Source organism: Pengzhenrongella frigida, from assembly GCF_004168625.1.
Lineage (GTDB): Bacteria > Actinomycetota > Actinomycetes > Actinomycetales > Cellulomonadaceae > Pengzhenrongella > Pengzhenrongella frigida.
In genome coordinates this window covers 1-42,752 of sequence record NZ_SDWW01000040.1, presented here as the reverse complement: position 1 = coordinate 42,752, position 42,752 = coordinate 1, and the positions used below count along the sequence as shown (strand labels likewise).

The following is a 42,752-nucleotide window of genomic DNA, read 5'->3' as shown; positions in this document are numbered from 1 at the left end:
GCCGGCTGGCGCAGCGGACCCGGGGACGCCGGCCGGCGCTGCGGGGGCCACCGGCGCCGTGGCGCGCTCGGTCATGCGTCCACCGTGCCCCGGCCGACGGGTGCGACCGGGCGGGTCGCGGCCAGGGCGCCGTCGAGCGCGCGCAACCACGCATCGGTGTCCGGGCCGGCGGCGACCTTGCCGTAGCAGACCTCGTCGAAGGTCCGGCCGGCGCGACGCAGCTCGGAGGTGTGGCTCGGGAGCCGGACGGCGCCCGCCTCGGCCGCCTCGTGCGCGGTGCGGCCGGGCCACTCGTCGAGCAGGGTGCGTTCCTCGAGGCTGCGGACGATCGCGCGGAACCGGTCGAGCACCGCTGCCGACCAGTCCCCTCGCGCGGCGCTCGCGTCGGCGGCGGCGCGCAGATCGGTCGCCGTGCGCGTGTCATTCCCGAGCACGACGACGGACCCGCCGGCACGGCGTGCCAGCCGCACCGGGCCGGCGATCCAGAACGCGACCGCGACCACGACGAGCGCGAGGGCCACGACCAACGCGGCCACCACCCCGGGCGACAGGCCCAGCATGGGGACCGAAGCGCCGTCGAACAGGGATAGCACCCAGTCGAGGAATCGGCTCAGCAGGCTCTTGCCGCGGTGGTAGACGGGGTCGGCGAGCTCCTCGGTGGCCCAGCGGCGCGCGGTCGAGGCGTCCGGCACGACCGGGACCTCGAGGCGTCGCAGAGCGAGGACCCTCACGCCGTCGTCGCACCTGCTGCGCGTGCGAGCTCGACGTCGAGACCCTCGCGGCGCATACGCACATCGACGTAGAGCAGCGCGACGACCGCAGCGGTGAACACGGTCGTCAGGGTGAGCGCGACGATGTTGGCCACGCCGAGGAGCACGAGGCTGCCGAACGACGTCGAGAGCGGGTCCTGGAACACGAACGTCGAGATGATGGTGGCCGGGGCCGTGATCAGCCCTTGCACGATGCTCACGATGATCGAGGTGAGCAGGTAGATCCCGAGCAGGCGCCAGAAGCTGCCGCGGCTGAGCGTCCAGCCTCGGCGCACGGCCGACCACAGGCCGGCGCCCTCGAGCATGATCGCGGGCGGGACCAGAAGGGTGCGGACGAGGACCCAGACGTAGGCGACGAAGAAGGTCGCGCCGCCGATGAGCCCGACCGTCACCCCGAGGATCTCGTGCTGGTTCGTGGCAAGGAGGACGACGATCCCGACCAGGATCGCGACCACGACGACGGTCGCGACCGAGAGCAAGATCGTGAACACGACGACCAGGCCGACGCGGCCCTTGTACTCGCGCCACACCTCGCCGATCGTGACCTTCTGGCCGAGGACCGAGCGGCTCACCGAGACGATGAGCAGTCCGGTCAGCACGGTCGTCGCCAGCGCGAGCGCCGGCAACGTGAGGATCGGGCCGATCGTCGGGGCGATGGACTCGGTGAGCGCGAGCTCGCCGGTGGGGTCGATGGTCGAGGTGGCATCGGCGAGCGAACCGCTGAGCAGTCCGCCGACGTACCACTGGACGACGGTCTGCAGTGCAACCGTGATCGTCACGACGAGCGCGGTGAGGCCGAACATGACCCGCGGGTTGGCGCGGATGGCGCGAAAGGCGCCGTCGAGGATCTCGCCGAGGCCGAGCGGACGCAGCGGGACGATCCCGGGCTGGGCAGCGGGCGGTCGGTACCCGCCGGCGGGACCGTAGCCGGGCGCGTTCGCATATCCGGGGCCCACGTAGCCGGGTCCCGGCTGGCTGGCGCCCGCGTAACCGGGTCCCGGCTGCCCGGGCCCGTAGTACCCCGGCGGGGGCGGCGTCGGGCCGCGCGGAGCGTCCTGCGGAGCCCCCTGCGGCGAGTCCTGCGGAATGTCCTGCGGGGTCCACTGCGGCGGCCCCTGCTGGGCACCCGGTCCCTCGGCCGGCTGACGAGCGGGCGAGGCCCAGCCGGGCGTCGTCGGCGTCTCGTGGTTCGGGCTGGTCATGGTGTGCTGCTCCCCTGGTGCCGGCGGCGCGAAGCCGCGTGGCGCTCGCCGTCGGTGGCTCGGGACGCGCGAGCGACCCGCCGCCTATGGTGCCACGCGGGTGGCCGGCAGGGGAGCGGTGGGCTGAGCCGTTCGGTGGGTGGTTTCCCGTGCCGCGATACCGCGTCCGACCTGCGAGATGACACCATGGGCCCATGAAGGGTCGCGTGCTGGTCGTGGACGACGATGTGGCGCTTGCCGAGATGATCGGCATCGTGCTGAGGTCCGAAGGGTTTGATCCGGTTTTCTGCGCCGATGGCGATGAGGCCTTGGGCGTGTTCCGGAGCACCCAGCCGGACCTCGTGCTGCTCGACCTCATGCTCCCGGGCAAGGACGGGACCGAGGTGTGCCGGGAGATCCGGGCCGAGTCGGGCGTCCCGATCGTGATGCTCACCGCCAAGAGCGACTCGGTCGACGTCGTGCACGGGCTCGAGTCCGGCGCGGACGACTACATCTCGAAGCCGTTCAAGCCCAAGGAGCTCGTCGCTCGCGTCCGAGCCCGCCTGCGGCGCAGCGACGAGACCACCCCCGAGCACCTGAGCATCGGTGACCTCGAGGTGGACGTCACCGGTCACCGCGTCACCCGCGGCGGCTCCCCGATCTCGTTGACGCCGCTCGAGTTCGAGCTGCTCGTGGCGCTCGCCCGCACCCCCTGGCAGGTGTTCACCCGCGAGGTGCTGCTCGAGCGGGTCTGGGGCTACCGGCACGCCGCCGACACGCGCCTGGTGAACGTCCACGTGCAGCGCCTGCGCTCGAAGATCGAGGCCGACCCGGAGCGGCCGGAGATCGTGGTGACCGTGCGCGGCGTCGGGTACAAGGCGGGCGCGACGACCCGGTGAACCGGTTCTGGCGACGCCTTCGCCTGCGTTCCCTGCTGCTGTCGCGGTCGGTGGTCCGCGGCTGGCGCTCGTCGCTGCAGGTGCGGGTCATCACCTCGACCCTCGTGATCGGCCTGCTGACCGTCCTCGTGCTCGGCGGCTACCTGTCGAACCGGATCCGGGACGGGAACTTCAACCAGCGGCTCGAGGAGATCCTCGACGAGAGCGCGCGCTCGACCCGCCAGGCGCAGGACAGGTTCGACGCGGCGCCGGCCAACACCCAGCTGCAAGAGCTGTTCGTCGACCTCGTCCAGGCTCTGCAGGTCGGGGGCACCGGGCAGCGGGACGTGTTCATCCAGCGCCCGGCGGAGTCGCCCACCGGCGAGGGCGTGTTCATCATCCCCGTCCAGTCCGACGAGCGGCTCGTGCCGCTCATCAGCGACGAGCTGCGCGCGAGCGTCGCCGAGGGGAAGGGGCAGCGCTGGCAGTCGGTCGCGATCCCCGCTGGCAACCCCGTCGGCTCCCGGCTGGATCCGGGGGTCATGGTCGGGTCGACCGTGGGGGTGGCCGGGACCGAGACGTACGAGCTGTACTACCTCTACTCGCTGGCCGCGGAGCAGGAGTCGCTCGTCCTCCTGCAGCGCACGCTCGGGATCGGGGCGTTCGCGCTCGTCGGCCTGCTCGGCGGCATGACGTGGCTCGTGACGCGGCAGACGGTGCTCCCGGTGCGCACCGCCGCCCGGGTTGCGGAACGCCTCGCGGACGGCCATCTCACCGAGCGGATGACGGTGCGCGGCGAGGACGAGATGGCCACCCTCGCCCGCTCGTTCAACGAGATGGCGGAGTCGCTGCAGGTCCAGATCCAACGGATGGAAGAGCTGTCGACGCTGCAACGTCGGTTCGTCTCGGACGTCTCCCACGAGCTGCGCACCCCGCTCACGACCATCCGGATGGCCGGTGAGGTGCTGCACGGCGCGCGTGACAGCTTCGAGCCCGCGATCAAGCGGTCCGCGGAGCTGCTCACCATGCAGCTCGACAGGTTCGAGGACCTCCTGGCCGATCTGCTCGAGATCAGCCGGTTCGACGCCGGTGCCGCGATGCTCGACGCCGAGGGCCAGGACGTGCGCGACGTCGTGGCGGCCGCCGTCGAGCAGGCGATGCCGCTCGCCGCGAACAAGGGCTCGTGGGTGCACGTGACGCTGCCCGAGGCCCGGTGCACCGCCGACATCGACCCGCGCCGGGTCGAGCGGATCCTGCGCAACCTTCTCGTCAACGCCATCGAGCACGCGGAGGGCAGCAGTGTCGAGGTGACCGTCGCCGCGGACCAGCGGGCGGTCGCGGTCACCGTGCGCGACCGCGGCGTGGGGATGACCCAGCAGGAGGCCGAGCACGTGTTCGACCGGTTCTGGCGCGCGGACCCGGCCCGGGCGCGAACCCTCGGTGGCACCGGGCTCGGACTGGCGATCTCGCTCGAGGACGCCCGCCTGCACGGCGGGTGGCTCCAGGCGTGGGGGCGCCCGGGGCGCGGTGCCTGCTTCCGCCTGACCCTCCCGCGGCGCGCGGGGATCCAGCTCGCGGGTTCCCCGCTCCCGCTCGTCCCGCCGCCGGACGCCCAGCCCGAGATCGGCGTCGACCCGGCCTACCGCTCGACCTCCGACCCTGCCGCGCTGCCCGACCTCGACCACCTGGAGACCCGATGAGCGCCCGTCCGGTCCGCGGCGTGCGCGCGCTGCTCGCTGCGCTGGTGGTGCTCGTGCTCGCCGGGTGTGCGGGCCTGCCGACGTCCGGCCCGGTCGGCCAGGGCGACGGCGCCGTCGACGAGCCCGGCTCGATCTTCCCGCTCGCGTTCGGCCCCCCGATCGGCGCCGAACCCCAGGCGATCGTGCAGGGCTTCCTCGCGGCCGGGGCGGCGGGGCTCGGTGACAACTACGCCGTCGCGCGGCAGTTCTTGGCGCGCGAGTCGCGCACGTCCTGGCAGCCGACCGAGGGCGTCGTCGTGTACTCCACCGCCGCGTCGATCGACTTCGAGCAGGTCACCGAGACCCAGGTCAGCGTGACCCTGCCGGTGGTGGCGACCGTGGACGCCGACGGCCGGTACACCGAGGGTTTCCCGGGGGCTCAGCAGGATGCCGTCTTCGACCTCGTCCGCGACTCCACGGGGGAGTGGCGCATCTCGGGGCTCGATGACGGCGTGCTCCTCTCCGAGCCGTTCTTCTACTCGGTGTACGGGGCGACCCCGCTGTACTTCCTCACGCCGACCCGAGACCTGCTCGTCCCCGAGGTCCGGTGGTTCCCGCGCCGCAACGCGGCGACCTACGCGGTGCGCGCGCTGCTCGCGGGCCCGTCGCCGTGGTTGCGCGACGCGGTGACGACAGCGTTCCCCGACGGCACCCGGCTCGCGGTGGAGTCCGTCCCGATCGACAGCGAGGGCAACGCGATGGTCGATCTGAACGCGGCGGTCGCGTCGGCGAACACCGAGGACCGCGCGCTGCTCAAGGCACAGCTGGTGCAGGTGCTCCAGCTGAAGGGGATCCGGGCCGTGAACGTGACCATCGCGGGCGTGCCCATGGTGGAGCCCCCGGCCGCGACGCTGCTGCGTGACCCCGCCCCCGCGGACGGTCTGCAGGTGCTCAGCGACGGCCTGCTCCAGAAGCTCACCGGCAGCACGCTGACGCCGATCGAGACGGTCGGGTCGCTCGCGAACCTCGATCCGCGCAGCCCGGCGGCGGGTGTCGACGGCTCCCCGCAGGTCCTGCTCTCCGGCCCCGGCCAGCTCGTGCTCGCACCGACGCCCGGTCAGCCGGCGCAGCCGCTGCTCGCGCGGACCGGGCTGCTCGCGCCGTCGGTGGACCGGCTCGGCTGGGTCTGGAGCGGACCTGCCCCCAGTGGCGGACTGTGGGCCGTGCGGTCGGACGGCACGGTCGTCGACGTGGCGGTCGACTGGCTCGAGGGGCGCATCGTGCGTTCGGTCCGGGTCTCCCGTGACGGGACGCGCATGGCGGTCGTCTCGACCGGGCTCGACGGTCCCGCGGTCGACGTGGTAGGCATCGTCCGGGACGAGTCCGGCACACCGCAGCGGCTCGGGGAGCAGCTGCGGGTCGGGGCGCGCATGGTCGACGCGACCCAGGTCGTGTGGGTCGACGAGGAGAACCTCGCGGTGCTCGGGACCAGCGGCACGATGACCGGTCCCACCATGCACCTCGTCCCCATCGCCGGTGAGACACGCGCCCTGCCCGCGCTCGAGGGCGCGACGTCGATCGCGGCCGGCAAGGGCGAGCGTGCGCTCTACCTCGGCTCGAGCGACGGCTCCCTGTTCACGCTGCAGGGCAACAGCTGGATCCGCGTGGCCACCGGCGTCACGGACCCCGCGTTCCAGGGCTGAGCGGCTCCAGGACTGAGCGGCTCCAGGACTGGCCTGCGGGGCGCCCCTTGCCGCTGCCGGGGTCGGGCGGGTAGGAAGTTCAAGGGAGCCGGCACCGGTGCTGGCTCGCAGGCGAACTCGCCGACCACCGCGACCGAGGAGAGCTCACATGGGTATCGACGACATCATCGGCAAGGCGAAGGACGCGTTGAAGGGTCACGAGGACCAGGTGTCCGACGCTCTGGACAAGGGCGCCGAGGCGATCAAGTCGCGCACCGGTGACTCCACGGACTCGCGGATCGACGACGCCACCGACAAGGCCAAGGACTTCCTGCGCAGCCAGAAGGACCCCGGGCAGAAGTAACGCGGATTGCGCGGAGATCGAGCCGCGCGGAGCTCGAGCAGCGCGGGCCAGCCTCGGTAGCCGACCCCGGTCGCCGAGGCCACCCCGTGCTCCACAGGGTCGGCGCCACCGCATGGTGCGCGCCCGTGGGTGGGGCGAGGCTGCGCAGATGGGATCGGCGGAGGTCGGTGCGACGTGGCTGTGCTCGCTCGGTGGGGCGGCGGCGCTCGCGGCGCGCGACCTGGCCCGGCTCGTGCTCCCGGTCGAGTGCGCCGGCTGCGGAACCCTCGACGAGGTGCTCTGCGCGGGCTGTCGCGCCCCGCTGACCGGACCACCCCAACGGTGCGAGGAGTCCGCGCCGCGTCTCGACCTCATGGACGGGCGCCCGGCGTTCCCGGTCTGGGCACTGACGCCCTACACCGGCCCGGTGCGCGAGCTCGTCGTGGCGTGGAAGGACCGTGGCCGCGTCGACCTCACCCAGACCCTCACCGCTGCGCTCGCGGTGGGCGCGGGCGACGTGGCGGCGGTCCTGCGCGCGGCCCGGCTCGGGCCGTGGCCGCTGCTGGTCGTACCGGCGCCGTCGTCGGCCGCTGCCCGACGGCGGCGCGGCGCCGATCTGGTGGGGCTGCTCGCTCGGTCGGTGGCGAGCGGGTGCGTCGCGGCGGGGGTCCCGGCGCGGGCCGCCCCAGTGCTCGCCCAGCGCGCCGGGATGCGCGACCAGGTCGGGCTCGGAGCCCGCGCGCGGGGCCGCAACCTCGGCGGCGGGGTCCGCTGGCGGACCCGGGCCGACCTCCCGGCTGCGGGCCAGCCGGTGCTCCTGGTCGACGACGTGCTGACCACCGGGGCGACCCTCGCCGCGTGCGAGCGCGCGGTGCGAGCGGCCGGGGGAATCGTCGTCGGCGCCCTCACGCTCGCTGCCACGCCGCCTCCGGGAGGATTCCCCGGCACATCCTGGAACGAGGGTCCAGCGGGTGAATCTTTGGCGTCCACCGGATGGCCGCAGGGGTGGTTGGAGCGTGCCCCCGGGCGCGTTACGGTTAAGACAAGATCGACGCACAGACCACCGGTCCAGGGCCAATGAAGCACCTGCCGGTGGAGCCGTCGCGGTCTGGAGAGGGAGGTGTCGACTGACCGCCCGCAAGGGGTGAGAACAGCACGTCCATCTGGCGGCAAGGAAATGAGCCGCCAAGATACTCCGGAGGTCCGCATGGAGATCGTCGTCGTTGGTCGGCACACCGAGCTGCCTGAGAAGTTCCGTCTGCACGTAGAGGACAAGCTCGCCAAGATCAACCAGCTCGCGCCCACCGCGCAGCGGGTCGATGTCGAGGTCACCCACGAGAACAACCCGCGGCTTTCCGGGATTTCCGAACGCGTCGAGCTGACGGTGCGTGACAAGGGGCCGGTCGTGCGAGCCGAGGCGTCCGCGGACGATCGGTACGCGGCCCTGGATCTCGCGACCACCAAGCTGCTCGAACGGCTGCGTCGGTCGCGCGACCGCCGCAAGGACCACCGCAACAACACCCCGCTCGCGCCGGTCGACGTGCGTCCGCTGGAGCCCGTCGCGCCCACCCCGCCGCCGCCCGTCCCCGGTGAGGCTGTCGAGCACACGCTCGGCGACTCGCCCGTGATCATCCGCGAGAAGGTCCACGCGGCCACGCCGATGACCGTGGACGACGCGCTGTACGAGATGGAGATGGTCGGGCACGACTTCTTCCTGTTCATCGACGCCGAGACCGCGCAGCCGTCCGTGGCCTACCGGCGCCACGGCTGGAGCTATGGCGTGATCAAGCTCGACAAGCCGGTCGCCTCGGCCGGCGTCGTGCCGGCGCAGCCGACCGAACGGCGGGTCGCCGGCTAGGACGACCGGCACGCCGCCAGGCGTGCGAGCACGAGATGTCGGTGCGGGGCGGGAGGATGGGCGCATGCTCACCTCCCGCCCCGTCGACGTGCTCAGCCTGAGCCAGGCCCGCCGCGTCGCGCTCGGCGCGCAGGGACTCGACCGGCGGCGGCCCGAGCCCGGCACGGTGATCACCCCGCGGCACCTGCGGCAGGTGGTCGACCGGACCGGTCTGCTCCAGATCGACTCGGTGAACGTCCTCGCCCGCGCCCACCTGATGCCGGTGTACTCACGGCTGGGGGCGTACGACCCCGCGCTGCTCGACCGCGCCGCGGGCACCGCGCCCCGTTCCCTGGTCGAGTACTGGGGGCACATGGCGTCGTACGTGCCGCCATCGACGTACCGGCTGCTCGAGTGGCGGCAGCGGGCCTACCGCACCGAGGCCTGGGGTGCGATCAGCGGGGTCGAGCTGGCGCATTCGGGAGTCGTGGCCGAGATCCGCACGCTGATCGCCGAGCGGGGCCCGATGACGGCGAGCGAGGTGCACCAGTTCTACGAGAGCGATCATCCCCGGGTGCGCACCGACTGGGGCTGGAACTGGACGGTGGCCAAGCGGGCGCTCGAGTTCCTCTTCTTCACCGGCGAGGTCACCTCCGCACGTCGGACCGCGTCGTTCGAGCGGTGCTACGACCTCACCGAGCGCGTCCTGCCCCCGGCGGTGCTGGCCGCACCCCCGATCGCGGACGACGACGCGATCCGCGCGCTCGTGGAGATCTCCGCCCGCGCGCACGGCGTGGGCACGGTCCGCTGCCTGGCCGACTACTTCCGGCTCCGGCTCACGCCGGCCCGCCGCGCGATCGACGAGCTCGTGGAACAGGGTGTGCTGCGACCCGTGACCGTCCGCGGCTGGGACCGGGTCGCCTACCTGCACACCGGTGCGCGTCACCCGCGCCGGGCCTCGGCCCGCACCCTGCTGAGCCCGTTCGACCCGCTGGTGTTCGAGCGGCGTCGGCTCGAGGAGCTGTTCGCGATGCACTACCGCATCGAGATCTACGTGCCCGCGGCCCAGCGGGTGCACGGCTACTACGTGCTGCCGTTCCTGCTGGGGGAGCGGATCGCGGCCCGGGTCGACCTCAAGGCGGATCGCGCCGCGGCGGTGCTGCGGGTCGTCGGGGCGTTCGCCGAGGACGGGGCCCCCGCCGAGACCCCGCACGAGCTCGCCGCCGAGCTGCGCGAGCTGGCCGGCTGGCTCGCGCTGGACGACATCGAGGTCGCCGACCCGCGGCGCGGTGACCTCGCCGCCTCCCTCGCGGCCGCGCTCGCGACGGTCTGACGCCGGGCACGTCTGACGCCGGGTACCGGCTGGCGCATTGGCGCCGCAGGTGCGCGCACTGGCACCGCAGGTGCCCAGTAGGCTCCGCAGGATGCGCCCGCCACCGCGACCGAGCGTGGGGCGAACCCGCCCGGACCCGCCCGTGGCGTCGGCCGATGGGTCGGCCGGGGGTCCGGTCGAGTCGTGGGGGATGCGCCCGCGCGACTTCGCTCTCGTCGTCGTTGGCGCGGTGCTGTGGGGGAGCGGCGGGATCGCCGGGACCTTCCTCGCCGCCGGCAGCGACCTGTCGATGATCGCGGTGGCGAGCTATCGCCTGCTCGTGGGCGGTGGCGTGCTGGCCGCCGGTCTCCTGGTGGCCGGGCGGGTGCGCCGGACGCCGTGGCGGCCCACCGTGGGGCGCTCGCGCCCGGTCGTGATCCGCATCCTGGCCACCGGCGCGCTCGCGGCGACGTACCAGGCGACCTACTTCGTGGCCGTGTCGCTCGCCTCGGTGTCGGCCGCCACGTTCGTCGCGCTGGGGGCGGCGCCGGTGGTCGTGGCCGTCGCCACCGCAGCGCGTGCCCGACGGCGACCTGCCACCCACGTGGTCGTCGCGATGGGCCTGGCACTCGCTGGCCTCGCACTGCTCCTCGGGGTGCCGGCGACCGGCGGACCCCGGTTCGGGCTCGGGCTCGGCCTGGCGCTCGTGTCGGCGATCGCGTTCGCGGTGATGACCCTGTTGAACAGTCGGCCGCTCCCGGGGCTCGAGCCGCTGACGCTCACTGCGGTGTCCTTCTCGCTCGGCGGCGCGGTGCTCCTGCCGTTCGCCGCCGTCGTCGGCGCCGGGCTCGTCGCACCGAGCGGGGCGGACGGCTGGCTGCTGATCGGCTTCCTGGGTGCGGTGCCCACAGCCGCCGCGTACGGCGCGTATTTCGCCGGGCTGCGGCGGGTGCCCGCCACGACGGCCGCGGTGCTCGCGCTGCTCGAGCCGCTGACAGCCGCCGTCGGCGCTGCGCTGCTCCTCGGCGAGCGGCTCGGCCCGGCCGGGGTGGCCGGCGCCGCGCTGCTCGCGGCCGCGATCGTTGCGCTTCGACCGCGCGGGGAGCGGGTCATCTAGCGGATCGCTCGCCTACGATGGGGACGGGCTGTCCGCCTGCTGCCGCGCGAGTGCGTGCGCACGTACCGGTGGGGCGGCCGCGAGACGTGGATCCGTCCGGCCACCCGGCCGCGGACACAAGAAAAACCAGGGAGTCATGCGTGCCTGCGATCCTCGAGAAGATCTTGCGCTTCGGCGAGGGCCGGATCGTGAAAAAGCTGTCCGGCATCGCCAACCAGGTCAACGCGCTCGAGGACAGCTTCACGTCCTTGACTGACGCGGAGCTGCGCGAGGAGACCGACCGGTTCAAGGCGCGGGTCGCCGACGGCGAGAGCCTGGACGACCTGCTCCCCGAGGCCTTCGCGGCCGTCCGGGAGGCCGCTCGACGCACGCTGGGGCAGCGCCACTTCGACGTCCAGCTCATGGGTGGCGCGGCGCTGCACCTGGGCAACATCGCGGAGATGAAGACCGGCGAGGGCAAGACGCTCGTCGCGACCGCGCCCGCCTACCTCAACGCGCTGTCGGGCAAGGGCGTGCACGTCGTCACGGTCAACGACTACCTGGCCAGCTACCAGGCCGAGCTCATGGGACGCATCTTCCGCTTCCTCGGCATGTCGAGCGGCGTCATCCTCTCCGGACAGACGCCCGCGGAGCGCCGCCAGCAGTACGCGGCCGACATCACCTACGGCACCAACAACGAGTTCGGGTTCGACTACCTGCGCGACAACATGGCGTGGAACACCGAGGAGCTCGTCCAGCGCGGCCACAACTTCGCGATCGTCGACGAGGTCGACTCGATCCTCATCGACGAGGCGCGCACCCCGCTCATCATCTCCGGGCCTGCCTCGGGCGACGCGAACCGCTGGTACGCCGAGTTCGCCAAGGTGGTCAAGCGGCTGCAGGCGGAGCGCGACTACGAGGTCGACGAGAAGAAGCGCACCATCGGCGTGCTCGAGCCAGGCATCGAGCGGGTCGAGGACTACCTCGGTATCGAGAACCTCTACGAGTCCCTGAACACCCCGCTGATCGGGTTCCTCAACAACGCCATCAAGGCCAAGGAGCTCTTCAAGCGCGACAAGGACTACGTCGTGCTGAACGGCGAGGTGCTCATCGTCGACGAGCACACCGGACGCATGCTGCCCGGACGCCGCTACAACGAGGGCATGCACCAGGCCATCGAGGCGAAGGAGGGCGTGGTCATCAAGGCCGAGAACCAGACCCTCGCCACGATCACGCTGCAGAACTACTTCCGCCTGTACGCGAAGCTCGCCGGGATGACCGGGACCGCCGACACCGAGGCGGCCGAGTTCCAGGGCACCTACAAGCTCGGGGTGGTGCCCATCCCGACGAACAAGCCGATGTGCCGCATCGACCAGGGCGATCTGGTGTACAAGAACGAGACCGGCAAGTTCGACGCCGTCGTCGCCGACATCGTCGCGCGGCACGCCGCCGGCCAGCCCGTGCTGGTTGGCACCACGAGCGTCGAGAAGAGCGAGCTGCTCTCGAGCAAGCTGAAGAAGCAGGGCGTCCCGCACGAGGTCCTCAACGCCAAGCAGCACGCGCGGGAAGCGCCGATCATCGCGCAGGCCGGGCGCAAGGGCGCGGTCACGGTCGCGACGAACATGGCCGGTCGCGGTACGGACATCATGCTCGGCGGCAACGCCGAGTTCATGGCCGTCGCGGACCTCGCTGGGCGCGGTCTCGACCCCGCCGAGCAGACGGAGGAGTACGAGGCCGCCTGGCCCGATGCCCTCGCGAAGGCGATCGAGGCGGTGGCCGCCGAGCACGAGGAGGTCGTCGAGCTCGGGGGGCTCTACGTGCTCGGGACCGAGCGGCACGAGTCCCGGCGCATCGACAACCAGCTGCGCGGCCGCTCCGGTCGCCAGGGTGACCCGGGCGAGTCCCGGTTCTACCTCTCGCTCCAGGACGACCTGATGCGGCTGTTCAACTCGCAGATGGCCGAGTCGCTGATGACCCGGGCAGGGTTCCCCGACGACCTCCCGCTCGAGTCCAAGATCGTCACCCGCGGCATCGCGAGCGCGCAGTCGCAGGTCGAGGGGCGCAACTTCGAGATCCGCAAGAACGTCCTCAAGTACGACGACGTCCTGTCCCGTCAGCGGTCCGTCATCTACGCCGAGCGCCGTCGGGTGCTCGAGGGCGAGGACATGAAGGACCAGATCCAGCACTTCTCCGGCGACGTGCTCACGGCGTACGTGCAGGGCGCCACGGCCGAGGGCACCCCGGAGAGCTGGGACCTGGAGGCGCTCTGGACCGCGCTCAAGGCCGTCTACCCGGTCTCGATCACCTCCGAGGAGATCATCGAGCAGGCCGGCGGACCCACCCGGGTCTCGGCCGAGCTGCTCGCGACCGAGGTGATCAGCGACGCACAGTTCGCCTATGCGGCCCGTGAGGAGCAGATCGGGTCCGACAACATGCGCCAGCTCGAGCGCCGTGTCGTGCTGAGCGTGCTCGACCGCAAGTGGCGTGAGCACCTCTACGAGATGGACTACCTCAAGGAGGGCATCGGCCTGCGGGCGATGGCCCAGCGCGACCCGCTCGTCGAGTACCAGCGCGAGGGCTTCCAGCTGTTCGGCGCGATGACCGAAGCCATCAAGGAGGAGTCGGTCGCGTACCTGTTCAACCTCGAGGTCAAGGTGGCCGAGCCCGAGGACACGGGCCCGACCGTGACGGCAGCATCTGCGGCTCAGGCAGCGGTCGGTGCTGGTGCGGGAGCCGCGCGTCCGCGCCCGGCCGACGGCGACCAGCCCGCGGCGGACGCCGGGGTCGCGGAGCCGGCAGCCGACGCCGACACGACGCCCGCCACACGCCGTGAGGCGAAGGGTGCGCCGTCCGGTCGCCGGGCAGCCGGCACGCTGGTGGCGAAGGGTCTCGAGGGCCCCGACCGCAGCGCGCCGCTGCAGTACTCGGCGCCGACCGTGGACGGCGACGCACAGATCGCGGTCACAGCGGTCGGTCCGGACGCGTCGGGTGCCACGACCGGTGCCCCCGCGGCCGCCGTCAACCGCGAGGAGCGCCGCAAGGCCGAGAAGCAGCGCAAGAAGCGCTGAGGCTCGCCGCCTCGTTCCACGTTCAGCCGATCTCGAGGGCCGTCGCGCGCCAGTGGCCGCGGTGGCCCTCGAGTCGTACGGCCACCGCCCGCACGCGGGGGCCGTCCTCGACCACGACCGTCGCCTCCGCCGCGAACTCGCCGAGCCGGAACAACCGGATCCGGCGGATCGAGGCACGGTGGGTCGCCTCGCCCGGGCCGAGCACGCGCTGGGTGAGGGCCGAGCGTGCGGTGAGCTGCTCGTAGACCTCCGGCGACACCCACCGCGCGAGCTGCGCGAGCGGGCGGTTCCCGCGCAGCGCCTCGACCGCGGCTTGGACCATTGCGCAGCACATCTTGGTCGGGTCGGGCAGGCGCGGGCGCTCGGTCGCGCCGGCCGAATCTGCGTCAGGCCCGGGCGGTCGCCAGCGGGCGAGGGCCATCGCCGAACCGGCGATCGGCGGCTGGGAGAACGCCGGGCTCTCCGCCCAGACGACCCGCGCGGCCGGCTCCACGAGCGGGGTCAGCCGGACCCGTGCGGGCGTCGTGCGTCCCGGAGCGTCGGGGACGTCGGGGGCAGCCGCGGCGTCGGCCACTCGGGTCTGCGGGGTCCTTCGGTCTCGTGCGGTCGCTGGAGTCGCGATAGCGGACGTGGCGATGACGGGCGCCGCGGTGATGGGCGCTGCCGTGATGGGCGCCGCTGTGAGGGTTGCTGCGGGGACGTCCTCCGGCTCGCTCGCGACCGTCGCGGCGCTCATGATCGGCTCCCGGTGGTGTGAGCGGGTGGAGTCGCCTGACCGGCCTGGGTGGCCCGTCCCGGGGCGGACAGGACCTGCCCGGGGTGGATCTGGTGGGGGTCGTCGCCGACGACCGCCCGGTTCGTCTCGAACCAGGCGGGCCAGGCGACGGCGATGTCCGCGTCGCTGGCGTCGAGGGCGAGGTGGTCGGCCGCGATCCTCCACAAGCTGTCGCCGGCCTGCACGGTGACACGTTGTTCGGCGGCGGCAGGGTCGGGTGGGGACTCCGACGCGCCCACCGCGGGATCCGACGCGCTCGCGGTGGGTTCCGGCGCACCCGCTGCTGGTGCTGACGTGCTTGCCGTCGGTGCCGGTGCGCTCGCCGTTGGTACCGGTGCGCCCGCGGTCGGTGCTGACGCGCTCGCCGTTGGCGCCGGCGTGCTCGTGGTCGGCTCCGACGGGGTGGCCGAGACCTCGGCACCTGCCGTCGGTGCAGCCTCGGCGGGGCGGGGTGCATCGGAGCCGGTCCCACCCTCCGCGGGGTCCACGGCGACTCGTGTGGCGACCCAGCCGAGGTCGACCGGCGGATCGGCAGCCTGGGCGACGGCCGGCACGATCACCGAGACCAGGCCCACCCCGGCCCCGATCGTCAGTGCCAAACCCCGGCGGACGATCGCGGGGGCGTGCCGGGCGACGAACCGTTCACCGGCGGACCAGCGTCGACCGAGCCCCCGGACGGCTGCGCACCCCACCGCCGTCACCAACCCCAGGGCGAGCCACCACGCGACGGCGGCACCGGCGGCGAGCGCACCGAGCCCGACCAGCTCGTCGACCGGGGTCAGCCCGGACACGGCCTCGGGGGCGATCGCCGCGAGCCGCGTGCTGAGCGCGCCGGCGGCGGCCAGCGCTGCGCTCGCCGCGCCCGCCAGGCTGGCGAGTCGGACGGGGCGATGTGTGTCCGCCGGACGGGTGCGGTCGGGCAGCGCAGGGTCCGGCCACGCGGGGGACCGGGGGTGGGTGCTCCTGATCATCGAAAGACCTCCTGGGTCACCGTTTGATGCCGTTTGATGATGTTTGCTGTCGTTCGGTGGGTCAGGCTTACCGGGAACGGGCGCACTTGTCCAGGGGTAGTCATGCGTTGGGGACGGTTCGACGGGGTGCGCGCCCTACGGTGGGCGGATGCGGTGGGAAGCACTCTTTGCGGATATGGAGGCCCAGCTCGAGGCCGCGCAGGCGGCAGAGCGAGTGGTCGAGGTGGCCGATCTGACGCGCGCCGAGCTTGCGGGGGTGGAGCTCGGCGACCGGCTACGCGCGGCCCTCGGTGCGGAGGTGCGGATCTCGGTCGCCGGCGGGCACGTGGTCGCCGGGCAGCTGCTCGAGGTGGCCGCCCACTGGCTGCTCGTCGCCGAGGGGCCTCGACGCGCGCTCGTGCCGCTCGCAGCGGTGGCTGCCGTGCGGGGGTTGCCCGCGCGCTCCGCCCCCGCGACGGGCGAGGTGGCGCGACGGCTCGGGCTGGGGTACGCCCTGCGGGCGCTGGCGCGGGACCGGGTGGCGGTCCGCATCGTCGCCGACGGCACCGAGCTCGCGGGTCGGATCGAACGCGTCGGGGCCGATCATCTCGATCTGGCCACCGGGGTCGACGGCGGCACGGGTGCCGCGCAGCTGTGGGCCGTCCCGTTCGTGTCGATCCGGGTCGTGCGTTCGGACTGAGCGTGCCTTCCGACTGAGCGGGCGTTCCTAGGGAGCGGGCGCTCTGAATGAAACGCCGCAGTCGGTCGGTCAGTCAGTCAGTCGGCCGAGCGGTCCTGCCCAGACGCGTCCGACTCGACGCCGATGCGCGCCCGGGTCTGCGCGTACATCCGCTCGATGTACGACTCGAGCTCGCTCGCCTCGACCCGCCACTGCGCCCGCCCGCCGATCTGGATCGCGGGGAGCTCGCCCGTGCGGACGAGTGCGTACGCCTGGGCGGCGGAGATGTTGAGCACCTCGGTCACATCGGCGAGCGTGAGGAACCGGGAGGACATGCCCGAAGTCTGGCACGCACCTCGGTCGATCCGGGAGTCCTCCACAACTCACCTGCGCAATCGGGCGGAATCGCCCATGATGGGCACTCGAGGCGGTTACCGGCCGAGCAGGGGGCGCGGACATGGTCGCAACGTGGCGAGAACCGGTGAGCCCGGTCGCGGTGCGGCTGCGCCGTCCGACCTGGCGCGACCCCCGGCTGCTGGCCGGAGTGGTGATGGTGGCCGCAGCGGTCGCACTCGGAGCGTGGGTCGTGTCCGCGGCGGAGGCGAACACCCCGGTCTACGTCGCACGCGGCACCTTGACGCCCGGCGAGACGGTCTCGGGTGCCGACCTCGTCGTCGGGCGGGTGCGGCTCGGATCGGCCGAGGCCGGCCACTACCTGGCCGCGACGGCCGCACCGCCGTCGGGCCTGGTCGTGCTGCGCACGGTGGCCGCCGGCGAGCTCGTGCCCCTCTCCGCCCTCGGGGAGGCCGCCGCGCTCGACGTCCGGCCCGTGCCCGTGGTGGTGGCGGACGCGCCATCGGCGGGTGTCGTCGAGGGGGCGCAGGTCGACCTGTGGGTGACCCCCGAGCTCGACGGCGAGGTGAGCGCCGCTCCACGGCAGCTCGCCGCGAACCTCGAGGTCGCCGAGGTCGCGCGCCCGGCCGGCGCGTTCGCCGTCGGGAGCCGGACGACCGTCCACGTGCTCGTCCCGACCGGGTCGCTGCCCGAGGTCCTCGCTGCGCTCGCCGCTGACGGCACCGCCTGGCTCGTTCTCGTCCCGGGTACCGGCGGTCCGCGGTGACCCCGCCCGTCGGGGTGCTCTGCGCGGTGCGCGGGGCGGGCGAGGCCGCGGTGGCGACGGCGCTCGACGGCGCCGCGAACCGGATCACGGTGATGCGGCGCTGCGCGGACCTCGCCGAGCTGCTCGCCGCCGCCGGAGCCGGGCTGGGGCGGATCGCGGTGGTCTCGGCGGACCTGCCGCACCTCGACCGCGAAGCGGTGGCCCAGCTGCACTCCGGCCGGTTCCGGGTGCTCGCGCTGACCGCCCCGGAGCAGGTCGCGCGAGCGCTGGCGCTCGGGGTCGACGCGGTGCTCGACGACGACGATCCCGCGGGCCTCCGCCTGGTCGCGGCAGTGCTCGCCCTGGCCGAGGCGGCGGACGAGGACCTCGAGCCCGGGCCGGCAGCCCTCGGCCCGGCGAGCGGCCCGGCCACCGGCCCAGCTACCGACACCGCCGACCAGCTCGGCGGCGTCGCCGCAAGCCCGGGCCAACGCGCGCGTCCGCCGGGCAAGGTCGTGGCGGTCTGGGGGCCGACCGGCGCGCCGGGGCGTTCCACGATCGCGCTCAACCTCGCCGCGGAGCTCGCCGACGCCGGCTCCGGTGGCGGGTCCCTGGTCATCGACGCCGACACCTACGGCGGCACGATCGGACAGCTCGTGGCCATGCTGGACGAGGCGCCGGGCCTGGCCGCTGCGGCCCGGGCTGCCGGACAGGGTGGGCTCGACCTCGCCGGGCTCGCCCGGCTGACGCCCGTGCTCGCGCCCGGGTTGCGGGTGCTCACGGGGATCTCGCGCGCGAACCGCTGGCCGGAGCTGCCCGCGTCCGCGCTCGAGGTGGTCTGGGAGGTGGCGCGCGAGCTCGCGGCGTGGACCGTGATCGACTGCGGGTTCTGCCTCGAGCAGGACGAGGCCCTGAGCTATGACACGCGCGCACCCCGCCGGAACGCGGCGACCCTGTCGGCGCTCGAGGCGGCCGACGTCGTCGTGGTGGTGGGTGCGGGGGATCCGGTCGGGATCCAGCGCCTGGTGCGCGGGCTCACGGACCTCGCGACCCTGCCCGTGGCGATCACGGGCGCACGCATGGTCGTGGTCAACCGCGTCCGCGCCTCCGCTGCGGGTCCGCGTCCCGGCGTCGCGATCGGCCAGGCGCTGGGGCGGTACGCGGGCGTGGACGACCCGTATCTGGTGCCGGAGGACCGGGCGGCGGTCGACGCCGCGGTGCTGCGCGGGGCGACGCTGCTGGAGGTCTCGCCCGGGTCGCCCGCCCGCCGCGCGATCGCGGCCCTGGCCACGCGCATCGCCCGACCGGCCGCACCCGCGGGTCGGCCGGCGGGCGGGCGGCGCGCGGCGGGGTTCGCGCACGCCGGTTGAGCGGGCACACTGGGGCCGTGCGCATCTACCTGCCGGCCACCCTGCTCGACCTCGCCTCGACGCCGCCGGGAGGACGCCTCGAACTCGGTCCGCGCCGGGCCCACGCGGTGACGCCGGCGCTCCGTGCGATGTTCCCCGACGACGAGGACGAGGGGCTGGAGTTCGCGGCCCAGCTCGCGGCCGCCGACGACTCGCTCGAGCTCCTCGCGGCGGCGCCGACCGCGCCGCGCCTGCGGCTGGTGCTCACGGCCGACGTCGCGGACTCTGCCGTGACCGTCGTCGTCGACCCCGATGCGGTGCCGAGCGCCGTCGAGCTCCACCAGAGCGTGCCGTGGGACGCGATCGCGTGCGGGCACGTCGATGAGCCCGCGGCCGCGCCCGACGTCGTCGCAGCCCTCACCGGCGACGAGGCCGCCGTCGAGAGGCTCGACGAGCAGGACCTGCTCTGGTACGACGCGAGCGAGCTGGACGCGATCCCGCGGTGACCTGAATCCCGCGGTGACCTGGATCTCGCGGTGACCTGAGGGGATCAGTCGTCGAGCAGCGGGTCCAGGATCTGCAGTGCGGCGTCGTGCAAGAGCGCGTTGCTCACGAGCGCCGAGCCGCCGAACGGACCGGGCACCCCCTTGATCGAGGTGAACCGCCCGCCGGCCTCGGTCACGATCGGCACGAGCGCTGCCATGTCGTGCAGCTCGAGCTCCGGCTCGCAGGCGAGGTCGACGGCGCCCTCGGCCACCAGCATGTACGACCAGAAGTCGCCGTAGGCCCGCGTGCGCCAGACCTTGCGGGTCAGGTCGAGGAAGCTGTCGAGCCGACCGCGGTCCTCCCAGCCGGTCAGGCTGGAGTAGGACAGGGACGCGTCGCTGAGGTCGCCGACCCCGGAGACGTGGAGCCGGGTGGCCGCCGCCAGCGAGCGACCGGTCCAAGCCCCCGAGCCGGTCGCCGCCCACCACCGGCGGCCGAGCGCCGGCGCGCTTACCACGCCGAGGACCGGCTGCCCGGCGTCGACGAGCGCGATCAGGGTCGCCCAGACGGGTACGCCCCGGATGAAGTTCTTGGTGCCGTCGATCGGGTCGATCACCCACTGCCGCGGACCGCGGCCGGTGTCGGCGAACTCCTCGCCGTGGACCGCGTCCCGGGGCCGGGCGCGGGCGAGCTGCGCGCGGATGACCTCCTCGGCGGTGCGGTCGGCGTCGGACACCGGCGTGAGGTCGGGCTTGGTCTCGACCCGCAGGTCCAGCGCCTTGAACCGGGCCATCGTCACGGAGTCGACCTGGTCGGCGATCACGTGGGCGAGACGCAGGTCGTCGTCGTATCCCGAGCGGATGGTCATGGGGACACGGTAGCCGCGCAGCGCAGCGGGTCGGCGCAGATCAGGATGCTCGATGCGACAGACCCACAAGTTCAGCGGGAGTCGCGCTCCGGGGTGTTCTCCGCGCCGATGGTGCCGGCCCGGCTCACGAGCAGCCGGCGGAACGACTCCAGGCGCGCCGCGCGCGCCGCGCTCGTCTCGGGATCCGGGGAGGCGGCGACCCACTCGTCGAGCAGACAGTCCGGGGCGTCGTCGGCGTGCGTGCAGCCGCGCGGGCACTCCTGCGCGACGCCGGCGAGGTCGCCGAACGGTGCGAGCAGGTTCTCCAGCTTGACGTGCGCGAGCCCGAACGAGCGCACCCCGGGCGTGTCGATGACCCACCCGGCGCCGTCCGCACGATCCTCACCGTCGGCGGGACCCTCGGGCGCCGGCATGCGCAGCGCGATCGCCGAGCTCGAGGTGTGGCGACCCCGGCCGGTGACGTCGTTGACGACTCCCACCGCGCGGAACGCATCGGGCACGAGCGCGTTGACCAGCGTGGACTTGCCGACCCCCGAGTGGCCCACGAGCACCGAGGTGCGTCCGGCCAGCGCACGACGCACGTCGTCGAGCGCCTCGAGCTCACCGCCCGGGCCGCGCCGCGTGACGACCACCGCGACGCCGATCGGGGCGTACATCGCGACCAGCTCCGTCGGGTCGGCCAGGTCGGCCTTGGTCAGGCACAGCAGCACATCCATCCCCGCGTCGTAGCCGGCCACGACGCACCGGTCGATCATGCGGGTGCGCGGCTCGGGGTCGGCCAGCGCCGTGACGATGACCAGCTGGTCGGCGTTGGCGACGATGATGCGCTCGATCGCGTCGGTGTCATCCGCGGAACGCCGCAGCACGGTGGTCCGCTCCTCGATCCGCACGATCCGGGACAGGCTCCCGTCGTCGCCGGAGGAGTCGCCGACGACGTCGACCCGGTCGCCTGGCACCACCCGGTCGCGGCCGAGCTCGCGCGCCTTCATCGCGATCGCCCGGTGCTCGTCGGGTCCGCCCTCGTCGATGAGCAGCGTGTACCGGCCGCGGTCGACGCCGGTCACCATGGCGGTGATCGCGTCGGCGTGCTCGGGTCGCTGCTTGGTGCGCGGTCGGGTGCCGCGGCGGTTCGGTCGGATGCGGATGTCCGACTCGTCCAGCCGCTGCTTGCCGGGGCTCACCGGGCGAGCATCCGTCGCCACAGCCCGGGGAAGTCGGGCAGCGTCTTGGCCGTGGTGGCGACGTTCTCGACGAGCAGGCCGGGGATCCGCAGCCCGAGCAGGGCGCCGGCGGTGGCCATCCGGTGGTCGTGGTACGTGCGCATGGTGGCGGCGTGCAGCGGTCGCGGGGTGATGACGAGCCCGTCGGCTGTCTGCTCGACCTGCCCGCCGAGGCGGGTGATCTCGATCGCGAGCGCCGCCAGGCGGTCCGTCTCGTGGCCCCGCAGGTGGGCGATGCCGCGCAGGCGGGTGGGGGAGTCCCCGAGGGCCGCGAGGGCGGCGAGGGTCGGGGCCAGCTCGCCGGCCGCGTGCAGGTCGAGATCGAGACCATGCACGACACCGGTCCCGGTGACCGTGAGCACGTCGCCGTCGAGCCGCGTGGTGGCGCCCATCCGCTCGAGGATCTGCGGCAGGAGCGCACCCGGCTGGGTGGTGGTGGCGGGCCAGCCCGGGACGCGGACGGTCCCACCGGCGATGAGCGCGGCGGCGAGGAACGGGCCCGCGTTGGACAGGTCGGGCTCGACCCGCACGTCGCGCGCGGCGATCGGCCCGGGGGCCACCCGCCAGATGGCGGGGCGGGAGTCGTCGACCGTGACGCCGGCGTCACGCAGCAGCTGCACCGTCATGTCGATGTGCGGCAGGCTCGGCAGGGTGGCCCCGATGTGGCGCACCGTGAGCCCCTGCTCGAACCGGGCGGCGGCCAGCAGGAGACCGGACACGAACTGGCTCGAGGCCGAGGCGTCGACGTCGACGGCCCCGCCACGCACGGACCCGCGCCCGGTGACCGTGAAGGGCAGGTGCCCGACCGCGCCGGACTCGGTGATCGAGACCCCGAGCGCGCGCAGGGCGGTGAGTACCGGGCCCATGGGTCGGACCCGCGCACCCTCGTCGCCGTCGAACCGGATCGGGCCGTCCGCGAGGGCAGCGACCGCCGGCAGGAAGCGCATCACGGTGCCGGCCAAGCCGCAGTCGATCGTGGCGGGACCCCGCAACGGTGCGGGGGTGATCAGCCAGTCGGGGTCGGCTCCGGCCGCCGTGGCGTCCGTCCGGGCGTCATCCGTGAGCCGTGTGCCCAGGGTTGCCAGGGCCGCCGCCATCAGCTCGGTGTCGCGCGACCGCAGCGCGCCACGCAGCCGTCCGGGACCGGAGGCGAGGGCCGCGAGCACCAGGTAGCGGTTGGTCAGGGACTTGGAACCGGGGACCTCGACCGTCGCGTCGAGCGGTCCGGTCGCCGTCGGGGCAAGCCAGTCGGCGTCGGCCTCGCGGGTTGCCGTGGTGGCTGGCGTCGTCATGCCGCCCAGGTTACCGGGGTGTGGTGAGGGCCTTGGCGTGCGAGGCCGCTTCCGACGCCACCGCGCTGGCCCGCGCCGCGGCCTGCTCGCGCGCGTTGCTGACCCGCCAGGAGACCCCGGGCCGGCCCTCGTAGTCCGCCCCGGCGAGCAGCGCGGCGCCGGTGAAGGCGATGCTCCGGATGAACCGCTCGCGGCGCTCGCGCTTGACCTCGGGCGGGACCTTGCCGGCCTTGCGGACCGGCAGGCTCGCCGCGGCGATCGGCAGGGTGAGCCCGGCCAGCACGAAGGCCGCCGTCCGCGGCGCCCGGCCGAGTGCCAGGCCGAGGCCCGCGAGAGCGGTGAGCGCGCCGTGGGCGACCACGATGCTCCGCAGCTGGGAGTCGGTCAGGCGCTTGACGCTGCCGAGCTCGGTCGCGAGGGAGTCGACAGCGGGTCGCGCGAACGCGACGTGGACCGCCGGTCCCCGAACGGCGTCGACCCCCTGGGACACGAACCAGGTGGCAAGGAGCGGGCGGGCGAGCCGGCGGAGCAGCATCACAGGTGTTTCCCTCGGTCGGGTAGCGGGTGCTCGGAGTGGGGTGTTACAGCGCGCCGCCGGCGGCGGACGGGGCGTCGAGCGACTCCCCGCCGTCACCGACCTGCTCGCGGGCGATGTAGTTCTCGAGGTCGAACAGGTTGGTGCCGGCCCGCTGCGTGACCGTCAGGAGCGTGGACGCGGAGGCGACCTCCTCGACCTGCTCCTTGAGGAACCACAGCATGAACTGCTCGCCGAGCGGGTCGCCCTCGGTGCGCGCGGCCTGGAAGATCGCCTCGATCTGCGCGGTCACCTGCTTCTCCTGGGCGAGCGCGAGCGCGATCGGCTCGACGACGTCGGCGAAGTCGTTGCGCACCGCGTCGATCCCGGGGATGGAGATGGGCAGGTCCCGGTCGAGCATGTACTGCACGATCATCATCGCGTGGTTGCGCTCTTCGACGGCCTGGCGGTAGTAGTGCCGCGCGAGCTGGGGCAGGTCGGAGCGGTCGAACCAGACAGCGATCGCGATGTACTGCTGGTGGGCACCGAGCTCGTGCCCGACCTGTTCGCGCAGGAGCTGGAGGAATCGGGAGTCAGTCATACCGGCACGCTAGTCCCTCCGGTGTGCGAGAGCACGCGAGGAGCGGCGCGTCGGACCGTGGCGGGAATGGTCACCAGGGGTGCGAGGTTGAGACCGACATGAGCTGCGTCCTGGCGTCCCGCCCCACTACCGTCCCGACTCCTCTCGGCCAGACGCCGTGGGGCAAGCCTGGGGGAACCACCGGGATAGGCTCTTGGGCGATGACCGAGGACACGCACCGGGCCCCTGAGGCCGAGGACTCCGCCGCCCGCGTCGCACGCTTCGAGGCGGAGGCGCTGGTCTACCTGGACCAGCTCTACGCCGCTGCGCTGCGCATGACCCGGAACCCCGCCGACGCCGAGGATCTCGTCCAGGAGACCTTCACCAAGGCGTTCGCCGCGTTCCACCAGTACCGGCCGGGCACCAACCTCAAGGCGTGGCTGTACCGGATCCTCACCAACACGTTCATCAACACCTACCGCAAGAAGCAGCGCGAGCCGCTGCGCTCGGCGGCGGAGGAGATCGAGGACTGGCAGATCGCGCGCGCCGCGTCCCACACGTCGTCGGGCCTGCGCTCGGCCGAGGCGGAGGCGCTCGACCATCTGCCGGACTCCGACGTCAAGGACGCCCTGCAGCAGATCCCGGCGGACTTCCGGATCGCCGTCTACCTCGCCGACGTCGAGGGGTTCGCCTACAAGGAGATCGCCGAGATCATGGGCACGCCGATCGGCACCGTGATGTCTCGGTTGCACCGAGGCCGCCATCAGCTTCGTGACCTGCTCAGCGACTACGCACGCGGGCGCGGCCTCGTCGGAGCCGGCGAGAAGGAGGTCGGGTCATGAGCGCAGAAGAGTCGTCCCTGCACCCCGGCTCCGGCCAGCCCCTCGACGTGGTCGAGTGCCGCGAGGCGCTCGAGCGGCTGTCTGAGTTCCTGGACTCCGAGGTCACGGACACCGACGGCGACCGGATCCGCGAGCACCTCGCGGACTGCGAGCCCTGCCTGTCCGAGTACGACATCGAGGACCACATCAAGAAGCTCGTGAAGCGCTCGTGCAGCGAGTCCGCGCCGCGCGAGCTGCACGCGCGCATCCGCACCCAGCTGACGGTGCTGCGCGGCGATCTGCCGGGCTGACCAGCGGCAGAACTTCGATGGACATGCGTCGAGCCCGGTGCGAATCGCACCGGGCTCGTGGCATGTCGCACGGATCAGGCGTTGGGCCGGTTTCCGTGGTTCGCGCTGCTCTTCTTACGGGACCTCTTCTTGCGGGAACTCTTGCTCATGGTGTCTCCTCTACCGCTCGCCGGGGCCCCGGCGGGGTCGGCGGTGATTCCGGGTCGCACCAGGGTCCCACATCCGCGGCCAGGTCCCGAAATGCCCGGCGGGTCGCGGCCGACATCCCGGCACCGCGCCGGCGATGGTTCGGCAACGCTGCGGGGTCGTGCGTTCAAGTCCGGGCCGTGGTGCGCCGATGACGTCAGGGTGAGTGAGAACCCGCTGCTGTCCGTCATCCCGTTCCTGCACGCGCTGTCCAGCACCGGCGGGTCCGACCTGCACGTGAAGGTCGGCTCGGCGCCGCGCCTGCGCATCGATGGTCGGCTGCGCAAGCTTCAGGTCCGCAACCTGCTGCCGGCCGACACGCGGCACATGGTCACCGAGGTGCTCCCGGCCGACCTCGTCGAGTCGTTCGCGGAGACGCACGAGGCCGACTTCGCGTTCTCGCTGGCCGGCGTCGGGCGCTTCCGGGTGAACGCCTTCCAGGCGCGCGGAACCTGCGGGATCGTCTTCCGGCGGGTCGCGTCCGGGACGTCGACCCTCGTGGAGCTCGGGATCCCGGAGATCGTGGGCGAGCTGGCGCTGGAGCCGACCGGGCTGGTGCTGATCACCGGGCCGACCGGTTCGGGCAAGTCGACCACGCTGGCGTCGATGGTCGACCTCATCAACACGACTCGTGAGGTCAACATCGTCACGATCGAGGACCCGATCGAGTTCCTGCACCAGGACAAGAAGGCGATGGTCTCGCAGCGCGAGATCGGGCAGGACACCGCCGACTTCATGACGGCGCTGCGGGCCGCGATGCGCCAGGACCCCGACGTCATCCTCGTCGGTGAGATGCGCGACACCGAGACGGTCCGGGCCGCGATCGCCGCTGCCGAGACCGGCCACCTCGTGATGTCCACCCTGCACACGAGCGACGCGTCCGAGTCGATCAACCGCATCGTCGACTTCTTCCCGCCCTACGAGCAGAAGCAGGTCCGGATCGCGCTCGCGCAGTCGCTGCGTGGCATCGTCTCGCAGCGGCTCGTGCGCAAGGCGGACGGCAACGGACGACAGGCGGTGGTCGAGGTCATGGTGAACACCGGACGGACGGCCGAGGCGATCCTGGAGCCGGGCGACGCCCCGCCGATGGTCGACCTCATTCGTGACGGCGGCTACTACAAGATGCAGACCTTCGACCAGCACCTTCTCGCGCTGATCCGGGACGGCGCGGTGACCTTCGACGACGCGTGCGCGGTCGCGTCCAACCCGCAGGACCTCACGGTCGAGCTGCGGGCGGTCGGCCTCATCGCGTAGTCGTTCCTGAGGTGTCGGCCTCGTCTCACAGCGATGGGGGTTGTCGCCGGGCCGTTCGAGATCTATCGTGTCGAGAAACGCGATATATCTCGAGATGGGATCCGACGACATGAGCATCGACACCTGGGTCGTGACCGGCCCCCAGATCATCGAGGTCGACCAGCTGGACGCCCTGCGCGTCGGGCTCGTGCGGGGCCGCGTCGACGTCGTGGCCCGGGACGAGCCGGGCGCACGGATCGAGGTGCACTCGGTCGACGGCCGACCGCTCGAGGTGAGCCTGACCGGCGGTGAGCTGCGGGTCGGGTACGCCTTCACGCTGCGGGGCTGGGACAGCTTCCTGGACGACTTCCGCAACCTGCGGGACAAGGACACCGCCGACGTCCACATCGCCGTGCCGCGGCAGGTGGCGGTCCGGCTGGGCACGGTGGATGCGGAGGGCCTCCTGGCCGGGGTCCTGGCCGGCGCGTCGGTGTCGACCGTGTCGGGGTCGATCGTCACCGACGGCACCCGCGGGTCGGTCGTGGCGAAGTCGGTGTCGGGCGAGATCGTCGTCCGGGACCACGACGGCGACCTGCGCCTCAACTCGGTCTCGGGTGAGCTGACCGCGTCCGGCGCGCTGGCGCGCGTGGTGGCCAGCACGGTCTCCGGACCGATCACGCTGGACGTGTCGTCGCACGCCGCCTCGATCGTCGCCACGAGCGTCGCGGGTGACGTGACGATCCGGCTGCCGGCGGGGCGCGGCGTCACCATCTCGGCGCGCAGCCTGACCGGCCGCGTCGTCGTCGACGGGCACGAGCACAAGGGCCCGACGCCGGGGCAGACCAAGGTCGAGCTCACCACGGCCGACGGCGCGTGCTCGATCACGGCGAACACGGTGTCGGGCCACCTGACCGTGCTGCGTGGGCCGGTCGCCTGATGGCCCCCGTCTTCGCCTACGGCCAGCTGCGGCTGTACCTGCTGGCGCTGCTCGAGTCCGGCCCCAAGCACGGCTACGAGCTCATCACCGCCCTGTCCGACCGCACGGGCGGCATGTACCGGCCGAGCCCCGGCACGGTGTACCCGCGACTGGCCCGGCTCGAGGAGGAGGGGCTGGTGGAACGCACCGAGGACGGCCGCAAGGGCACCTATGCCCTGACCGACGCCGGCCGCAGCGAGGTCGCAGCCCGCCGCGGGGAGCTCGCCGCGCTCGAGGAGGACCTCGCCGAGACCGTCCGAGGGCTCGCCGAGCAGGTGCGCGACGACGTCCGGGGCTCGATGTCCGGGCTGCGCGCGGACCTCGCCGCCGCCGCCCAGGAGGCTCGGGCCCGCGCGGTCCCGGTGACCGGGTCGGCGGGAGCGGCCGGGGATGCCCGGACGACGGCGCACGTGCGCCGGATCGACGCCGAGGCGATGGTGCTGCGTTTCCGTGACGAGGTGCGCGCCGACCTGCGGCAGGCCGACGCGCGGGGCCGGATCGATGAGCTCACCGTCGAGACGATCCGCGCCGTGCTCGACAGCGCGCTCACGGCCGTTCGCGCGACGCTGCGCTGACGCGTCAGGCGGGGCTCTCCGGCAGCCCGAGCCACAGGTGCCAGCCGGTGTGCAGCACGAGCCACGCCATCATCCCGTAGCCGGCCTGACCGGGCAGCACACCGTCGCCCGCCGCGAGGTCGCCGAGCCACTGCTCGTGGGTCGCGAGCGGGGTGTACATGTCGACGAACGGCACGCGACGACGAGCCGCCACATCCGCGTAGGCCCCGGAGAGCTCGGCGATCTGGGCGCCGTCGTCGGCATGTCCCGGCGGCGGGCCGACGACGAAGGTCGGCACGCGTTGCGCATCCGCGACGTCGAGGATGTTCGCGAGGTTGAGGCGGCTGCGAGCGAGGGAGAGGCCGGCGGCGATATCGGCGCGGCCGAGAGCCACGATCAGCCGGTTGTCGGCCTCGGGGGAGAACCGGCGTGCTGCCTCGTCCTCCCAGCGGCCGGCGAGCGCCGTCGTGGTCTCCCCGGGGACCGCGAGCGTGAGGAACATGGCCGTCGGTTGCGCGTGCGTGCGTGCCGCGACCCGACCGACCCAGCCGATCCCCTTCGGATCACCGGCTCCCGCGGCCAGCTCGTCACCGATCACCGCAAGCCGTAGCGACAGCTCGCCCACGCCTCTCACCCCAGTCCGTCGTATGCCAACGGCACCCGGTGGGCGCCCGCACCAGTCTCCCGCGCGCGCGGCGTGTCATTGCGCCGACGCGCGGGCACGCGGGTGGGCGGCGGGATCAGGACAGGTGGGTGGCGGGTCAGGACAGGTGGGTGGCGGGGTCAGGACAGGTCGGCGGCGGGTCGGAACGGGTGGGCGGTGCGGTCAGAAGCCGGTGCGACGGTACGAGTCCGGCCCGCCGACGAACCAGGCCTCGTGGGACTGCGGCGGCTGGTTCGAGCCGTATCCGTCGGTGCGCACCGTGTCGATCAAGCGGGCGACCACGATGGCGAGAAGGGCGATACCGATGAGGATCCAGAGAAGTGTCATGGCAGAAAGTCTGTGATACTCGATAACCGGCCACTAGTGGCTGAACTGCCTCTATTCGGCTCTTTTCTGCCATACTGACCAGATGCTGACAAAGGTGGCCGCGATCATCCTGCCGGGCGTCGCCCCGTTCGAGCTCGGGGTCGTGTGCGAGGTGTTCGGGATCGACCGCCGAGACACGGGGGGACCAGACTTCGACTTCGCCGTCTGCGCGCAGAACCCGGGCCCGATCCCGACCGCGGTCGGGATCGACATCGTCGTCCAGCACGGGCTGGAGGCTGCCGCGACGGCCGACCTCGTCGTCGTCGTGCCGGCGGAGGGTGCTCAAGAAGGTGTTCCCGAGCCGGTCCTCGACGTCCTGCGTGCGGCCGAGGCCCGCGGGGCGTGGGTCCTGAGCCTGTGCAGCGCGGCGTTCGTGCTCGGGCACGCCGGACTGCTCGACGGCCGGCGCTGCACCACCCACTGGCTGCACGCCGACCGGCTCGCGGCCGTGTTCCCGACGGCGGTCGTCGACCCGGCGGTGCTGTACGTGGAGGACCGCCACGTGGTGACCGGCGCCGGGACGGCCGCGAGCATCGACGCATGCCTGCACCTCGTGCGGCGCGAGCTCGGGGCGGCGGCGGCCGCCGCGATCGCCCGCCGGATGGTCGTCCCGCCGCACCGCGACGGTGGTCAGTCGCAGTTCATCGACACGCCCCTGCCGCACGAGGGCGACACGCTCGCCCCGCTCCTGGTGTGGATGGTGGCGCACCTCGAAGCGGAGCTGAGCGTCCCGGACCTCGCGGTGCGGGCGATGATGTCCGAGCGCACGTTCGCCCGCCGCTTCCGCGCCGAGACCGGGACGACGCCGGCCGTCTGGGTCACGCGCCAGCGCCTGCTGCGCGCGCAGGAGCTGCTCGAACGCACCGACGTCGGGGTCGAGGAGGTCGCGAGCCGCAGCGGCTTTGCCACCTCCGCCGTCCTGCGTCACCACTTCGCCCGCACGCTCGGCACGAGCCCGCTCGCCTATCGGCGCGCGTTCGCGTCCCCGCCGGCGACGGTGCCCGCGGCCGATCCGGCCTGACCGGCCCGATCAGCCCGGCCTGACCCGACCGGCCCGGCTCGGCCCGATCAGCCCGGCCCGGCCTGACCCGACCGGCCCGACCGTCCGACCTCAGCGGGCGAAGGAGGCCCGGATCAGCTCGGCCTGCTCGGCCTGGTGCTTCTTCGCGGATCCCGTGGCGGGCGAGGCCGACGACGACCGTGCCACGACGCCCAGCGGGCGGTCGAGCAACGGCTGCGCGGTCATCGTCATGTGCGTCCAGGCGCCCTGGTTGCTCGGCTCCTCCTGGACCCAGATCAGCTCGGCCTGAGGGAACGGGGCGACCGCCTCCCGCAGGGCCTCGCCGGACAGCGGGTAGAGCTGTTCGAGCCGGACGATCGCCGTGCTCGTGTCGCCCGACTCGGTGCGGTGGGCGAGCAGGTCCCAGTACACCTTGCCCGAGCACAGCAGCACGCGATCGACGACGCGGTCCTGAGCCCCGGCGGCGATGTCGTCGCCGATCACCTCGCGGAACGTCCCGGAGGTGAAGTCCTCGACCGCCGACGACGCCGCCTTCAGGCGCAGCATCGACTTCGGGGTGAGCACGACGAGCGGGCGGCGCGGCCGGGCGTAGGCCTGGCGGCGCAGCAGGTGGAAGTACGACGCGGGCGTCGTCGGCGCCGCGACGGTCATGTTGTTCTCGGCGCACATCTGCAAGAACCGCTCCGGGCGCGCGGACGAGTGGTCCGGGCCCTGGCCCTCGAAACCGTGCGGGAGGAGCAGCACGACCGAGCTGCGCTGGGCCCACTTCTGCTCGGCCGACGAGATGAACTCGTCGATGATCGTCTGGGCGCCGCCGACGAAGTCGCCGAACTGCGCCTCCCACAGCACCAGGGCGTCGGGCCGCTCGACCGAGTAGCCGTACTCGAAGCCGAGTGCGGCGTACTCGCTCAGGGAGGAGTCGTACACCCAGAACTTGGCCTGGTCGCCCGCCAGGTACAGCAGGGGGGTCCACTCGGCGCCCGTGCGGCGGTCGTGCATGACGGCGTGCCGCTGCACGAAGGTGCCGCGACGCGAGTCCTGACCCGCCAGGCGGACCGGGGTCCCCTCGATCAGCAACGAGCCGAAGGCGAGGATCTCGCCGTAGCCCCAGTCGACGTTTCCCTCGCGGGACATGAGCTCACGCTTGGCCAGCAGCTGCGCGAGCTTGGGGTGCACCGTGAAGCCCTCGGGCGGGGTCGTGTGCGCGCTGCCGATCCGTTCGAGGACCGACGCGTCCACCGCGGTCCGCCAGCCGATCATCGCGCCGGCGTCCTCGAGCTGGGCCTCCGGGCGTTCGAGCCCCGCGACGGGTTCGGTCGACGCCGGCGCGGTGTAGCCGCCCTCGCGGGTCTCGGTGAAGACCCGCTCGAGCTGGGCCTGGTAGTCCTTGAGGACGTGCTCGGCCTCGGCCAGCGTGATGTCGCCCCGGGCGACGAGCGCCTCGGTGTAGAGCTTGCGCACCGAGCGCTTCGCCTCGATGAGGTTGTACATCAGCGGCTGTGTCATCGACGGGTCGTCGCCCTCGTTGTGGCCGCGCCGGCGGTAGCAGATCATGTCGATGATCGCGTCGCGGTCGAACTGCTCGCGGAACGCGAACGCGAGCTCGGCCACCTGGACGCACGCCTCGGGGTCGTCCCCGTTGACGTGGAAGATCGGCACCTGCAGGCCCTTGGCGACGTCGGTCGCGTACAGCGTCGACCGCGACGAGCTCGACCCGGTCGTGAAGCCGACCTGGTTGTTGATGATGACGTGGATCGTGCCGCCCGTGCGGTAGCCGCGCAGCTGGGAGAGGTTGAGCGTCTCGACGACCACCCCCTGGCCGGCGAACGCGGCGTCGCCGTGCAGCAGGACCGGCAGGACGGAGAACCCGTCCCCGCCGAGGTCGATGCGGTCCTGCTTGGCGCGCACGATCCCTTCGAGCACCGGGTCGACGGCCTCGAGGTGGGAGGGGTTGGCCGCGAGGTAGACCTGCGTGGTCGCGCCGGACTCCGCGGTGAACTTGCCCTCGGTGCCGAGGTGGTACTTGACGTCGCCGGAGCCCTGGACCGACTTCGGGTCCTGGTTGCCCTCGAACTCGCTGAAGATCTGGCCGTAGCTCTTGCCCGCGATGTTCGCGAGCACGTTCAGCCGCCCGCGGTGGGCCATGCCGATGCCGACCTCGTCGAGGCCGTTGTCCGCGGCCTTGGACAGGATCGCGTCGAGCAGCGGGATGACCGCCTCGCCGCCCTCGAGCGAGAATCGCTTCTGGCCGACGTACTTGGTCTGCAGGAAGCTCTCGAACGCCTCGGCGGCGTTGAGGCGGCGCAGGATCCGCAGCTGGTCCTCGCGCGGCGTGCGTGCGTGGCCGGACTCGAGGCGCTCCTGCAGCCAGCGCCGCTGGCGCGGGTTGGCCAGGTGCATGTACTCCACGCCGATCGAGCGGCAGTAGGAGTCGCGCAGCAGGCCGAGCACCTCGCGCAGGCTCGCCCGGGCCTTGCCGCCGAACCCGCCGGTGGGGAACTGGCGGTCCAGGTCCCACAGCGTCAGGCCGTGGTTCTGCATGTCCAGGTCGGGGTGCTTGCGCTGGTGGTACGCGAGCGGGTCGGTGTCGGCCATGAGGTGGCCGCGCGACCGGTAGGAGTGGATCAGCTCGGCGATCCGCGCGGGCTTGCCGAGGTCCGCGTCGGAGTCCGACGACGGGTCCCGGACCCAGCGCACGGGCTCGTACGGCACCCGCAGCGAGGCGAACAGCCGGTCGTAGAAGCCGTCCTGACCGAGCAGCTTGATGCCGACGATCCGCAGGAAGTCGCCGGACTGCGCCCCCTGGATGATCCGGTGGTCGTAGGTCGAGGTGATCGTGAGCACCTTCGACACGCCCATGCGGTTGAGCTGCTCCTCGGAGGTCCCCGCGAACTCGGCGGGGTAGTCCATCGCGCCGACGCCGATGATCGCGCCCTGGCCCGCCATCAGGCGCGGGACCGAGTGCACGGTGCCGATCGTGCCGGGGTTCGTCAGCGTCAGCGTGGTGCCGGCGAAGTCGGTGACCGTGAGCTTGTTCCCGCGGGCGCGACGCACGACGTCCTCGTACGCGGCCCAGAACTGGGCGAAGTCCATCTCGTCGGTGTGCTTGATGCTGGGCACCAGCAGCTGGCGCGTGCCGTCCGGCTTGGCCAGGTCGATCGCGAGCCCGAGGTTGACGTGCGCCGGGCTGACGATGGACGGCTTGTCGTCCACGAGCGCGTAGCCCGAGTTCATCGCCGGCATCTCGGCCAGCGCCTCGATCAGGGCGAACCCGATGATGTGCGTGAAGGAGACCTTGCCGCCGCGCGTGCGGACCAGGTGGTTGTTGATGACGATGCGGTTGTCGACGAGGAGCTTCGCCGGGATGGCGCGGACCGAGGTGGCCGTCGGGACGGCCAGGCTCGCCTCCATGTTCGTCACGACGCGGGCGGCGGGGCCACGCAGCCGGGTGACCGCGTCGGCGGCCTCGGGGGTGGTCTCGTCCTTCGGCAGCGTGGTGGCGAGGACCTCGGCGTACGGGGCGGTCGCGGGCCGTGCGGTCGCGACCGGCGGGGTGAGCAGATCGGCGTCGTCTTCGACGGGCTCGACGGGCTCGACAGCAGCAGCCGCCGCGGCCGGCGCCGCAGGCGCGACAGCCGCCGCGGGCACCGGCGTCCGCGGCGGTGCCACCTGCGCGGGGGCGACCGCCTCGACCGAAGCCGTGCTGGCGGTGTCGGCGGGAGTCACCGCCGCGGCGGCGAACTCCGGCGGCTGGCCGTTCTCGCTCTCGACAAGGTCGGACGTGTCCGCGGCCTTGTAGTCCTGGAAGAACTCCCACCACGCCGGGTCGACTGAGTTCTTGTCCTTGATGTACTGCTCGTACAGCTCATCGACGAGCCATTCGTTGGCACCGAACTCGGCGCGGATCGAGTCCGCCTCGGATTTCTGGGACACGTAACGTTCGCCCGCTTCCGTCGCGGCACACCCACCGCTTCGTTGGATCAAATGTTGGCTTCGACCCTATGTCACCTTCTCGGCAGGGGACGAGTCCGTCCGGGTCGCCGACGGCGACCGTGATGCGATCGTGCTGCGAGTGCTGACCTTGGCAAATGTCCGGTCATCGGTGACCCGATTTCGGCTCAAGAGCGGGTGGTCCGCAACCCGGGTCAGGTGATGTCGCGGCGCAGCGTGGTGACGCGACCGACGACCGCGAACAGCACCGCGTACCCGAGCAGGACGGCGAATCCCTGCCAGGAGGTCAGCAGCCCGGCGGCCATGCCGGAGTCCGCGTAGAACGAGCTCCCGGTGATCGCCTCGCCGGCCGCGCCGGGCAGGTATTTCGACATCCCCTCCGACCAGTCGAACTGACCGCCGGCGATGCGCAGGATCGGCTCGACGAACTGGGTGAACGCGAGCACGACGACGATCACGGCGACCTGGTTGGTCAGCAGCGTCCCGAACCCGACCCCGACCACGGTCCACACGGTCAGGGCGACGACCGACAGCCAGGCGCTTCGCACCACGATCGGGTCGGACAGGTACGTCGGTTCACCCATCAGCGCGAGCACCCCGGCACCGGCCCCGACCGTCGAGACGGTCCCGACGATCCCGAAGAGCAGGCCGACCACGACGGACGACAGCATCTTCGCCGCGAGGAACACCGTGCGGCGCGGCTCGGCGAGCAGGGTGGGCGTGATGGTCTGGTGGCGGAACTCGCTGGTCATGGCCAGGGCGCCCACGATCACAGGGAACACGTAGCCGAGCGACGTCGCGAGCGTGTAGATGGTCCGGGCCACGGACTCGGGCGTCATCGGGGCTGCCTCGACCCCGGGCGCGCCCCCGGTCATCGAACCCGGGTCCTGCGTCAGGGCGAACGCCATGATCCCCGCCAGGAACGCCATGTAGGCGGCCATGGAGGCCAGCAGGATCCACCACAGGCGGGTCGTGACGAGCTTGCGGTACTCGGTGCGCAGTGCGGCGGTCATCGGACCACTCCCTCGAGGCGCGGTTCGGCAACGCCGGGGATGGCGCCCTCGCCCACCAGCCGGAGGAAGGTGTCCTCGAGCCCGACGTCGCGCGGCGTCAGCTCGTGCAGCTCGAGCCCGGCGGCGAAGGCGCGCGCGCCGATCTCGGCCGCGGTGACGCGGTGCAGCACGGCCACGCCCGGCCGGGTGGAGGCGGCCGGCTCGAGCCGGTCGGCCCAACCGGCCAGCTCGATGAGCCGCGTCAGACCGGCGGCGTCGGGCGACGCGATCCGCACGCTGGGCTCGGCCAGCGCCGCGAGCGCGGCGAGCGACGAGGAGTGCACGAGGGCGCCCCGGGCGATGATGACGACGTCGTCCACGGTCTGCTCGACCTCCGAGAGCACGTGGCTGGAGACGAGCACCGTGCGCCCCTCGGCGGCCAGGTGCCGCAGCAGCCCGCGCAGCCACGCGATGCCCTCGGGGTCCAGACCGTTGGCGGGCTCGTCGAGCAGGAGCACCTGCGGGTCGCCGAGCAGCGTCGTGGCGAGCGCGAGGCGTTGGCGCATGCCGAGCGAGAAGCCACCGGCCCGGCGGTTCGCGACCGGGCCCAGCCCCACGAAGTCGAGCACCTCACGGCACCGCGCGTCGCTGACCCCGGCCTGCGGGGCGTAGACCCGCAGGTGGTCCAGCGCGGTACGCCCGGGATGAAAGCTCGCCGCCTCCAGTGCCGCCCCGACCGTGCGCATCGGCTGGGTGAAGTGCGCGTACGTCGACCCGCCGATCGTCGCCGTGCCGGCCGTCGCGCGCACCAGGCCGAGCAGGATGCGCAGCGTCGTCGTCTTGCCCGCGCCGTTGGGGCCGAGGAACCCTGTGACCCGGCCCGGCCGCACGGTGAACGACAGGTCGTCCACGGCGAGCACGGGGCCGAACCGCTTGGTCAGGTGGTCGATCACGATCACGCCGTCGGCGGTGACGGTGGCTGGTGGGGTGAGCGCGGTCACGCGTCGCCTGTCTCTCGGTAGGGGGTCACCCCGGTGGGTGGTCCCGAGGGCGGGTGGTGCATCGGCAAGGTCAGACGCATTGTGCACCCGGTCGGGGTGTCCGCGACCTCGATCGTCCCGCCGTGCAGCCCGACGGCCCAGCGCACGATCGCGAGCCCGATGCCGGTGCCTCCGGTCGGGACCTGCCCCGTCTGGGCCTGGGAGTTGCCGCGGGCGAACCGTTCGAAGGCCACCTGGCGCTGGGCCGGGGCGATCCCGGGCCCCAGGTCGATGACCTCGATGACGACGATCTCCCCGTGCTGGGTCGCGACGAGGATGATCTCCTCGTCGGCGGGGGAGTGCCGCACGGCGTTGTGCAGCAGGTTGGCGATGACCTGGTGCAGCCGTTCGGCGTCGGCCCGGATGACGAGGTCGGGCGGGGTGACCTTGACCCGGAAGACGAGCATCTTGGCGGTGCCGACGAGCGAGGCGCGGTCGGCGGCCTCCCGCAGGAAGTCCCGCAGCGGGACGTCGGACAGGTCGAGCCCCACCGCGCCGGCCTCGACGCGGGACAGATCGAGCAGGTAGGTCACGAGCCGGCCCAGGCGTTCGGTCTGGGCGAGCGCCACCTTCATCGAGGCCGGGTCGGCCTCGGTGACGCCGTCGACGATGTTCTCGAGCTGGGCCTGGAGCGCGGTCACCGGGGTGCGCAGCTCGTGCGACACGTTCGCGACCATCTCCCGGCGCAGCATGTCGGTGGTGCCGAGGTCTTCGGCCATGGTGTTGAATGTCGCGGCGAGCAGGCCGACCTCGTCGCGGCCCGTGGCGTGCACGCGCTGGGAGTAGTCACCGCCCGCCATCGCCTGCGCGGCCGCCGTCATCTCCCGCAGTGGCGCGGTCATGCGGCGCGCGAGCACCTGCGAGAGCGCGAGCGACAGGACCACCGCCACCGGCACCGAGACCGCCGGACCGAAGCCGTTGTTCAGGCCGAGCCACGTCAGCAGCGATCCGAACGTCGCGGTCACCGCGACGAGGAACCCGATCTTGGCCTGGATCGACCGCACCCGGTCGAGCGGGTGCACGTGGGGGAGGCGGTCCCGGACCGAGCTGCGGCCGTGACGGGGCGAGGTCGTCAATCCTCACCAGCAGGGACCGGGGGCTCGAACGCGTAGCCGACGCCGTGCACCGTGCGGATCAGATCGGCGCCCAGCTTGCGGCGCAGCGCCTTGACGTGCGAGTCGACCGTGCGGGTGCCGCTCGCGTCGACCCAGTCCCAGACCTCGGCCAGCAGGCGCTCGCGGGTGAGCACCGTGCGCGGGCTGCTCGCGAGCGTCACGAGCAGGTCGAACTCGGTCGGCGTCAGGTGGACCTCGTCGGCGCGCCACACCCGGCGCTGGGCGCGGTCGATCACCACGTCCCCGATCGTGATCGGTTCGCTGACCGGGTGGCCGGTCGCGCCTGCGTCGGCGGCGCGCAGCTCGCGCTCGGTCCGCCGCAGGAGGGCCTTCAAGCGCGCGACGAGCTCCCGCATCGAGAACGGCTTGGTCATGTAGTCGTCGGCGCCGACGCCCAGCCCGATCAGCATGTCCGTCTCGTCGTCGCGCGCGGTGAGCATCAGCACGGGCACGGCGCGGTCGGCCTGGATGCGCCGGCAGACCTCGAGCCCGTCGATCCCGGGCAGCATCACGTCGAGCACGACGAGACTGGGGTGCAGCCGGGCCGCCGCCTCGACCCCGGCGTACCCGTCGACGGCGATCTCGACCGTCCAGCCTTCGGACGCCAGTCGCTGGGCGACGGCCTGGGCGATGGCGGGCTCATCCTCGACGACAAGCACGACGACCCCCACCGGTCGCGTCCCAGACGGCACAGACATGCCCTAAGCCTGGCACAAGCCCCGCGCTCCGGGCTCCCGTATGATGACGAGCACAATGCCCAGCTCAAGTAGCGGCCGGCTGTGCCCCTCCGGGGGACACGTTGCCGGCCCCTCCACTGTCCTGATCTCCCCCCACCGTGACCGCACCGCGCACCGCGCGGAACGTCGTCGCGCCTGCGCTCGCCCGGGCGGTCCCGCGTGCTGACCGAATGGCTGCTCGTCGGGCTCGGCATCGTGCTCACCGTCGGCACGGCGTTGTTCGTCTCGAGCGAGTTCTCGCTGATCGCGCTCGACCCCGGGGTCGTCGAGAACACCCCCGGGCAGCGTGATCGCCGCGGGCAGTCCGTGCTCAAGGCGCTCGCGCACCTGTCGACCGAGCTGTCCGGTGCCCAGGTGGGGATCACGGTCACCACGATCCTGCTCGGGTACACGACGCAGCCGGCGGTGAACCGGCTGATCGGCTCACCGCTGCAGGACTCGCCGCTGGGCCGCACGGTCGGTGGGATCGTGGCCGCGGTGCTCGCGGTCGTGCTCGTCAACGGCTTCTCGATGCTGTTCGGCGAGCTCGTGCCGAAGAACTTCGCGATCAGCCACCCGCTGGGCACCGCGCGCACCGTCGCGCCCCTGCAGCGCGGCTTCACCACCGCGCTGCGCCCGCTCATCTCGCTGTTCAACAACACGGCCAACGCGGTGCTGCGCCGGTTCGGCGTCGAGCCCCGCGAGGGGTTGTCGGGCGGCCGCTCGCCGCAGGAGCTCGCCTCGCTCGTGCGTCGCTCGGCGGCGATCGGCACGCTCGACGAGGCCACCGCCATGCGGTTGACCAACACCATCAGCCTCGACGAGCTCACCGCGGTCGACGTGATGACGGACCGCATGCGCCTCGTCGTCGTGCGCCGGGACGAGACCGCGGCCGACGTCGTGGCACGCGCCCGGGAGTCGGGCCACTCCCGTTTCCCCGTGATCGACCGCTCGCCCGACGAGATCGTCGGCCTCGTGCACCTGCGCCGTGCGATCGCGGTGCCGTACGAGCGGCGCGGCGACGTGCCGGCGGCCGCGCTGATGGTCGACGCGCCGCGCGTGCCGGAGACGGTGGGCGTGGGACCGCTGCTCGTCGAGCTGCGCGAGTTCGGCATGCAGATGGCCGTGGTGGTCGACGAGTACGGCGGCACCTCCGGGGTCGTCACGTTCGAGGACGTCGTCGAGGAGCTCGTGGGTGAGGTGTCCGACGAGCACGACCCGCGGCGTGCGGGCACGTCCCGCCTGCCCGACGGCGGCTGGGTCGTCCCGGGCGACCTCCGTCCGGACGAGCTCACCGAGGTCACTGCGCTCGTCGTGCCCGACGACGGCCCGTACGAGACGCTCGGCGGGCTGGTGATGACGGTGCTCGGCCGGATCCCGGTGGTCGGGGACGAGATCGAGGTGCCGGGGGTGCGGCTGCGGATCGAGCAGATGGCCGGCCGCCGCGTCGAGCGGATCCGCGCGACCTCGACCGACCGCGCGACCTCGACCGACCGCCCGACCTCGACCGACCGCCCGACCGAGAACGACTCCGAGGCGACCTCATGAACAGTGGAACAGCGCTGCTGATCGCCTTCGTGCTCCTCGCGGCCAACGCGTTCTTCGTCGGCGCCGAGTTCGCGATCATCACCGCGCGGCGCAGCTCGATCGAGCCGCTCGCCGCGGCCGGCAACCTGCGGGCGCGCACCGTGCTGTACGCGATGGAGCACGTCTCCTTGATGCTCGCCTGCGCGCAGCTCGGGATCACGGTCTGCTCGACGAGCCTGGGCGTCGTCGCGGAGCCCGCCATCGCGCACCTGATCGAGGAGCCGCTCGTGGCCCTCGGGGTGAGCGCGGGCCTGGTCCACCCGATCTCGTTCGTCGTCGCGCTCGCCGTCGTCGTGTACCTGCACGTCGTGTTCGGCGAGATGGTGCCCAAGAACCTGTCGGTCGCCGGGCCGGAGCGTGCGGTCATGTGGTTCGGACCGCCGCTGGTGTGGATCGCGCGCGTGGTCGGGCCGCTGATCGGCGCGCTCAACTGGATCGCGAACCACGTGCTGCGCCTGTTCGGCGTCGAGCCCAAGGACGAGGTCGCCTCCGCGTTCACCGCGCAGGAGGTGCACTCGATCGTCGAGCGCTCGCAGGCCGAGGGGCTGCTCGACGACACCCAGGGGCTGCTCGCCGGGGCGATCGAGTTCTCCGACCGCACGGCCCGCGACGTCATGGTGCCCGTCGATCGGCTGATCACCGTCGCGGCGGGAGCCACCCCCGAGGAGGTCGAGCGGCTCGTGGCCCGGACCGGCTACAGCCGGTTCCCGGTGGCGGGGCTCACGGCGTCCGACCAGATCGCCGGGTACCTGCACCTCAAGGACGTGCTCTTCGCGAACGACGACGAGCGGTCCCAGCCGGTGCCCCCGTGGCGGATCCGCGGGTTGGCGTCGGTGACCCCCGAGGCCGAGGTCGAGGACGCGCTGGCCGCGATGCAGGCGTCCGGGTCGCACCTGGCCCGGGTCCAGGAGGACGGCCGTTGCGTCGGGGTGGTGTTTCTCGAGGACATTCTCGAGGAGCTCGTGGGCGAGGTACGCGATGCGATGCAGCGTGGGCAGTTCCACTGAGACGTATGTCACAGTGAGCGGCTCGCCCTGCGGGGGTGCGCCGACACGCCGTGCGACACGCGGGGAACGCTGGGTTTGCGTCGGCAGATTTCACCCGGTTCCGCGGAATGTCGGGGACAGGGATTTGGAAGCGATACCACGCCCCGTTATGGTTTCGTTACCGCCCCCAAGAAGGGTCCGGCTCCGCGCCGGTAACTGATGCAGCGGTCGTCGTCGTATTCGCTGATCGGTCAGCCGAGTCTCGGAGGTTCTGTGCGGCCTGAACGTGTGCTGTCGCCCGAGCCCGGCGTGCAGACCCGCCGTGAGCGACGCGACGCCGAGGAGGCCGGTCGTCGGCCCCGTGGGCGCACCTCCGGTTCCCGTTCAGACTCCCGATCCCGCTCGCGTGGCGCGCTGCCGCTCGCACTCCCGTCGCTCGCACTCCCGTCGGTCTCGCACCCGCGCCGCTGGCTCCCGCGCCTCGCGCTCCTGGGTGCGCTGATGGGCATCACCGTCGTCCTGCCGCTCACCGGCAACGTCTCACCCGGCAACGGCACGTTCGTCGCCGGCGCGAGCGCCGCCGCCGCCGAGGCGAACCTGCCCGCCACGATCGACGTGCTCGCCAACTCGACCGTCGACACCGTCCCGCCGCCCGCGATCGCCGCCAGCGCGGCCACGGCCACGCGGGCCGAGATCGCCGCCAGCCGGTCCGAGGTCCGCGACCCGCTCCCGGGGTGCGACGGCACGGTCCGGCCCGCCGGCGCGAACGGCCAGCTCAAGACCTCCGACCTGTGCACCCTCTGGGACGGCCAGCTGCAGCTGCGCGGCGACGCCGCCTCGTCCCTCGCCGAGCTCAACCTCGCCTTCAAGGCCCGGTTCTCGCGGGACCTGTGCGTGACCGATGCGTACCGCACGCTCGCGTCCCAGCGTGTGCTGAAGGCGACCAAGGGTGGCCTCGCCGCCGTCCCCGGCCGCAGCAACCACGGCTGGGGCCTGGCGATCGACCTCTGCTCGAACGAGACCAAGGGTGCAGGCTGGACCTGGCTCAAGGAGAACGGCGCCATCTACGGCTGGGAGAACCCGGCCTGGGCCCTGAGCGGCGGCAGCGGTCCGCACGAGCCGTGGCACTGGGAGTACACCCGCGGTGTCCAGGCCGACGGCGAGTACTACAACTCCTGACGCGAGGCTCGACGCGCGCCACGCCTGACGGCCGCGTTGTCCCGGACGGGCGCTCCGCGCCTGGCATTCGCATAGCCCGGACGGCGCTCCTCGCCTCCCGCACGTGCAACCCTGCCCTCGGTTTCCGGGTGGGCGCGTAGCCCCAAATCCCGATGCGCGGCAGATCTGCCGCGGGCGGCACCGGGCGGCGGGGCGACCTTCCGTCGCGCTCCTCGCCAACCGGTGCCCGCCCGCGCGGTGACCTCAGAGCAGCGTCGCGCCCCAGGTGACCGCGTGCTGCGCGCCGGGCGCGAGGTGGACCAGGCGGTCGCCGGTGCGGAACGCGTTCGCGATGCAGCTCATCGGTTCGGCGGCCAGGCCCGTGCGGCGCACGGCGAGGATCGAGAGCGCGTCACCCGTGCAGACCTGCCAGGTGTCCATGGAGTCGTCCATCCAGACCGCAGCGGTCCGGCCGTCCGGCGCGGCGAGCTGCATCCAGGACAGGCCCTCGGCGTCGCGGGTCGCATCGAGGTAGGCATCGTCGAGCACGACGCCGCGCAGCAGGCGGGGCGTGCGGAAGTCGGTGCGCTCGTCGACCGGCTCGGTGCCGGTGGGCAGCAGGCGCTCGTCGATCGTCACGTGCGTCGCGGCGTCGAGGCGCAGCGTGCAGTCGTCGAGCGAGGCGCCCGCGGGGGAGAGCCACGGGTGGAAGCCGACGCCGTAGGGCGCGGTGGTGTCGCCGTCGTTCGTCGCGACCGTCCGCACGCTCAGGCCGGCGTCGGACAAGGCGTAGGTGATCTCGATCCGCACGGGGAACGGGTAGCCGGGCGTGGGCACGAGGGCGACCGCGAGCGTGACGGCGTCGTCGTCGTGCGTGACGACGGTCCACCGCACCCAGCTGGCCAGGCCGTGCAGCGCGGTGCCGAGCTCGGGCTCGTTGATCGGGACCTGGTAGCCGACGCCCGCGTAGGTGTACTGGCCGTCCTCGAGGCGGTTGGGCCACGGCACCAGGACCGCGCCATGGCCGGCGGGGGGCATCTCGTGCTCGCCGAACGGGGTGACCACGTTGCGGCCGCCGACGGCGTATTCGCGCAGCGCCGCCCCCACCTCGGTGATCGTGGCGTGGTGGTCCCCGTGGGAGATCCGGTACTGGGCGCCCGACGGCGCGGTGGTAGTCACGAAGACACGGTAGGGGGTCGGGGACGGGTGGGAAACCGGGCCCGCGGCGCGACATCGCGCGCGCCGGGATCGGGCGGCCGGGCGGTGTCCGATCGGCGTGCAATGCACCGAGTTGGGTCAGGTGGGGTCGGCGACGAGGTGGGTGCGGGCGGTGTGGACGATGAGGGGGGTGCTGGTGGTGCGGGTCTGGGCGGTGCCGGTGATGGGGAGCCAGGTGGTGTGTCCGGCGACGAGGAAT

At 72.7% G+C, this 42,752-nt stretch carries 41 protein-coding genes; 22 read left to right on the top strand and 19 right to left on the bottom strand.

Features of this window, described 5'->3' with window-relative positions:
* Positions 1-71: 71 nt before the first annotated feature.
* Both EUA98_RS15090 and EUA98_RS15085 read right to left on the bottom strand, forming a co-directional pair.
* A complete protein-coding gene (locus tag EUA98_RS15090) occupies positions 72-731 on the bottom strand; it encodes a DUF4129 domain-containing protein (RefSeq protein WP_130103517.1) in 660 nt (219 codons plus the stop codon).
* Positions 728-1,972, bottom strand: a complete 1,245-nt coding sequence (locus tag EUA98_RS15085; RefSeq protein WP_130103516.1) for a DUF7847 domain-containing protein — start codon at positions 1,970-1,972, stop codon at positions 728-730. Before EUA98_RS15085 ends, EUA98_RS15090 begins: the two co-directional genes overlap by 4 nt.
* Positions 1,973-2,166: 194 nt before the next feature.
* On the opposite strand from EUA98_RS15085, the gene mtrA reads away from it, so the two are divergent.
* The 9 genes from mtrA (at position 2,167) to secA (ending at position 13,846) form a co-directional block, all read left to right on the top strand.
* Positions 2,167-2,850 (top strand): MtrAB system response regulator MtrA, encoded by a 684-nt coding sequence (mtrA, locus tag EUA98_RS15080; protein ID WP_130103515.1) that lies wholly within the window; start codon positions 2,167-2,169, stop codon positions 2,848-2,850.
* On the top strand, positions 2,847-4,529 hold the full coding sequence (mtrB, locus tag EUA98_RS15075) for an MtrAB system histidine kinase MtrB (RefSeq protein ID WP_242511565.1): 1,683 nt from the start codon (positions 2,847-2,849) through the stop codon (positions 4,527-4,529). Before mtrA ends, mtrB begins: the two co-directional genes overlap by 4 nt.
* Positions 4,526-6,211 carry an LpqB family beta-propeller domain-containing protein gene (locus EUA98_RS15070; RefSeq protein WP_130103514.1) on the top strand — a complete coding sequence of 562 codons (1,686 nt, stop codon included), beginning with the start codon at positions 4,526-4,528 and terminating at the stop codon, positions 6,209-6,211. Before mtrB ends, EUA98_RS15070 begins: the two co-directional genes overlap by 4 nt.
* Before the next feature lie 148 nt (positions 6,212-6,359).
* A complete protein-coding gene (locus EUA98_RS15065) occupies positions 6,360-6,554 on the top strand; it encodes an antitoxin (protein WP_130103513.1) in 195 nt (64 codons plus the stop codon).
* Positions 6,555-6,702: 148 nt separating this feature from the next.
* Positions 6,703-7,614 (top strand): ComF family protein, encoded by a 912-nt coding sequence (locus tag EUA98_RS15060; protein WP_207219109.1) that lies wholly within the window; start codon positions 6,703-6,705, stop codon positions 7,612-7,614.
* A gap of 126 nt (positions 7,615-7,740) precedes the next feature.
* A complete protein-coding gene (gene hpf, locus EUA98_RS15055) occupies positions 7,741-8,391 on the top strand; it encodes a ribosome hibernation-promoting factor, HPF/YfiA family (RefSeq protein ID WP_130103512.1) in 651 nt (216 codons plus the stop codon).
* A gap of 64 nt (positions 8,392-8,455) precedes the next feature.
* Positions 8,456-9,703 (top strand): winged helix-turn-helix domain-containing protein, encoded by a 1,248-nt coding sequence (locus tag EUA98_RS15050; protein ID WP_130103511.1) that lies wholly within the window; start codon positions 8,456-8,458, stop codon positions 9,701-9,703.
* Positions 9,704-9,794: 91 nt separating this feature from the next.
* Entirely contained in the window at positions 9,795-10,799 is a 1,005-nt protein-coding gene (locus tag EUA98_RS15045; RefSeq protein WP_207219108.1) for a DMT family transporter, read from the top strand.
* 140 nt (positions 10,800-10,939) lie between these two features.
* Positions 10,940-13,846 carry a preprotein translocase subunit SecA gene (gene secA, locus EUA98_RS15040; RefSeq protein ID WP_130103510.1) on the top strand — a complete coding sequence of 969 codons (2,907 nt, stop codon included), beginning with the start codon at positions 10,940-10,942 and terminating at the stop codon, positions 13,844-13,846.
* A gap of 22 nt (positions 13,847-13,868) precedes the next feature.
* Here secA and EUA98_RS15035 read toward each other — a convergent pair whose 3' ends face one another.
* Together EUA98_RS15035 and EUA98_RS15030 are read right to left on the bottom strand one after the other, a co-directional pair.
* Positions 13,869-14,582 (bottom strand): Rv3235 family protein, encoded by a 714-nt coding sequence (locus EUA98_RS15035; protein ID WP_130103509.1) that lies wholly within the window; start codon positions 14,580-14,582, stop codon positions 13,869-13,871.
* A complete protein-coding gene (locus tag EUA98_RS15030; protein WP_130103508.1) occupies positions 14,579-15,592 on the bottom strand; it encodes a LysM peptidoglycan-binding domain-containing protein in 1,014 nt (337 codons plus the stop codon). The genes EUA98_RS15035 and EUA98_RS15030 overlap by 4 nt, the downstream gene beginning before the upstream one ends.
* Before the next feature lie 148 nt (positions 15,593-15,740).
* Here EUA98_RS15030 and EUA98_RS15025 point away from each other — a divergent pair, with 148 nt between their 5' ends.
* The gene (locus tag EUA98_RS15025) at positions 15,741-16,271 is read left to right on the top strand and encodes a hypothetical protein (RefSeq protein ID WP_130103507.1); all 531 of its coding nucleotides are present in this window, start codon (positions 15,741-15,743) and stop codon (positions 16,269-16,271) included.
* 77 nt (positions 16,272-16,348) lie between these two features.
* Here EUA98_RS15025 and EUA98_RS15020 read toward each other — a convergent pair whose 3' ends face one another.
* Complete coding sequence (locus tag EUA98_RS15020) at positions 16,349-16,585, bottom strand: helix-turn-helix domain-containing protein (protein WP_130103506.1); 237 nt, start codon at positions 16,583-16,585, stop codon at positions 16,349-16,351.
* 146 nt (positions 16,586-16,731) lie between these two features.
* On the opposite strand from EUA98_RS15020, the gene EUA98_RS15015 reads away from it, so the two are divergent.
* From EUA98_RS15015 to EUA98_RS15005, 3 genes are read left to right on the top strand one after another with little or no spacing between them, the layout of a single operon-like run.
* Positions 16,732-17,370 carry an SAF domain-containing protein gene (locus tag EUA98_RS15015; protein ID WP_242511563.1) on the top strand — a complete coding sequence of 213 codons (639 nt, stop codon included), beginning with the start codon at positions 16,732-16,734 and terminating at the stop codon, positions 17,368-17,370.
* Positions 17,367-18,719, top strand: coding sequence for a CpaE/TadZ family protein (locus tag EUA98_RS15010; RefSeq protein WP_130103504.1), 1,353 nt, complete (start codon positions 17,367-17,369; stop codon positions 18,717-18,719). Before EUA98_RS15015 ends, EUA98_RS15010 begins: the two co-directional genes overlap by 4 nt.
* Before the next feature lie 17 nt (positions 18,720-18,736).
* On the top strand, positions 18,737-19,204 hold the full coding sequence (locus tag EUA98_RS15005) for a DUF6912 family protein (RefSeq protein WP_130103503.1): 468 nt from the start codon (positions 18,737-18,739) through the stop codon (positions 19,202-19,204).
* A 44-nt stretch (positions 19,205-19,248) separates the two neighbouring features.
* On the opposite strand, the gene hisN is transcribed toward EUA98_RS15005, so the two are convergent.
* From hisN to EUA98_RS14980, 5 genes are all read right to left on the bottom strand, one after another.
* Positions 19,249-20,052: a histidinol-phosphatase gene (hisN, locus tag EUA98_RS15000; RefSeq protein ID WP_130103502.1), complete on the bottom strand. Its 804-nt coding sequence runs from the start codon at positions 20,050-20,052 to the stop codon at positions 19,249-19,251.
* Between the two features lie 71 nt (positions 20,053-20,123).
* Complete coding sequence (gene rsgA, locus EUA98_RS14995) at positions 20,124-21,233, bottom strand: ribosome small subunit-dependent GTPase A (RefSeq protein ID WP_130103501.1); 1,110 nt, start codon at positions 21,231-21,233, stop codon at positions 20,124-20,126.
* The gene (aroA, locus tag EUA98_RS14990; RefSeq protein WP_130103500.1) at positions 21,230-22,564 is read right to left on the bottom strand and encodes a 3-phosphoshikimate 1-carboxyvinyltransferase; all 1,335 of its coding nucleotides are present in this window, start codon (positions 22,562-22,564) and stop codon (positions 21,230-21,232) included. Before aroA ends, rsgA begins: the two co-directional genes overlap by 4 nt.
* 10 nt (positions 22,565-22,574) lie before the next feature.
* Positions 22,575-23,099, bottom strand: a complete 525-nt coding sequence (locus EUA98_RS14985) for a DoxX family membrane protein (protein WP_130103518.1) — start codon at positions 23,097-23,099, stop codon at positions 22,575-22,577.
* A 46-nt stretch (positions 23,100-23,145) separates the two neighbouring features.
* Positions 23,146-23,679, bottom strand: coding sequence for a ferritin (locus tag EUA98_RS14980; RefSeq protein ID WP_130103499.1), 534 nt, complete (start codon positions 23,677-23,679; stop codon positions 23,146-23,148).
* A 200-nt stretch (positions 23,680-23,879) separates the two neighbouring features.
* On the opposite strand from EUA98_RS14980, the gene EUA98_RS14975 reads away from it, so the two are divergent.
* Together EUA98_RS14975 and rsrA are read left to right on the top strand one after the other, a co-directional pair.
* Positions 23,880-24,500: a sigma-70 family RNA polymerase sigma factor gene (locus EUA98_RS14975; RefSeq protein ID WP_130103498.1), complete on the top strand. Its 621-nt coding sequence runs from the start codon at positions 23,880-23,882 to the stop codon at positions 24,498-24,500.
* Positions 24,497-24,790 carry a mycothiol system anti-sigma-R factor gene (rsrA, locus tag EUA98_RS14970; protein WP_130103497.1) on the top strand — a complete coding sequence of 98 codons (294 nt, stop codon included), beginning with the start codon at positions 24,497-24,499 and terminating at the stop codon, positions 24,788-24,790. Before EUA98_RS14975 ends, rsrA begins: the two co-directional genes overlap by 4 nt.
* A gap of 74 nt (positions 24,791-24,864) precedes the next feature.
* Here the strand turns inward: rsrA and EUA98_RS20655 are convergent, their stop codons facing one another.
* Positions 24,865-24,939 (bottom strand): 50S ribosomal protein bL37, encoded by a 75-nt coding sequence (locus EUA98_RS20655; RefSeq protein WP_407345783.1) that lies wholly within the window; start codon positions 24,937-24,939, stop codon positions 24,865-24,867.
* Between the two features lie 199 nt (positions 24,940-25,138).
* Here EUA98_RS20655 and EUA98_RS14965 point away from each other — a divergent pair, with 199 nt between their 5' ends.
* The 3 genes from EUA98_RS14965 (at position 25,139) to EUA98_RS14955 (ending at position 27,760) form a co-directional block, all read left to right on the top strand.
* A complete protein-coding gene (locus tag EUA98_RS14965) occupies positions 25,139-26,230 on the top strand; it encodes a type IV pilus twitching motility protein PilT (protein ID WP_242511561.1) in 1,092 nt (363 codons plus the stop codon).
* Positions 26,231-26,339: 109 nt separating this feature from the next.
* A complete protein-coding gene (locus EUA98_RS14960; RefSeq protein ID WP_130103495.1) occupies positions 26,340-27,146 on the top strand; it encodes a DUF4097 family beta strand repeat-containing protein in 807 nt (268 codons plus the stop codon).
* Positions 27,146-27,760 (top strand): PadR family transcriptional regulator, encoded by a 615-nt coding sequence (locus tag EUA98_RS14955; RefSeq protein ID WP_130103494.1) that lies wholly within the window; start codon positions 27,146-27,148, stop codon positions 27,758-27,760. Before EUA98_RS14960 ends, EUA98_RS14955 begins: the two co-directional genes overlap by 1 nt.
* 4 nt (positions 27,761-27,764) lie before the next feature.
* Here EUA98_RS14955 and EUA98_RS14950 read toward each other — a convergent pair whose 3' ends face one another.
* Both EUA98_RS14950 and EUA98_RS19835 read right to left on the bottom strand, forming a co-directional pair.
* Positions 27,765-28,364, bottom strand: a complete 600-nt coding sequence (locus tag EUA98_RS14950; RefSeq protein ID WP_130103493.1) for a GDSL-type esterase/lipase family protein — start codon at positions 28,362-28,364, stop codon at positions 27,765-27,767.
* A gap of 201 nt (positions 28,365-28,565) precedes the next feature.
* Positions 28,566-28,730: a hypothetical protein gene (locus EUA98_RS19835; protein WP_165372851.1), complete on the bottom strand. Its 165-nt coding sequence runs from the start codon at positions 28,728-28,730 to the stop codon at positions 28,566-28,568.
* 82 nt (positions 28,731-28,812) lie between these two features.
* Between EUA98_RS19835 and EUA98_RS14945 the strand changes: the two genes are divergently transcribed.
* The gene (locus tag EUA98_RS14945) at positions 28,813-29,790 is read left to right on the top strand and encodes a GlxA family transcriptional regulator (RefSeq protein ID WP_130103492.1); all 978 of its coding nucleotides are present in this window, start codon (positions 28,813-28,815) and stop codon (positions 29,788-29,790) included.
* A 90-nt stretch (positions 29,791-29,880) separates the two neighbouring features.
* On the opposite strand, the gene EUA98_RS14940 is transcribed toward EUA98_RS14945, so the two are convergent.
* The 5 genes from EUA98_RS14940 to EUA98_RS14920 all read right to left on the bottom strand — a co-directional run bounded on the left by EUA98_RS14940 (position 29,881) and on the right by EUA98_RS14920 (position 37,586).
* Positions 29,881-33,723, bottom strand: coding sequence for a multifunctional oxoglutarate decarboxylase/oxoglutarate dehydrogenase thiamine pyrophosphate-binding subunit/dihydrolipoyllysine-residue succinyltransferase subunit (locus tag EUA98_RS14940; protein WP_130103491.1), 3,843 nt, complete (start codon positions 33,721-33,723; stop codon positions 29,881-29,883).
* Between the two features lie 212 nt (positions 33,724-33,935).
* The gene (locus EUA98_RS14935) at positions 33,936-34,754 is read right to left on the bottom strand and encodes an ABC transporter permease (RefSeq protein ID WP_130103490.1); all 819 of its coding nucleotides are present in this window, start codon (positions 34,752-34,754) and stop codon (positions 33,936-33,938) included.
* A complete protein-coding gene (locus tag EUA98_RS14930; RefSeq protein ID WP_130103489.1) occupies positions 34,751-35,734 on the bottom strand; it encodes an ATP-binding cassette domain-containing protein in 984 nt (327 codons plus the stop codon). Before EUA98_RS14930 ends, EUA98_RS14935 begins: the two co-directional genes overlap by 4 nt.
* The gene (locus EUA98_RS14925; protein WP_242511559.1) at positions 35,731-36,795 is read right to left on the bottom strand and encodes a HAMP domain-containing sensor histidine kinase; all 1,065 of its coding nucleotides are present in this window, start codon (positions 36,793-36,795) and stop codon (positions 35,731-35,733) included. The genes EUA98_RS14930 and EUA98_RS14925 overlap by 4 nt, the downstream gene beginning before the upstream one ends.
* A gap of 50 nt (positions 36,796-36,845) precedes the next feature.
* A complete protein-coding gene (locus EUA98_RS14920; RefSeq protein ID WP_130103487.1) occupies positions 36,846-37,586 on the bottom strand; it encodes a response regulator transcription factor in 741 nt (246 codons plus the stop codon).
* A gap of 198 nt (positions 37,587-37,784) precedes the next feature.
* Here EUA98_RS14920 and EUA98_RS14915 point away from each other — a divergent pair, with 198 nt between their 5' ends.
* From EUA98_RS14915 to EUA98_RS14905, 3 genes are all read left to right on the top strand, one after another.
* On the top strand, positions 37,785-39,152 hold the full coding sequence (locus EUA98_RS14915; RefSeq protein WP_130103486.1) for a hemolysin family protein: 1,368 nt from the start codon (positions 37,785-37,787) through the stop codon (positions 39,150-39,152).
* Entirely contained in the window at positions 39,149-40,198 is a 1,050-nt protein-coding gene (locus tag EUA98_RS14910; RefSeq protein WP_130103485.1) for a hemolysin family protein, read from the top strand. Before EUA98_RS14915 ends, EUA98_RS14910 begins: the two co-directional genes overlap by 4 nt.
* A gap of 252 nt (positions 40,199-40,450) precedes the next feature.
* On the top strand, positions 40,451-41,356 hold the full coding sequence (locus EUA98_RS14905) for a M15 family metallopeptidase (protein ID WP_165372850.1): 906 nt from the start codon (positions 40,451-40,453) through the stop codon (positions 41,354-41,356).
* A 243-nt stretch (positions 41,357-41,599) separates the two neighbouring features.
* On the opposite strand, the gene EUA98_RS14900 is transcribed toward EUA98_RS14905, so the two are convergent.
* Positions 41,600-42,514: an aldose 1-epimerase family protein gene (locus EUA98_RS14900; RefSeq protein ID WP_130103483.1), complete on the bottom strand. Its 915-nt coding sequence runs from the start codon at positions 42,512-42,514 to the stop codon at positions 41,600-41,602.
* Between the last annotated feature and the right edge of the window lie 238 nt (positions 42,515-42,752).

What these genes read in the sequence shown, in the direction of transcription:
- EUA98_RS15085 (WP_130103516.1), bottom strand. Translation starts at nt 1,972, where the DNA reads ATGACCAGCCCGAACCACGAGACGCCGACGACGCCCGGCTGGGCCTCG.
- mtrA (WP_130103515.1), top strand. Translation starts at nt 2,167, where the DNA reads ATGAAGGGTCGCGTGCTGGTCGTGGACGACGATGTGGCGCTTGCCGAG.
- EUA98_RS15070 (WP_130103514.1), top strand. Translation starts at nt 4,526, where the DNA reads ATGAGCGCCCGTCCGGTCCGCGGCGTGCGCGCGCTGCTCGCTGCGCTG.
- EUA98_RS15065 (WP_130103513.1), top strand. Translation starts at nt 6,360, where the DNA reads ATGGGTATCGACGACATCATCGGCAAGGCGAAGGACGCGTTGAAGGGT.
- EUA98_RS15060 (WP_207219109.1), top strand. Translation starts at nt 6,703, where the DNA reads ATGGGATCGGCGGAGGTCGGTGCGACGTGGCTGTGCTCGCTCGGTGGG.
- hpf (WP_130103512.1), top strand. Translation starts at nt 7,741, where the DNA reads ATGGAGATCGTCGTCGTTGGTCGGCACACCGAGCTGCCTGAGAAGTTC.
- EUA98_RS15050 (WP_130103511.1), top strand. Translation starts at nt 8,456, where the DNA reads ATGCTCACCTCCCGCCCCGTCGACGTGCTCAGCCTGAGCCAGGCCCGC.
- EUA98_RS15045 (WP_207219108.1), top strand. Translation starts at nt 9,795, where the DNA reads ATGCGCCCGCCACCGCGACCGAGCGTGGGGCGAACCCGCCCGGACCCG.
- EUA98_RS15035 (WP_130103509.1), bottom strand. Translation starts at nt 14,582, where the DNA reads ATGAGCGCCGCGACGGTCGCGAGCGAGCCGGAGGACGTCCCCGCAGCA.
- EUA98_RS15030 (WP_130103508.1), bottom strand. Translation starts at nt 15,592, where the DNA reads ATGATCAGGAGCACCCACCCCCGGTCCCCCGCGTGGCCGGACCCTGCG.
- EUA98_RS15025 (WP_130103507.1), top strand. Translation starts at nt 15,741, where the DNA reads ATGCGGTGGGAAGCACTCTTTGCGGATATGGAGGCCCAGCTCGAGGCC.
- EUA98_RS15020 (WP_130103506.1), bottom strand. Translation starts at nt 16,585, where the DNA reads ATGTCCTCCCGGTTCCTCACGCTCGCCGATGTGACCGAGGTGCTCAAC.
- hisN (WP_130103502.1), bottom strand. Translation starts at nt 20,052, where the DNA reads ATGACCATCCGCTCGGGATACGACGACGACCTGCGTCTCGCCCACGTG.
- aroA (WP_130103500.1), bottom strand. Translation starts at nt 22,564, where the DNA reads ATGACGACGCCAGCCACCACGGCAACCCGCGAGGCCGACGCCGACTGG.
- EUA98_RS14985 (WP_130103518.1), bottom strand. Translation starts at nt 23,099, where the DNA reads ATGCTGCTCCGCCGGCTCGCCCGCCCGCTCCTTGCCACCTGGTTCGTG.
- EUA98_RS14980 (WP_130103499.1), bottom strand. Translation starts at nt 23,679, where the DNA reads ATGACTGACTCCCGATTCCTCCAGCTCCTGCGCGAACAGGTCGGGCAC.
- EUA98_RS14975 (WP_130103498.1), top strand. Translation starts at nt 23,880, where the DNA reads ATGACCGAGGACACGCACCGGGCCCCTGAGGCCGAGGACTCCGCCGCC.
- rsrA (WP_130103497.1), top strand. Translation starts at nt 24,497, where the DNA reads ATGAGCGCAGAAGAGTCGTCCCTGCACCCCGGCTCCGGCCAGCCCCTC.
- EUA98_RS14960 (WP_130103495.1), top strand. Translation starts at nt 26,340, where the DNA reads ATGAGCATCGACACCTGGGTCGTGACCGGCCCCCAGATCATCGAGGTC.
- EUA98_RS14955 (WP_130103494.1), top strand. Translation starts at nt 27,146, where the DNA reads ATGGCCCCCGTCTTCGCCTACGGCCAGCTGCGGCTGTACCTGCTGGCG.
- EUA98_RS19835 (WP_165372851.1), bottom strand. Translation starts at nt 28,730, where the DNA reads ATGACACTTCTCTGGATCCTCATCGGTATCGCCCTTCTCGCCATCGTG.
- EUA98_RS14945 (WP_130103492.1), top strand. Translation starts at nt 28,813, where the DNA reads ATGCTGACAAAGGTGGCCGCGATCATCCTGCCGGGCGTCGCCCCGTTC.
- EUA98_RS14935 (WP_130103490.1), bottom strand. Translation starts at nt 34,754, where the DNA reads ATGACCGCCGCACTGCGCACCGAGTACCGCAAGCTCGTCACGACCCGC.
- EUA98_RS14920 (WP_130103487.1), bottom strand. Translation starts at nt 37,586, where the DNA reads ATGTCTGTGCCGTCTGGGACGCGACCGGTGGGGGTCGTCGTGCTTGTC.
- EUA98_RS14910 (WP_130103485.1), top strand. Translation starts at nt 39,149, where the DNA reads ATGAACAGTGGAACAGCGCTGCTGATCGCCTTCGTGCTCCTCGCGGCC.